General features: G+C 51.4%; 45 protein-coding genes. 21 read left to right on the top strand and 24 right to left on the bottom strand.

The annotated features are described in order from the left end of the window. The first annotated feature begins 350 nt into the window (after positions 1–350). A complete protein-coding gene (locus tag PsWM33_RS21945; RefSeq protein ID WP_063301627.1) occupies positions 351–2309 on the top strand; it encodes a M23 family metallopeptidase in 1959 nt (652 codons plus the stop codon). A gap of 27 nt (positions 2310–2336) precedes the next feature. Here PsWM33_RS21945 and PsWM33_RS21940 read toward each other — a convergent pair whose 3' ends face one another. Both PsWM33_RS21940 and clpB read right to left on the bottom strand, forming a co-directional pair. Then, entirely contained in the window at positions 2337–2954 is a 618-nt protein-coding gene (locus tag PsWM33_RS21940) for a DUF998 domain-containing protein (RefSeq protein ID WP_063294414.1), read from the bottom strand. A gap of 161 nt (positions 2955–3115) precedes the next feature. Beyond that, a complete protein-coding gene (gene clpB, locus PsWM33_RS21935) occupies positions 3116–5695 on the bottom strand; it encodes an ATP-dependent chaperone ClpB (RefSeq protein ID WP_063301626.1) in 2580 nt (859 codons plus the stop codon). Between the two features lie 207 nt (positions 5696–5902). On the opposite strand from clpB, the gene PsWM33_RS21930 reads away from it, so the two are divergent. Further along, positions 5903–6673 carry an MOSC domain-containing protein gene (locus tag PsWM33_RS21930; protein ID WP_063301625.1) on the top strand — a complete coding sequence of 257 codons (771 nt, stop codon included), beginning with the start codon at positions 5903–5905 and terminating at the stop codon, positions 6671–6673. Between the two features lie 121 nt (positions 6674–6794). Here the strand turns inward: PsWM33_RS21930 and PsWM33_RS21925 are convergent, their stop codons facing one another. The 5 genes from PsWM33_RS21925 to PsWM33_RS21905 form a co-directional block, all read right to left on the bottom strand. After that, positions 6795–7496 (bottom strand): DUF4167 domain-containing protein, encoded by a 702-nt coding sequence (locus tag PsWM33_RS21925; protein ID WP_206599023.1) that lies wholly within the window; start codon positions 7494–7496, stop codon positions 6795–6797. Positions 7497–7957: 461 nt separating this feature from the next. Then, positions 7958–8842, bottom strand: coding sequence for a peptide chain release factor N(5)-glutamine methyltransferase (gene prmC, locus PsWM33_RS21920; protein WP_063301624.1), 885 nt, complete (start codon positions 8840–8842; stop codon positions 7958–7960). Beyond that, positions 8842–9915 carry a peptide chain release factor 1 gene (gene prfA, locus PsWM33_RS21915; RefSeq protein WP_063301623.1) on the bottom strand — a complete coding sequence of 358 codons (1074 nt, stop codon included), beginning with the start codon at positions 9913–9915 and terminating at the stop codon, positions 8842–8844. The genes prmC and prfA overlap by 1 nt, the downstream gene beginning before the upstream one ends. An 84-nt stretch (positions 9916–9999) precedes the next feature. Next, the gene (ptsP, locus tag PsWM33_RS21910; protein ID WP_063286038.1) at positions 10000–12264 is read right to left on the bottom strand and encodes a phosphoenolpyruvate--protein phosphotransferase; all 2265 of its coding nucleotides are present in this window, start codon (positions 12262–12264) and stop codon (positions 10000–10002) included. Between the two features lie 96 nt (positions 12265–12360). Continuing rightward, on the bottom strand, positions 12361–13611 hold the full coding sequence (locus PsWM33_RS21905; RefSeq protein WP_057463461.1) for an aspartate kinase: 1251 nt from the start codon (positions 13609–13611) through the stop codon (positions 12361–12363). A 156-nt stretch (positions 13612–13767) separates the two neighbouring features. Here PsWM33_RS21905 and ubiG point away from each other — a divergent pair, with 156 nt between their 5' ends. The 3 genes from ubiG to PsWM33_RS21885 all read left to right on the top strand — a co-directional run bounded on the left by ubiG (position 13768) and on the right by PsWM33_RS21885 (position 16075). Then, the gene (gene ubiG, locus PsWM33_RS21900; RefSeq protein WP_057463462.1) at positions 13768–14544 is read left to right on the top strand and encodes a bifunctional 2-polyprenyl-6-hydroxyphenol methylase/3-demethylubiquinol 3-O-methyltransferase UbiG; all 777 of its coding nucleotides are present in this window, start codon (positions 13768–13770) and stop codon (positions 14542–14544) included. 32 nt (positions 14545–14576) lie between these two features. Beyond that, positions 14577–15284: an alpha/beta fold hydrolase gene (locus PsWM33_RS21895; protein ID WP_208991590.1), complete on the top strand. Its 708-nt coding sequence runs from the start codon at positions 14577–14579 to the stop codon at positions 15282–15284. Positions 15285–15505: 221 nt separating this feature from the next. Then, the gene (locus tag PsWM33_RS21885) at positions 15506–16075 is read left to right on the top strand and encodes a phasin family protein (RefSeq protein WP_063294422.1); all 570 of its coding nucleotides are present in this window, start codon (positions 15506–15508) and stop codon (positions 16073–16075) included. Between the two features lie 74 nt (positions 16076–16149). Here the strand turns inward: PsWM33_RS21885 and PsWM33_RS21880 are convergent, their stop codons facing one another. The 4 genes from PsWM33_RS21880 to PsWM33_RS21865 form a co-directional block, all read right to left on the bottom strand. Continuing rightward, a complete protein-coding gene (locus PsWM33_RS21880; RefSeq protein WP_063294423.1) occupies positions 16150–16719 on the bottom strand; it encodes a DUF1178 family protein in 570 nt (189 codons plus the stop codon). Next, a complete protein-coding gene (locus PsWM33_RS21875; RefSeq protein ID WP_063301622.1) occupies positions 16716–17570 on the bottom strand; it encodes a carbon-nitrogen hydrolase family protein in 855 nt (284 codons plus the stop codon). The genes PsWM33_RS21880 and PsWM33_RS21875 overlap by 4 nt, the downstream gene beginning before the upstream one ends. A 48-nt stretch (positions 17571–17618) precedes the next feature. Further along, complete coding sequence (gene grxC / locus PsWM33_RS21870; protein ID WP_063294450.1) at positions 17619–17882, bottom strand: glutaredoxin 3; 264 nt, start codon at positions 17880–17882, stop codon at positions 17619–17621. A gap of 156 nt (positions 17883–18038) precedes the next feature. Continuing rightward, positions 18039–18884, bottom strand: coding sequence for a ComF family protein (locus PsWM33_RS21865; protein WP_063294425.1), 846 nt, complete (start codon positions 18882–18884; stop codon positions 18039–18041). 128 nt (positions 18885–19012) lie between these two features. On the opposite strand from PsWM33_RS21865, the gene PsWM33_RS21860 reads away from it, so the two are divergent. Further along, a complete protein-coding gene (locus PsWM33_RS21860) occupies positions 19013–19897 on the top strand; it encodes a methyltransferase domain-containing protein (protein WP_063301642.1) in 885 nt (294 codons plus the stop codon). On the opposite strand, the gene PsWM33_RS21855 is transcribed toward PsWM33_RS21860, so the two are convergent. From PsWM33_RS21855 to PsWM33_RS21835, 5 genes are all read right to left on the bottom strand, one after another. Beyond that, positions 19898–20113: a Flp family type IVb pilin gene (locus PsWM33_RS21855; protein WP_057463468.1), complete on the bottom strand. Its 216-nt coding sequence runs from the start codon at positions 20111–20113 to the stop codon at positions 19898–19900. Between the two features lie 29 nt (positions 20114–20142). Further along, on the bottom strand, positions 20143–20547 hold the full coding sequence (mutT, locus tag PsWM33_RS21850) for an 8-oxo-dGTP diphosphatase MutT (RefSeq protein WP_063286043.1): 405 nt from the start codon (positions 20545–20547) through the stop codon (positions 20143–20145). 84 nt (positions 20548–20631) lie between these two features. Beyond that, a complete protein-coding gene (locus PsWM33_RS21845) occupies positions 20632–21453 on the bottom strand; it encodes a GNAT family N-acetyltransferase (protein ID WP_063301621.1) in 822 nt (273 codons plus the stop codon). Continuing rightward, positions 21434–22666 carry a bifunctional glutamate N-acetyltransferase/amino-acid acetyltransferase ArgJ gene (argJ, locus tag PsWM33_RS21840; protein ID WP_063301620.1) on the bottom strand — a complete coding sequence of 411 codons (1233 nt, stop codon included), beginning with the start codon at positions 22664–22666 and terminating at the stop codon, positions 21434–21436. Before argJ ends, PsWM33_RS21845 begins: the two co-directional genes overlap by 20 nt. Positions 22667–22793: 127 nt before the next feature. Continuing rightward, positions 22794–23663 carry a peptidylprolyl isomerase gene (locus PsWM33_RS21835; protein WP_057463472.1) on the bottom strand — a complete coding sequence of 290 codons (870 nt, stop codon included), beginning with the start codon at positions 23661–23663 and terminating at the stop codon, positions 22794–22796. Positions 23664–23929: 266 nt separating this feature from the next. Here PsWM33_RS21835 and secA point away from each other — a divergent pair, with 266 nt between their 5' ends. From secA to PsWM33_RS21810, 5 genes are all read left to right on the top strand, one after another. Continuing rightward, on the top strand, positions 23930–26722 hold the full coding sequence (gene secA / locus PsWM33_RS21830) for a preprotein translocase subunit SecA (RefSeq protein WP_063301619.1): 2793 nt from the start codon (positions 23930–23932) through the stop codon (positions 26720–26722). A gap of 171 nt (positions 26723–26893) precedes the next feature. Next, complete coding sequence (locus PsWM33_RS21825) at positions 26894–27661, top strand: class I SAM-dependent methyltransferase (protein WP_208994696.1); 768 nt, start codon at positions 26894–26896, stop codon at positions 27659–27661. A 98-nt stretch (positions 27662–27759) separates the two neighbouring features. Next, complete coding sequence (locus PsWM33_RS21820) at positions 27760–28302, top strand: PadR family transcriptional regulator (protein WP_063301618.1); 543 nt, start codon at positions 27760–27762, stop codon at positions 28300–28302. 10 nt (positions 28303–28312) lie between these two features. After that, a complete protein-coding gene (locus PsWM33_RS21815; RefSeq protein ID WP_063301617.1) occupies positions 28313–28918 on the top strand; it encodes a GyrI-like domain-containing protein in 606 nt (201 codons plus the stop codon). Between the two features lie 248 nt (positions 28919–29166). Continuing rightward, complete coding sequence (locus PsWM33_RS21810) at positions 29167–29859, top strand: hypothetical protein (protein WP_208994695.1); 693 nt, start codon at positions 29167–29169, stop codon at positions 29857–29859. A gap of 73 nt (positions 29860–29932) precedes the next feature. Here PsWM33_RS21810 and PsWM33_RS21805 read toward each other — a convergent pair whose 3' ends face one another. After that, positions 29933–30544: a L,D-transpeptidase gene (locus PsWM33_RS21805; RefSeq protein WP_057463476.1), complete on the bottom strand. Its 612-nt coding sequence runs from the start codon at positions 30542–30544 to the stop codon at positions 29933–29935. A 348-nt stretch (positions 30545–30892) separates the two neighbouring features. Between PsWM33_RS21805 and PsWM33_RS21800 the strand changes: the two genes are divergently transcribed. Further along, entirely contained in the window at positions 30893–31675 is a 783-nt protein-coding gene (locus tag PsWM33_RS21800; protein ID WP_063301616.1) for an alpha/beta fold hydrolase, read from the top strand. 82 nt (positions 31676–31757) lie between these two features. Here the strand turns inward: PsWM33_RS21800 and PsWM33_RS21795 are convergent, their stop codons facing one another. After that, positions 31758–32957: an NAD(P)/FAD-dependent oxidoreductase gene (locus PsWM33_RS21795; protein ID WP_063301615.1), complete on the bottom strand. Its 1200-nt coding sequence runs from the start codon at positions 32955–32957 to the stop codon at positions 31758–31760. Positions 32958–33211: 254 nt separating this feature from the next. Beyond that, a complete protein-coding gene (locus tag PsWM33_RS21790; protein ID WP_063301614.1) occupies positions 33212–35242 on the bottom strand; it encodes a methyl-accepting chemotaxis protein in 2031 nt (676 codons plus the stop codon). 165 nt (positions 35243–35407) lie between these two features. Between PsWM33_RS21790 and PsWM33_RS21785 the strand changes: the two genes are divergently transcribed. After that, positions 35408–36280, top strand: coding sequence for a DMT family transporter (locus PsWM33_RS21785; protein ID WP_208988472.1), 873 nt, complete (start codon positions 35408–35410; stop codon positions 36278–36280). Between the two features lie 2 nt (positions 36281–36282). On the opposite strand, the gene PsWM33_RS21780 is transcribed toward PsWM33_RS21785, so the two are convergent. After that, on the bottom strand, positions 36283–37167 hold the full coding sequence (locus tag PsWM33_RS21780) for a YihY/virulence factor BrkB family protein (protein WP_057463480.1): 885 nt from the start codon (positions 37165–37167) through the stop codon (positions 36283–36285). 175 nt (positions 37168–37342) lie between these two features. Here PsWM33_RS21780 and PsWM33_RS21775 point away from each other — a divergent pair, with 175 nt between their 5' ends. Beyond that, the gene (locus tag PsWM33_RS21775; RefSeq protein WP_063301640.1) at positions 37343–39016 is read left to right on the top strand and encodes an acyl-CoA dehydrogenase family protein; all 1674 of its coding nucleotides are present in this window, start codon (positions 37343–37345) and stop codon (positions 39014–39016) included. A gap of 31 nt (positions 39017–39047) precedes the next feature. On the opposite strand, the gene PsWM33_RS26960 is transcribed toward PsWM33_RS21775, so the two are convergent. Next, entirely contained in the window at positions 39048–39353 is a 306-nt protein-coding gene (locus tag PsWM33_RS26960) for a DnaJ family domain-containing protein (protein WP_082596895.1), read from the bottom strand. A gap of 242 nt (positions 39354–39595) precedes the next feature. Between PsWM33_RS26960 and PsWM33_RS21765 the strand changes: the two genes are divergently transcribed. Next, on the top strand, positions 39596–40093 hold the full coding sequence (locus PsWM33_RS21765; RefSeq protein WP_063301613.1) for a hypothetical protein: 498 nt from the start codon (positions 39596–39598) through the stop codon (positions 40091–40093). Between the two features lie 61 nt (positions 40094–40154). Here the strand turns inward: PsWM33_RS21765 and thpR are convergent, their stop codons facing one another. The 3 genes from thpR to PsWM33_RS21750 all read right to left on the bottom strand — a co-directional run bounded on the left by thpR (position 40155) and on the right by PsWM33_RS21750 (position 42889). Next, entirely contained in the window at positions 40155–40691 is a 537-nt protein-coding gene (gene thpR / locus PsWM33_RS21760; RefSeq protein ID WP_057463483.1) for an RNA 2',3'-cyclic phosphodiesterase, read from the bottom strand. A gap of 186 nt (positions 40692–40877) precedes the next feature. Next, positions 40878–41930: an aldo/keto reductase gene (locus PsWM33_RS21755; RefSeq protein WP_063301612.1), complete on the bottom strand. Its 1053-nt coding sequence runs from the start codon at positions 41928–41930 to the stop codon at positions 40878–40880. A 278-nt stretch (positions 41931–42208) separates the two neighbouring features. After that, positions 42209–42889 carry an arylesterase gene (locus PsWM33_RS21750; RefSeq protein ID WP_063301611.1) on the bottom strand — a complete coding sequence of 227 codons (681 nt, stop codon included), beginning with the start codon at positions 42887–42889 and terminating at the stop codon, positions 42209–42211. Positions 42890–43040: 151 nt separating this feature from the next. Between PsWM33_RS21750 and PsWM33_RS21745 the strand changes: the two genes are divergently transcribed. The 6 genes from PsWM33_RS21745 (at position 43041) to PsWM33_RS21720 (ending at position 49026) form a co-directional block, all read left to right on the top strand. Continuing rightward, complete coding sequence (locus tag PsWM33_RS21745) at positions 43041–43748, top strand: ABC transporter ATP-binding protein (protein ID WP_063286055.1); 708 nt, start codon at positions 43041–43043, stop codon at positions 43746–43748. Further along, on the top strand, positions 43745–46318 hold the full coding sequence (locus PsWM33_RS21740) for an ABC transporter permease (protein WP_057463487.1): 2574 nt from the start codon (positions 43745–43747) through the stop codon (positions 46316–46318). Before PsWM33_RS21745 ends, PsWM33_RS21740 begins: the two co-directional genes overlap by 4 nt. Positions 46319–46653: 335 nt before the next feature. Beyond that, a complete protein-coding gene (locus PsWM33_RS21735; protein WP_063301610.1) occupies positions 46654–47403 on the top strand; it encodes a Bax inhibitor-1/YccA family protein in 750 nt (249 codons plus the stop codon). A gap of 134 nt (positions 47404–47537) precedes the next feature. Beyond that, positions 47538–47888, top strand: a complete 351-nt coding sequence (locus PsWM33_RS21730; RefSeq protein WP_063301609.1) for a hypothetical protein — start codon at positions 47538–47540, stop codon at positions 47886–47888. Positions 47889–48065: 177 nt separating this feature from the next. Further along, positions 48066–48593 carry a Panacea domain-containing protein gene (locus PsWM33_RS21725; protein ID WP_208980967.1) on the top strand — a complete coding sequence of 176 codons (528 nt, stop codon included), beginning with the start codon at positions 48066–48068 and terminating at the stop codon, positions 48591–48593. Next, entirely contained in the window at positions 48583–49026 is a 444-nt protein-coding gene (locus tag PsWM33_RS21720; RefSeq protein ID WP_057463491.1) for a hypothetical protein, read from the top strand. Before PsWM33_RS21725 ends, PsWM33_RS21720 begins: the two co-directional genes overlap by 11 nt. Positions 49027–49038: the final 12 nt, after the last annotated feature.

Genomic DNA, 49038 nt, shown 5'->3' with positions numbered 1-49038 from the left:
ACTGGCCCGCCCCGGTGGCGTGAAGCGGGTTATAGGGATATGAGCTGGCCCTGTCAACGAGCCTTGAGAGAAAACTTCAAAAATTTTCACAGGACTGGGGAAACTATTTCAATAATCACAAACCCTGTATTTATATGGTGCTTAAAATCGTGGTTTGCCAGCCAAATTCATAATTTTCTCGCCAAATCCATTTTTCTATAATTTTTCATAGTATCAGCGACAAATTCCAGCCGTATTTGTCTTTCATCAGTTGTTCCCATCTTCAGCATTGTCTATCAATCGTAAACACGTAATGCAGAACTCTGCTGCAGATGGCATCTCTGCCGATTTGGGGAAAGATAAGTAGCTCGATGAATTCTGGTAGGTTCCATACTAATGGAAGGCCTTCCGTCAATCTTGGCAATGAACCTGCTTTGATGGTGGACAGCCTTGCAAGTTCGTCTGACCAGCCTGCACGGCTTAATGGCCGTTGGTTGATCGGAACGATCCTGACCGGCATGACCTCCATCGTATTAATGGGTGGTGCGTTGATGGCTGCGCTTGATGGCCAGTACACCTATAAGACAGCGAAAGCCCCCGTGAGCAATTCAGCAGACCTGACACCACATCGTAATTCCAGCGGAAAAGGCGACCGCCTGAGCTCCGCAACTGATGGCTTCTCCAATAGGCAGATCATTGAAGTAAATACAGTGACCCGCAGCGATGGCCGTGACCACGTAAAAGCCAAACCATATGCGCTCGTCAGCGCAAGCCTTGAGAACATCAAGAAACAGGAAACAGCTGCAGACATTCCGCCATTCGACCCGATCACCATGTATCAGGGAGAACAAGTTGCTCCGTTACAGGTCGCCAGTGATGCGATCTACGGTGCCGACATCGAAGGCGAAGTCTCCATTTCTCAGCGCGACTTCCCACTGGAAGCTATGAGTATGGTCGCTCTTCCGAATCAAAAAGAAGAAGCCGTTCAGGAGCAGGTCAAAAAAGCAGCGATGTTCATGCTGGACAATTCCACCGACATTGCGGCCACCCCGAGCCTCGAAGACTTCAATGCAGGCTTTGCTCCACTTTCAGAACAGTCATTTGAAAACATCGAAGTCCGCATCACAGAAGAAAACGTTTCCTTCCAGCCCAAGTCCCGTAAAATCACCCAGGCCAATCAGATCGAAGAACGCATTGTTCCGATCCTGACCCAGACTGACTTTATTGACATTCTGCTGGATGGGGAGGCTTCTGAGAAAGAAGCGGAAGGCTACATCAAAGCATTTACCGAAAACTTTGGCATCGACAAAATCAAAGCTGGCCAGATCTTCCGCCTGTCCCTCAACACGGACCAGATTGAAGAAGATGACGGAATCCTTGTCCGCGTCAGCATCTATGAAGATCAGCGTCATGTGGGAACCATCGCTCCAAACGATGAAGGCGAATTTGTTGTAGCACCAGAGCCATCCACGCAGATGGCCGCAGATGCATTCACATCGCAGCAACAGAATTCCGTTGGCCCTCGTGCCACCTATTATGATTCGATCTACCAGACTGGTCTTGATAACGACGTCCCAACATCTCTCATAAAAGAACTCGTTCGCATCTATTCTTATAGCGTTGACTTCAATGCCTCCGTAAAAAGCGCTGATGAGATGAGCGTCTTCTATGGCCTTGATGCAGACCAGACCACTGGCGCTTCCGAAATTCTTTATACATCCATCACCGTGAATGGTCGCTCTCACCGTTTCTACCGTTTCCGCACACCAGACGATGGTGTCGTCGACTATTATGATGAGAACGGTCAGAGCGCAAAGCAGTTCTTGCTCCGTAAACCGATTGCAGCGGGCCGCTTTACTTCTGGCTTCGGCATGCGCCGCCATCCGGTTTTGAAAACCCGCCGTTTGCACACTGGCACGGATTGGGCCGCTCCTCGCGGCACCGCAATCTTTGCAGCTGGCGATGGTGTAATCCAAAAAGCAGCGTGGGCTGGCGGATACGGCAAACGCGTCGAAATCAAACACGCCAACGGCTATGTCACTACATATAACCACATGACCCGCTTTGGCTCTGGCATTCAAAAAGGCCAAAAAATCAGACAGGGCTCCGTTATTGGCTATGTGGGAACCACTGGTCTTTCAACGGGTAACCACCTCCATTACGAAGTGAAAGTGAATGGTCGCTTTGTGAACTCACTGAAGATCAAAGTACCGCAAGGACGCATCCTTGAAGCTAAGGTTCTTGAGAACTTCAAGCGCGAACGCGACCGAATAAATGCTCTAATGGAAACAGGCCGTCCAAGCCAACGCGTCGCTTCACTGCGGAACTGACCTCAGCTCCTCAAAAGGACCTCACAATCAAAGAGCAGGTAGCGTCAAACTACTTGCTTCTTTATGATGGCGCTTGCGCATCAGGATCACGAAAAACCAGAGATAGATACCAGTCTCCAACGCACGTTGCACGAGACCACTGAAAGCGGCTTCCATAGATAGACTGAAGAGCATCACCAGCAAGATTAGCCCAGGCACCACCCAATACGATCTTTCAGCTTTGGCATAAGACAACAAACACAATCCCACAACAGCGCAGAAATAGGCCAAAAAGCCAGCAGCCGTGTGTATGAGTTGGCTGCGTGTTGGATCATCCATGCTGCATTCAAAATCACACGGAAAGAACGCGGCAACAGCGATAAGCAGCGAGTAACCTGCAAAAACCATCAAGCCAACACGCTCTGCACGACTGCGCATCAGATAAGCAAAGCAGATCACGAGGCATGGCAGCAGCAGCAGCTCCACAACCGCAAAGCCCCAATAGCTCACGGCAGGCCCAAACGGGGCACCGGTCGCTCCAAGAGCGCTCATGAACTGTGAGATATGGTTGTAATCTGGATAAAACTGCCCGCCAATGACAACAGTTGCGGCAAGCCAGAGATAACTGACAACCACAAGGGATATTGCAATATCAACGTGTCTCATGCCCGATGCCCTGCCCCCTAACGAACACTCAAGTTTTAGTCTGCATGACTAGACACTAAAAGCACACCTTCGAACAGTCGCTTTATGTTTCAGGGAATGTCCACAAAGCACAAAAAGGGCCGGAAAATCCGGCCCTCTTCTTCAACTCATGATCCAACCTGTCAGATCGTTTCAAAAAGAAGTCTGTCCGTTCCAGCAGAGACTCGGATGGCCTGACCGTCAGAGATCGATCCAGCCAGCAACATTTCAGCGAGTGGATCCTGTACCTGTTTCTGAATAACGCGCTTCAACGGTCGTGCACCATAAGCCGGGTCATACCCTTTCTCGGCAAGCCACCCCATAGCACCATCATCCAGCTCAAGCTCCATCTTCCGGTCGTCCAGCAGCTTCTGCAAACGGGCCAGCTGAATTTCGACGATCCGTGACATCTGAGTCCGCTGCAAGCGATGGAACAGGATAATCTCATCCAGACGGTTCACGAACTCAGGACGGAAGTGCGCTTTCACCGCATCCATCACCGGCCCGCGAACAGCATCAGCATCTTCACCTTCGCCCTGGGAAGCTAAAAATTCTGAACCAAGGTTCGACGTCATGATGATCAGCGTATTGCGGAAGTCCACAGTCCGGCCCTGCCCGTCCGTCAGACGGCCATCGTCCAGCACCTGAAGCAGAACGTTGAACACATCGCCATGTGCTTTTTCAACTTCATCAAACAGCACCACCTGATAAGGCCGACGGCGCACTGCCTCTGTCAAAACGCCGCCTTCTTCATAACCAACATAACCTGGAGGCGCGCCAATCAGACGAGCAACACTGTGCTTTTCCATAAACTCAGACATGTCCACGCGCACCATGGCTGTCTCATCATCAAAGAGATAGCTGGCAAGCGCTTTGGTCAGCTCGGTTTTGCCAACACCAGTTGGTCCGAGGAACATGAAAGAGCCTATTGGCCTGTGCGGGTCCTGCAAACCGGCACGAGACCGGCGCACAGCAGTGGAAACTGCATGAACGGCCTCCTGCTGTCCAACAACACGTTTGGCCAGCTCATCTTCCATACGAAGCAGCTTCTCACGTTCGCCTTCCAACATCTTATCGACGGGAATCCCGGTCCAGCGAGACACGATCTGGGCAATGCTTTCACTGCTTACGGTCTCGTTGAGCATGGTGTTATCGACATCTTCAGCTGTCTGGGCATTCAAAAGCTTCTTTTCCAGATCAGGGATAACGCCATAAGCAAGCTCGCCCGCTTTAGCCAGATTGCCAACACGCTGCGCCTGCTCCAGCTCCGTGCGCGCTTCATCTAGCTGCTCTTTGATTTTCTGCTCGCCGCTCAGCTTATCTTTTTCAGACTGCCAGCGTTGCGTCAGTGCATTGGATTCCTCTTCCAGATCAACCAGCTCTTTTTCAAGGCGCTGAAGCCGATCCTTCGTGGCATTATCATCTTCTTTCTTGAGCGCTTCCCGCTCAATCTTCAACTGAATGATCCGGCGGTCCAACTCATCCAGCTCTTCTGGCTTGGAATCCACCTGCATGCGCAAGCGACTGGCAGCTTCGTCAACAAGGTCAATTGCCTTATCCGGCAGGAAGCGGTCCGTGATGTAACGGTTAGACAGCGTCGCCGCAGAAACAATCGCGCTATCTGAAATACGAACACCATGGTGAAGCTCATACTTCTCCTTGATGCCACGCAGAATAGAGATCGTATCTTCAACCGTTGGCTCACTTACAAACACAGGTTGGAAACGACGGGCCAGCGCTGCATCTTTCTCAACGTGCTTGCGGTATTCATCAAGCGTGGTCGCACCGACGCAGTGCAACTCACCGCGCGCAAGAGCAGGTTTGAGAAGATTGGAAGCGTCCATCGCTCCATCTGTCTTCCCCGCCCCAACCAGCGTGTGCATTTCATCAATAAAGAGGATCACGCCACCAGCAGCGGCTTGCACCTCATTCAAAACACCCTTCAGGCGTTCTTCAAATTCACCACGATATTTCGCGCCAGCGATCAGTGCGCCCATATCTAGCGCAAGCAGTTCCTTGTCTTTCAGGCTCTCCGGCACATCACCATTGACGATGCGCAGCGCAAGGCCCTCAGCAATTGCGGTTTTACCAACGCCTGGCTCACCAATCAGAACAGGGTTGTTCTTGGTACGGCGAGAGAGAACCTGAATGGCACGGCGAATTTCCTCATCACGACCAATCACAGGATCAAGCTTACCTTCACGGGCAGCTTCAGTCAGATCCTGAGCAAACTTCTTCAGAGCGTCATACTGGTTTTCAGCGGATGCGGAATCCGCAGTACGGCCCTTGCGCACTTCATTGATAGCTTCGTTCAGCGCATTTGGCGTAACACCACCCTGTGCAAGTGCCTTACCTGCCTTGCTGTCTTTATCCATAGCAAGCGCAAGCAGCAGCCGCTCAACAGTGACATAACTGTCGCCTGCTTTCTCTGCAATTTTCTGGGCTTGTTCAAAAAGGCGAGCGGTTTCAGGCGCTAGGTACAGCTGTCCGTTACCACCAGTCACTTTAGGAAGCGCGGCCAGATCGGTCTCAATCTGTAGACGGACATCCTGTACACGTCCTCCGGCCCGTTCAATAAGGCCAGCAGACATCCCCTCGCTGTCATCCAGCAAGACCTTTAAAATATGTGCGGGAGTAAACTGTTGATGCCCTTGTCCCAGAGCATATGTTTGCGCAGACTGAATGAACCCACGCGCACGGTCGGTGTATTTCTCAAAGTCCATATATAACTCCTATGTGCCGTGTCACCCGAAGCATGACGAAGCATTTTGGGAGGATCCGAGCCTCATCAAGAGCACCCGAAGCAGGAGACATCCCCCTGCACTCTTCATATAGTAGTTCAAACTGCCGACAAAAGAGGGTCTTCGCAAGATCTTGCCACAATCCTTTGTTCCTCATAGTTTCGAATAGCTTAAACAACGGAATTTAATATGACTTTTTCGCCTGCGCATATCACCGCACTCGCAACACATCCAGTTAAAGGCTTAACGGCTCATCCACTTCAGACCACCACAGTAGAAGCCGGGGCTGTCTTCCCGCTGGATCGTGCCTATGCGATTGAAAATGGTCCATGCGGTTTCGATCCAGCAGCTCCTCAGCACATCTCAAAAAGCAAATTTCTGGTACTGGTTCGTTACGAGGACGTGGCGCAGGTCAAATGCACATACGATCTGGAAAACAAAAGCATCACTCTGTCCAAGCCTGAAGCCGATGACGTCACGCTCTCGCTGGAAACAGCTGAAGGTCAAGAAGCACTCGCAGCCTATTTCACTACACACATGGGAGAAAAAGCCATCGGCCCCCTCAAGGTCCGCCACGCAGACGACCATGCCTTCACTGATACGGCAGAAAACTTCGTGCATGTCGTGAATCTGGCCAGCGTGAAAGCTTTCTCCGAGACGATGGGCGTCGAAATCGATCCAAAACGCTTCCGCGCAAACATCTATGTTGAAGGCCTGCCAGCCTACGAGGAGTTCAATTGGGCCGACAAAAAGATCCGCTCCAGCTCAGGCGTAGAATTCAAGTTCGCAAAACGTACCCGCCGCTGCGCTGCCGTGGATGTAAATCCAGTCACAGCCGAGCGTGACACCAACATCAACAAGGCACTTCATGGCTCGTTGGGGCATATGGATGTCGGCATCTATCTGGAAGTGCTCAACAACGGCGCGCTCTCTGTCGGTGACACGCTCATCGTCGAGTAAGCCAGCGCCCACAACGAGCTATTCGTCCGTCAACAAAAAAAAGAAAACCCCGCCTTTTGAGCGGGGTTTTTCATAGATCTCCGGCAAACCAGTGAACCAGCAAGCACATCGTCAAACGTGCTTAGCTTTCACCGTCTCCGGTTGTTTCCAAAGCCGCAGGTGCTGGTGCGTCCTCTGCAGGAACACGTGGTGCACGAGTACGCTGTGAACGAGCTGCACGAGGAGTGCGAGCACGAGGCGTACGGCGTGGCTTAGAAGCTGCTTCGTCATCGCCACCTTCTGTTGCCTCAGCAGGTGCTGGTGCACTTGCAGAGGATGAAGATGGTGTACGACGAACACCGCGACCACGAGTACCACGAACACGACGACGTGCTTTGCCATCGTCTTCGTCAGCTGGTGCAGATGCATCTCCCGAAGCTTCTGCATTCTCGTCAGCCGCTGGAGCTGTTTCGATAAACGGCTGAGGCGTATCAAGACCGATTACAGGCTGAGGGGCTGCAACTGCAACCTCTTGTTCTTCGGTCGCTGCCACAGCGGTTGGAGTTTCGACAACAGCAGGTGCAGCTTCATCTTCTGTACGCGCAGAAGGAGCAGCAGTCTGTGTGCTTTGGGGTTGAGCAGCAGCGACGATGCGCTGGTAGTGCTCTGCATGCTGATAGTAGTTCTCGGAGGTTACACGGTCCCCGGAGGCCTGAGCATCACGCGCAAGTTGCTGGTACTTTTCAGCAACATGCAATGCGGTACCTCGGATCTTAACGTCCGGTCCATTTGACTCAAAAGTACGTGTCAATGGATTTGGAGCCTTACGCCCCCGTCCACGCATGCGCTTGTTATTCTGATTTCCTGGTCTCATTCTGCCGTTAACTTTCCGGAATAGCAATCGAACCTAACTGTGAGGTTCATGGGAGTAAGATCTCCCGGATTCCAAATGCCGTTAATAAGCCTGCGTGTTGATGAGCACAAAGGCTATCAACATCGAAATGCAATCGCATTCGATCGTATAACTGCTTCAATGCGATATCCGACATCTGATCGCAGCAATACAAATGCATTGCTCTCTCAGTTCAACGATACGAGGGGTTGCTCAACTGTCTGCTTTGAAACTATCAACCGACGTCTCTGCCAGGCTCGTCTCACGGTCAGTGAGTGCCCATCCCCATCGTTTTCAGCTTTTAGCTTTTAGCTTTTAGCTTTTAGCTGGTATCGCTTGTCGGCGAGATGAAACTATCTCGTTCCGACGTATTTTCCAAGGGCTTTTTTCCAGATAATTGAATTCTTCGCCAATCATGGAAAAACTACAACAATCACCCTTGGTTGACCGGCCAGATCATGTTCACAACAAACCTCGAGTCCAGCGAGTTCCCTAGCAAGAGTTGAAAGTTCATCGGCTTGATCAAACCCGATCTCCATAAGGAGTCCACTATTTCTCTTAAGAACTCGTTTAGCGTTGCCTATCAATTCTTTATAGGCAGTAAGACCATCCACTCCACCATCAAGCGCCAACATAGGGTCATGCTGCTTAACTTCATGGCTCAGTCCTTCAATAACAGAGCTGCGAATGTACGGCGGGTTACTCACAACAAAATCAAAAGATCCGTTCAACGCATCCAGATATGAACCGCGAACAGGGATAAAGCGGTCCAGAACCTTGTTGTTTGCTGCGTTTTGTCGCGCAGTCGCCAAAGCCTCTTCACTAATATCAACAGCAAGACAGATTGCATTCGGCAGCTCAGTCAGGAGTGCAATCGCAACCGCTCCTGTCCCAGTTCCGATATCTGCAAAAATCCACTCTTCTTCCAGACCACCATGCGCCTGACAAAACGCAATCGTAGCTTCAACCAGCGTTTCTGTGTCTGGCCGTGGCTCCAATGTTGCCGGAGACAATGAAAACTCCAGTCCCCAAAACTCCCGCTTCCCCAGAACGCGCCCTACAGGCTTTCCGGCAAGGCGTTCTTCCACATATCGGGAAACAACCACCAGTGTCTCGGGCTTGGTCACCTGATCGTACTCAAGGATCAGGTTTCTCGGCTCAATTTCAAGGGCTTCTGCAACAAGGACGCGTGCATCCAGATCAGCTTCAACCAAACCTGCATCACGAAACAGGCTCCGCACCGCTAGGTACAAAGCCTGCACATTTCTGAGGTCGAAGTTATCGAAGAGGCCGGACATTAAAGTCCTTCATCGGCGAGCAAGTTCGCTTGGTGGTCCATGATCAGAGCATCAATCACTTCACCCGTAGCTTCACCTGCCATCATCTGATCAAGCTTATACAGCGTCAAACCAATACGATGATCGGTCACACGACCCTGAGGGAAGTTGTAGGTACGGATACGCTCAGAACGATCACCGGAACCAACCTGAACACGGCGGGCCTCGGTCCGTTCACTCGCAGCACGCTCACGCTCCACATCGTAGATCTTAGCCCGCAGCAACTTCATTGCGCGGTCTTTGTTCTTATGCTGAGAGCGCTCATCCTGCACAGCAACCACAATCCCGGTTGGATTGTGCACAATACGAACAGCGGAGTCAGTCGTGTTAACGTGCTGACCACCAGCTCCTGATGCACGGTATGTATCGATGCGCAAATCAGCAGGGTTGATCTCAACGTCCACTTCTTCAGCTTGCGGAAGAACAGCAACGGTCGCCGCGGACGTGTGAATACGGCCACCAGACTCAGTCTCAGGCACACGCTGCACACGGTGAACACCGGACTCAAACTTCAGCTTACCAAACACTTCCTGACCAGTCACAGCAGCAACGATTTCTTTGAAACCGCCCATGTCCCCCTCAGAAGAGGACATCACTTCAACTTTCCAGCCATTATTGTCTGCAAAGCGCTGATACATACGGAAAAGATCACCAGCAAACAGCGCAGCTTCGTCACCACCAGTACCGGCACGCACTTCAAGAATAACATCGTGAGAGTCAGCTTTATCTTTTGGCAAAAGCCCAATGCGCACTTGCTGGGTCAGCTCTTCAACAACACCAGTCAGCTCATCACGCTCAAGCTGTGCAAGCTCTTTCATCTCCGTATCGCTTTCAGGGTCTGCCAGCAATGCTTCCGCACCTTCCAGATCACCCTCGGCTTTGCGAAGTTCACGAATGGATTTCACAATTGGATCGAGTTCCGCATAATCCCTTGAAAGCTTGATATATACATCCGGCGCAGGACCAGATGCCATCTCGGCCTCAATACCTTCAAAGCGTGCTAGCAGTGTGTCTAGTTTTTCTGGTGCCAGCATTTCGCGGCAACTCCTCAAGCGTTAGGCAGCTAATTTAAAAGCGCGACAGCCTCTCGGGTCTGCGGCAATCGAAATCTACGCTGCTTATACCGGAATATTATTTTCGGATGCAAAGTTCGCCAGGAACTCGCGAATGTCGTCCGTCCCTTTACCCGCTTCCAATTGTTTCAGCAACTCTTCTGAAAGTGCTGATAGATCCAAAGAGCGTAACATCGCCTTAACAGGACCAATAGAAGCCGGAGACATAGAGAGATTTCTATATCCGATCGCCAACAAGGCCATTGCAGCAAGGGGTTGGCCGCCAAGCTCACCGCAAAGGGTGACGGGCGTATCCATCTTATCGCCAATAACAACGATCTTACGCAATGCGCGTAGGAAACTAGGAGACAGAGCTTCAAATCGCTCCGCAACCAGCGTGTTGCCTCGATCAACTGCATAGAAGAACTGGAACAGATCGTTGGAGCCAACAGAGACGAAATCCACTTCCTTGTAGATCTCTTCAAGCTGGTAAAGCAGCGCCGGGACTTCCAGCATGACACCAAGTTTCAGCTCTTTAGGCGTATCGTGACCGTGCTGGCGCAGATGCTTTAGTTCGCGCTCAACATAATCCTTCGCCTGCTGAAATTCAGAAACGTCTGCCACCATCGGGAACATGATGCGCAAGGAGCGCCCTGCCCCTGCATGCAACATTGCTCTGATCTGAGTACGCAGCAGACCCGGACGATCCAGCCCAAAGCGGATCGCACGCCAGCCCATGGCCGGGTTCTCTTCCTGTGCCAAACGCAAGTAAGGCAGAACTTTATCACCGCCAATATCCAGAGAGCGGAAAGTAACCGGCTTGTCGCCAGCGGCATCCAGCACCTTGGAATACAGTGTGTGCTGTTCCTGCATTCTTGGGAAAGCAGAGGCCACCATAAACTGCAGTTCAGTACGGAAAAGCCCAACACCATCAGCGCCAGCATCTTCCATACTTGGTAAATCAACCAGCAGACCAGCATTCAGCTGAAGCTTAACATCCACACCGTCTTTGGTAACGGTCGGCTCATCACGAAGTTGGCGATAAATTTCCTGACGCTTGGAACGTAGACGAACCTTGTCTGCAAAAGCTTGTTCAACATCATTCGCTGGACGAAGGAAGATCTGACCGATCTCACCATCCACAATGATGGCATCAGTCGCTTCCACCAAGGAAACAATGTCTTCAACCTGCCCGACTGTCGGAATACCAAGCGCACGTGCAACAATGGTCACGTGGCTTGTCGGGCCACTTTCTTCCAGCACGAGGCCGCGAATACGGTCCCGGTCATAGTCGAGCAGCTCAGCAGCACCCATGTTACGCGCAATAATGATGGCATCTTTCGGCAGATCATCTTCACCGCTGTGGTTCTTGCCCATCAGCTCACGAATGAGACGGTGCGCTAGATCATCAAGATCGTGCAGGCGCTCACGCAAATACGGATCTGTCTGCCGGAGCATCTGAGCGCGCGTATCACTCTGAACTTTCTCAACAGCAGCTTCAGCCGTCAAACCATTGCGGATCGCCTCATCAATCTTCCGGATCCAGCCACGGTCATAGGCAAACATCCGGTAAGCTTCCAGAACTTCACGGTGCTCACCGTGCTGAGAAAACTCACCACTTGCCAGCATATGATCAAGCGACTGACGTAAGCGCGTAACAGATTCTTCGAGACGTTTCTTTTCAGTGTCCGCATCCTCGGCAATCAGATTGGTGATAACCACACGCGGTTCATGCAGAACCACATGTCCAAGGCCAATGCCATCAGCAAGGGCGACACCCTTCAGATGCATCGGACGGATCACATCAATCGTTGTGCCTTGCTGCGCAATCGCTTCCAGCTCACCCGCCGCGACCATTTCTGCGATTACCATCGCAGTTGTCTGCAGTGCTTCTACTTCGTCTTCAAAGTAGGTCCGGTGGTCTTTGTTCTGAACAACAAGCACGCCGAGCGTACGTCCTGCACGCAGGATCGGCACACCAAGGAAGGAGTTATAATTCTCTTCGCCCGTTTCCGGACGATAGGCAAACGCCGGGTGCGCCTGCGCATTTGGTAGGTTCAGCGGTCTGGCATCAGAGGAAATCAAGCCAACAAGACCCTCACCAACCTTCAGAGAAGTATGGTGAACCGCATCCTTATTGAGGCCCTCTGTCGCATACAGCTCAAGAACCCCATCCGCGCGCAAAATGTACACGGAACACACTTCCGCAACCACGTTTGCCGCGATCAGACGTACAATCTTGTCAAGCCGTTCCTGCGCATTAATCGGCTCCGCCATCACTTCACGAAGCTTACGGAGGAGTACGCGCGGTCCGGCCAAGCTGCTGCGCATGCTCCGCCCTACCTATAATTCTGCTGGCCTTTTAACAGGCCACGTTGTGCCTTGGAAGTTGTCCAAGACACAACAATATTCTCGACAGTAGGATACCTAGCCGTCAAGTCCGTATAGCGAATGGAGAGTACGAACCGCAAGTTCCGTATACGCGGAATCGATCAGAACAGAGATTTTAATCTCAGATGTCGTAATCGCGCGGATGTTAATCCCCTTCTCAGCCAGGCCTTCAAAACACTGGGCTGCAACACCGGCATGCGAACGCATACCCATGCCGATTACGGAAACTTTTACAACATCAGTAGCGCCTTCGATATTCTCGAAGCCAATTTCCTCGACGTTCTCCTCAATTACCTTGCGCGCACGCTCGTAATCGCTCTCTGGAACGGTAAAGGTGATATCGGTCGTCTTTCCATCTGGGGAGATGTTCTGGACGATCATGTCTACGTTGATGTTGCCTTCTGCCAACGGGCCAAACACTCTGGACGCAATGCCAGGTTTGTCTGCAACGTTGCGGATAGAAATCTGTGCTTCGTCTTTTGAGTAAGCGATGCCAGTGACGACTTGTTGTTCCAAAATCTCGTCCTCGTCGCAAATAAGTGTACCTACAGGTGTTCCGTCAGCGCTAATCTGCGGGGCATCCGGATCATCAAAGCTGGAACGTACAAACGTACGAACGCCGTGAACCATCGCCATCTCAACAGAGCGGACCTGCAAAACCTTTGCACCAAGAGAAGCCATTTCCAGCATCTCTTCAAACGCAACACGTTCCAAACGGGTTGCCTTGGCCACCACACGCGGGTCAGTGGTATAAACACCGTCCACATCCGTGTAGATATCACAGCGATCTGCCTGAATTGCAGCTGCAATTGCCACTGCACTCGTATCAGATCCACCACGTCCAAGCGTCGCAAGCCTGTTGTCCGGGGCAACGCCCTGAAAACCTGCACACACAGCAACCTGTCCACGCTCCAGGCGTTCAATGAGAGTTTGACCTTCAATACTCTCAATACGCGCTGCGCCATGGGCTTCATTTGTACGGATAGGAATCTGCCATCCTTGCCAGGACCGCGCTTCCACACCCATATCTTGCAGCACAATCGCCAACAAACCAGAAGTTACCTGCTCACCAGAGGCAACAACCGCATCATATTCACGCGCATCATGCAGCGCTGCAGCATCTCTTGTATAACCGACCAAGGTATTCGTCACGCCAGCCATAGCGGACACGACAACAGCAACCTGGTTGCCTGCTTCCACTTCACGCTTTACATGCCGAGCAACATTTCTAATACGCTCTAGGTCGGCAACGGAGGTGCCGCCAAACTTCATAACCAAACGGGCCATCGCTTCCCAAATTCCTCCGAGGGCCTTTGTGATGAACCGATCATCACTACAAACGGCGCTAATCCATACAACTAGCGCCCTTCTATCGCAACCAGCGGCTTGACAAAAACCGCGATTAGACCCACCAGTACCGGGATGAAAGTGGAGAGTTGAGCTATGAGCACCGCGCAAAAACCAAGCAACGCCGCCAAAAACCCGGCACAAACCACAATCGACCCGGCGGAAGTTGCGCATTTCTCATCAATTGCATCGGAATGGTGGGATCCCACTGGAAAGTTTCGCCCTCTCCACAAATTCAGCCCAGTTCGCATCTCCTATATCAAAGAGTACGCCTGTGACCACTTTGGTCGAGACGAAACATCCCCTAAGGCACTAGAAGGACTACGGATTTTGGACATCGGCTGCGGCGGTGGCCTACTCGCTGAGCCCATGGCTCGCATGGGTGCAACCGTTGTCGGAGCAGATGCATCTGAAACCAACATCAAAGTCGCCACACTTCATGCACAGCAATCTGGCCTCAACATCGACTATCGCGCACAAACCGCTGAATCTCTAGTTGAGGCAGGCGAACAATTCGACATCGTGCTCAACATGGAAGTCGTGGAGCATGTTGCAGACGTTCCACTGTTCATGAACTCCTGTGCAGATCTTGTGCGTCCCGGTGGAATGATGTTCGTTGCAACTATCAACAGAACTCTGAAAGCCTATGCCCTCGCGATTGTCGCGGCTGAACGCGTTCTCCGCTGGTTGCCAAAAGGCACCCACCAATATGAGAAGCTGGTTCGCCCGGAAGAGCTGGAAGCACCCCTCAATGAATCCGGCATGAACATTTACGAGCGCTGCGGAGTGAGCTTCAATCCGCTGACAGACAGCTGGTCCAGAACAACCGATCTGGATGTAAACTACATGGTAATAGCTCGGAAGCCAGAGTAACAGCTGGCATCCAATGACTAAGGAGAATGAAAATGCCAGAAACAGCACCTGCAGAAACTGTCGTTTTCATTCCCGGCCTTACCAGCACCGGCACTTTGTTCGGCCCTCAGATCAACTCTCTGAAAGAGCGCCCAATCATCATTGCCGAAACCTGCGCCATGGACTCCATAGGGGCCATGGCACAAAGGCTGCTGGATCACGCCCCAGAAAAATTCGCTCTCCTCGGCATGTCCATGGGTGGTTACGTCGCTCTGGAGGTGATTCGACTGGCGCCTGAACGTATCAGCCGTCTTGCGCTCATAAACACCAACGCCAGAGGCGACACCCCCGCCCAGACGCAACTTCGCCATACACAGATCGAGATTGCGAGGAAGGGAGGCTTCCACAAAATCGCCTCCATGCAATACCCTCAACTTGTCCACCCTGCCCGCCACGACGACACAGCGCTTCGGCAAGTGGTTTTCGATATGGCTGCTGATATTGGCGCTGATAACTTCCTGAAGCAGCAAAACGCAATCATCAACCGCCGAGACCAAAGACCGGACCTTCCGGCAATCCAGTGCCCGGCGATTATCGTTGCAGGCGAAGAAGACAGTTTGCTTCCGCTGGATAGATGCCGCGAAATGCATGACGCAATACCAAACAGCAAGCTACACATCATCCCGGATTGCGGTCATCTGTCTACACTGGAACACCCAGTCCATACCAGCGAACTCATTCAAGACTGGTTGGATGCGTAGCTACGCCTGCAAATTTAACTAGTTCTTCAGAAAAAAGCCGCTGAAATCCCTTAGAATCCAGAATATCATTTTGCCAATATTAGCGCCTATAAACAGGAGGGTGTACGCGGCGTAAGTTACCGGCAAACGAGCTTCTTCCAACTTCCCTGATCGCTCGAAAGATATTGTCTCAAGACCTAGATCGCCGCCCGAGAACTTGATCAAAGTCCGGAGGAGACACGATGTTAAACATCGACAAAGAAATGAAGGAAGCAATGGAGCGCTGGACCGTTGCGACAGATGGACTGCCTTGGCAAGGCTGGTTCTGGGCGCAGGGTGGAGACCAACTTTCCAACACAGCGTTGGAGCACGCAATTTCCAACAACAAGTCCATGCTTGAGAACTATCAGGCAATCATGCATGCAAACATGTCTTTCTTTAACAAGCGCATGAAAGCCAACACAGATTTCGTTCAGGAAATCTGGGATTGCCCAACTGGCATTGAGTTCTCAAAACTTGCCAGCGACTTCATGCAGGAAGCTTTTGAAGATTGTCGGCAGGAAGGTGCCCGCCAGATGAACCAGATGTCCTCCACAATGAAGGGCACGGTTTCCAAAACGCAGAAGGCAACATCAGAAGCTTTGACAAGCATTGATGATCTGAAAGCAATGGCACAGGCCGCTCCAACAAAAGTACCGGCTAAACCTCGCCGCAGAGTGCCTCGCAAATCAACAAGCACACGCAGCCGGACAAAGAGCGCGGATAAACCGTCCTCCCCCCGAGCCCCGGGTAGAAAAGACGTGTCAGCCTGATTGAGTGACAGAACAAAAAAGGCGCCCTGCTAAACGAGGCGCCTTTCGTTTTACCATCATAACAACATAAGAAATCAGTTGCGGTCTTCTGGCAGCACTGGCAGCGGCATCAGTTCAATACCCTCTTCCAAAAGCTCCTGAGCATCATCGGGAGTAGTTTCTCCATAGATACCGCGCTCTTCGGTTTCGCCGTAGTGGATCTTGCGTGCTTCCTCGGCAAACTTATCGCCAACATATTCTGAGTTGGTCACAACCTGCTTGCGAAACTCTCGCAGTGCCTCCACCAGTTCCTTGGCTTTCTCAGGAACTTTTTGCAGATCAACAGCTGGGGTTGCCGTAGCAATAGGCTGCTCAGAACTCGCTGGGACAGTTCCACCACCTACCTTCTGTTCACTCGCAGCCTTTTCTGTAGCTTTAGCCTGCGCGGCAGCAACGGCTTTTGAAACCTGATGTTCGACCTGCGCCTTCTTCCGACTTCTCGAAGTAGAAACATTCGGCGCCATCAAGCGTTTATGGATCGATGCACTATCACAAAACGGGCACGTGACCAGCCCCAATTCTTTTTGCTTATCGTAGTCGCCAGAATTCCGGAACCATCCGTCAAATTCATGCCCGTCGTCGCAGGCAAGTGAGTAGTTAATCAACTAACCATCTCCCCATTGAGGGAAACAGTCACAACGGAAAACTCACGTGCATTTTCGATGGCAGGAATACGTCGACGTGCTTCATCCACTTTTGCCATTTCAAGTTCACCCAGCAAAACGCCCGGTTCATCATGATCAAGCTCTGCAATCACTTTGCCCCAAGGGTCAACCATCAAGCTATGACCATAGGTCTGGCGATCATCTTCATGTGTTCCACCTTGTGCAGCTGTCACAACAAAGGCACCGTTTTCAATCGCCCGCGCGCGTTGCAATACATGCCAATGCGCTTCACCAGTTTGCTTGGTGAAAGCAGCCGGACCAGTCAAAACCTGCGCGCCAGCCTTGGATTGCTCGCGGAACAGCGCTGGCTGACGGATATCGTAGCAAATCGCCATGCCAAGCTTGGCCACACCAAGATCAATAACAGGAGACACATTGCCTGCGCTGTAGCTTTCAGACTCGCGCCAGCTTTCTCCGTTTGGCAGATCCACATCGAACATATGGATTTTGTCATAACGAGCGGAGATCTCCCCTTGAGGAGAAATCATAAAACCGCGGTTGGCCAGCTTGTCATCTTCAAGCCGGATTGCCAGAGATCCGATATGGACCCAGATATTCAACTCACCAGCAAGCAAACCCAGTTGCTTCAAAAATGGATCATCACTTTCAAAACTGGAGGCAGCAAGTTGCGCTTTGCGGCTACGTTCCAGCACATTAGTCATCTCAGGCGTTTGCACATAAACCGCGCCTTCAGCAGCAGCTTCTCTTATCAACGCCTCACAGACATCAAGATTTTCGAGCGGGTTTCGTCCCGTTCTCATCTGGACACATGCAGCCACAAAACTTGTCATCAATTCTCACTTTCAAAGCGTAGTTCGCAATACGCTTCCTAAGCTTCTTTAAAGACCAACGCTCAGCAGACCATCGAGGTGCCCGCGGCGCTCCAATGCAAACAGGTCATCACAACCACCAATATGCTCAGTTCCGATAAAGATCTGCGGGAATGTGTTTGCACCATTTGCTTTGGCAATCATTTCCTTACGGATCGTTGGATCTTCGCTGTAGTTAAATTCTTTATAATCAACACCCTTCTCATCAAGAAGTCTTTTTGCGCGAGCACAGAAACCGCACATATCACGGGTGTAGATAGTAACTTGAGCCATATTCTTGTCCTTTGGATACACAGCGAAGGCCAATAGAAATTCAGCCATCAAAACTGAAGTCTATATGGCTCACGACCAAGTAAACCGCAAGACCACCTCAACTCAAGTTGATCACTTCGTTATATCGCATAGGCTGAAACAGCCTTTCAACAACACTCAATCACTATCATCAGACATATTTTCAGGATCGACCAGAGCAAAAACAAGTACATCAACCTGTTGCGCACCTGCAGCTTTCAAAACCCGAGCACATTCTTCAACGGTTGCCCCAGTCGTCAATACATCATCAACCAGCACCACATGAGCACCAGATACCTTTGGCAGAAAATGATCGGCAATTGCAAAGGCACCTTTTACATTGGCTGTCCTTGCCCCTCGTTTGAGCCCAACTTGCTGGTTGGTGCGCCGTGTTCGAACTAAACCGTCAAGAAGCACCTGTCCCGACAAATGACGACCAACGTCCTTCACCAGCAAGGCGGATTGATTATAGGTACGCTCTCGCAATCGCGAACTATGGAGGGGAACCGGAACAAGAAAGCTCTCAGCTTCGACAAGTTCTGCTGCTACATTGAGCATGCATCTGGCAAGAAACTTCGATAACCGTATCTCTCCATAAAATTTGAACTGCTTCACCAATTCTCGTGCAGGCCCATTGTAAAGGGCTGCTGCCCGGGCTCGATCATAATCAGGCGGATTAACAAGAGCAGTGGCACTCCAGGCGTTCGGTCCCAACTCATAATGCAACGGAACACCAAGCCGCTCACAATAAGGAGCCGAAATCAATTCCAGTGTCTGCCAACAAGACAGACACAAACCACCTTCACCCTGAACCAAATCGATACAAATCGGGCAGCTATGAGGAAACAGAGCATCCAGAACAAAGTTTAACCCCCGCCGTAAGTGAGAGGCCACCTTTATATTGCTTAAGCTGGGTTTGAGAGGTTGCTCAGCTCTATCCACTGCATCAGGCAACCACTCCAGAGAAGAAAACTTGTCGCTCATCTGTGCTCACCGTATATATCTGCAGCAGAAGTAAGCTAACAAAGCCTCCGTCGAACATCACTCCATGTTCAATGGGGTTATAATTTCCAATAGTGCACACGCAGCACAGTCTGGCCAAAGGCGCCCTCATGAGCGAACACACTCTCTTTGATCGTAAACTCATCGCACAACGTCGCATGACAGCATTGAAGAGAGCGCAAGAAGGCGCTGATTTCTTGATGAAGGCAGCTGCCGCAGATTTGCAAGATCGTCTGGAATTCATCAGCAGAGAGTTTGACTGCGGAGTAGATCTCGGCGGTCACACCGGCCACATCTTTGAAGCACTAAAGGCGTCAGGAAAAGTCAAACACCTGCTGCGAGCCGATCTGTTCAGTGCAGACCCAAACCTGTCTGATCCTGATTTGATTGTAGATGACGCCGTCCTGCCTTTCGCGCCGGAAAGTCTGGACCTGATTGTCTCTTCACTTAACTTACAGATGCTCGACGATCTTCCGGGAACACTCATCCAGATCAAACGTGCCTTGAAACCAGATGGCCTTTTCCTCGGCCTCTTATTGGGAACTGACACCCTTGCGGAGTTAAGAGACTGTCTGATGCGCGCCGAGATGGAAGTTAGTGAAGGCGTATCACCACGCGTTATCCCATTTGCAGATACCAGAGATCTTGGCGGCCTTCTCCAACGCGCAGGTTTCGCACTCCCAGTAACCGACATAGATCGGTTAACCGTTAGATACGACACCATGTTTGACTTGATCAGAGATCTGCGCGCAATGGGCGCAACGAACCCTTTGAAAGATCGCTTGAAGTCACCGACAAGCAAGAAGGTCTTCATGAAAGCGGCAGAGATCTATGCACAGGATTACTCAGATGCAGATGGACGCATCCGTGCAACCTTCACTTTCGCATCTCTGTCCGGCTGGGCACCACATGAATCGCAGCAAAAACCTCTAAAGCCCGGCTCTGCAAAGCACAGCCTGGCCGAAGCTCTTGGAACAAAAGAAATAAAGTCCTGATTAGCCAGAAATCGCGGCAAGCAAAGTATCTGAGATGAACTGGAAGTTGTCCGAAATCGTGCTGCTAATTGCAGTCAGGCTGGCGGCAATGGCAAGAACAATCAAAGCGGCAAGAATGGCGTATTCAACTGCAGCGGCTCCGCGCTCGTCTTCGGTCATATGAGCAATCGTAAATCCACATTTCTGATTGTGATACGCTTTCTCATTCAACGCCATTACTGCCTCTTGTTCTCCGTGATCTCCCGCTAATAAGACACAAGGTCAATTAGATGCGGGATCAGCGGCTCATCTGCTGGTGGCATTTCATAATCACGTAAACGCACTGCCCGTACCCATTTCAGGTTTTGCCCCTCTGCCCCGTGAGGTGTGCCCGACCAGCGCCTACAAACGTAAAGTGGCATCAGCAGATGAAAATCTTCGTAAGTGTGGCTCGCGAAACTTAGGGGAGCAAGGCACTCTTTTTTAACTGTAATTCCCAGTTCCTCAGATAATTCACGGATCAAACAGTCCTCTGGTGTCTCACCAGCTTCGATCTTCCCACCCGGAAACTCCCAGAAACCTGCCATTGATTTGCCCTCAGGACGTTGAGCAAGCAGAATGCGGTTATCAGCATCAATCAAGGCACACGCCGCAACCATCACAATTTTCATTTATTTTCCCGTTTCACAAAGGACCACTCTGAAAACCTTTTGGAAACCATACCAAAGGTCCCGAGTGAAATTTTACTGATTTTCTTAAGGCTGAGCATCTTTGCAATAGTGATAAGCATAGGCTTCTCGATACCCGAGGGAATCGTAAAGCTCTACAGCAGCAGCATTATCTGCCACCACTTGCAGCCAAGCAGTTTCCGCACCGCGCTTAGCCCCTAGACTCTGCACTTCGCACATCAAAGCGTAAGCCAGCCCCTGACGACGAAACGCTTCAGCCGTCTTCACACTAAAGATGCCGAGTAAATCGCCATCCACCACACCAAGCAGAACAGCTGCTGGGACACCATCTTCAGTTTCAAGCACCAGCGCAATCAGTTCGACAGTCACTCTTGAAAGCACATCATGAAGTGCCTGCTCTGTTTCACTCGGAGGCTCCCCACGCTTTGCACCGTCAACCTGCGCGTAACTAGAAATCCATTCATTCAGTGAGACTTCGGAGAGCTTGTACTCTTTAGGCACATCAGTATCGCCAAGCCCCCAGATAGATCGTGACAGCACCAGCGTCTCATCAACACGAGCATACTTCTGAGAGGTCAGCACCTGATCCACATCTGTGGGAACCAAAGGTGTCCAGCGAACATGGAACGTCGTCTCAAGCCGTTTGAAGCGTGCTCGTGCAGAATCCAATCGGCTCTCGGCTTCATCACCGTCTTGGGCATCATAAAAATTCAGAGAGTTATTACGGCGCGCACTGCCCCCCGGTGAGAGACGGGAAATCCAGCTCCCGTCATGATGCGCCATGAGGCTGGGAAAGCAATTTAGATTTGCCTGCTCCAGCTTCAACACCGTTTCCAGATCGCAATTCGGTTGGCGAGGTTGAACTCGCTTAGCTTCTGTAGTCACCATTGATTGCCACATATTCCTTGGTGAGATCACAAGTCCAGACAGTCGCGTCGCCGCTTCCAATACCAAGATCAACCTTCAGGATGATCTCGTCTTCCTTCATGACAGCAGACGCTTCTTCCTCGCTGTAATCTGGATCACGCTCTCCCTCAACTGCAACACGGATGTCGCCAAACCAGATCGCAAGCTTATCACGGTCAGCAGGCTCACCCGCCTTGCCAACAGCCATCACGACACGGCCCCAGTTCGCATCTTCGCCAGCAAATGCAGTTTTCATCAATGGAGAGTTTGCAATCGCCATAGCAATCCGCTTTGCAGAAGCATCGCTCTCAGCACCTTCCACCCGCACTTCAACAAACTTGGTCGCACCTTCCCCATCACGAACGATCATCTGAGCCAGCTCAAGCATCATACTGGAGAGAGCCTCACGGAACTCCGCGAGACGCGGATCCGCAGCACTTTCAATCCAGTCGCCCCCAGCAGACCCAGTAGCTGCCAACAGCACAGTGTCTGAGGTGGAGGTATCACTATCAACCGTGATGGAATTAAAAGAGCCGCCCACACACTCAGAAAGCAAGCTCTGCAAAGCAGGCGCTTTAATTGGAGCGTCAGTGAACAGAAAGCCAAGCATGGTCGCCATGTCCGGCGCAATCATACCTGCACCTTTTGCAATACCGTTCAACGTAACCGTCGCATCACCCAACTTCACACGACGTGTGCTCATCTTAGGATAGGTATCCGTGGTCATGATCGCTTTGGCTGCATCCATCCATTTGTCAGCAACAGCATCGGCCACCAGGCCATCAGCCACACCAGCAAATTTCTCAGCTGGCAACGGCTCGCCAATCACACCGGTAGACGCCAGATATAGCTCATCCGCAGCAAACCCAGTTGCCTTTGAAAGGATGTCCGCTGAGAGTTCAACAGATGCGAGCCCCTTCTTGCCCGTAAACGCATTCGCATTCCCGGAGTTGACCATAATTGCACGCGCAACACCCTTGGAAAGGTTCTGCTTACACCAGTCAACCGGAGCACTCGTGCATTTAGATGTCGTGAACACACCAGCAATCTGAGCAGGCTCATCAAACACAGCCAGGAGAACGTCAGTACGTCCTTCATACTTCAGACCAGCTGCAGCAGTTGCCATTCGAACGCCCTTAACTTCCGGAAGTTCTGGATAGGACTTGGGTGCGAGTGGAGAAATGGTCGCGGACATGAAAACCTCCCGAAGAAAACTGTGTCTATGCAGCAAAAAAGTAGCCCCGGAAGGCCTAAGCCATCCGGGGCTACAAAAACAAGATGTTTTATTTCAATAATCAGCAAAGCTAATAAGCACTAGCCTATTATTTGCTTTCTTCAGCTTTCGCTTCATCAGCATCGGCACCGATGATTTCCACAGTGTTCTTGGCTTTCAGCTCTTCAAGCACCTCACGGAATTTCGTCAGAACTAGCTCCTGACGGATCTGACCTTCAGCCGTTTCAAAGGCTGGAGCGGACTGTGTGCGTGCTTCCTTGTTCAGGATTACGTGATAACCGAACTGTGTTTGCACAGGCTCTTTTGTAAACTCACCCGGTTTCAGAGCAAAAGCAGCTGTTTCAAACTCGGGAACCATCTGGCCTTTTCCGAAGAAACCAAGATCACCACCGTTAGGGCCGGAAGGACCAGTGGACTTTTCCTTTGCAAGCTCAGCAAAGTCCGCACCACCTTCCAGCTGCTTGATAATGTCCTTCGCCTCATCTTCCTTTTCTACAAGGATGTGCGCTGCGTTGATCTCTGGAGCACCCTGATAGTTGGCATACTCAGCCTCGTAAGCAGCCTTAACTTCGTCTTCGGTGATAGCGCTCTGAATGTACTTCTGGAAATACGCATTGCGAAGTGCACGCGTGCGCTCAAATGCCATTAAGCGTTTAAAATCATCAGTTTCTGCAAGTTTTTCTTCTGCGCCGGCTTCTGCAAGCAGGTTCATCTCAACCAGCACATCGGTCAAAACCTTGCGCCATTCGGTTGGTGGAACACGCTGCAGCTGCTGCGCGTAATCTTGAGCTGCATAAGCAAGATCAGCTTCGGTAATAACGCTCTGGCCAACCTTCGCAACTGGCTTGTCCAGATCTGGAGCCGCATCAGCATCCTGTGCCTGGGCTGCACTCAGCCCAATAACCAGAGCAGCAACAGCAACTGAACTACCTAGGATCCCTGTAAATTTACGAAGCATAAGATCACTTTCTTTCCTGTTTATGGAGAGTTTAAAAAGAGTTGCAAAACAACAAAGCACTATATTGCGACGGCAACTGCCGTTGACAACCTTTCGGCCCACTCTTATCTCTCTGTCGCCTGCTTTTTTACTCGCAGGTGTTTAATATGCTGTGACCCAGATCAGACTCACAGAGTTTTGACTGGTTAGATCACGAATGTGAAGATTTTTAGGGCCCGACCGCGACGTGAAAAAACCGGCGCGCCCAAAGTAGGAAGGACCGCCACATGGTGGGGCTCGGCGCACTCGCTCGTAAGATATTTGGTTCAGCAAATGACCGTCGGATTAAGACACTCAAGCCCACAGTAGACGCTATTTCTGCTTTGGAGCCGGAAATGGAAGCTCTGACAGATGAACAGCTGAGAGCCAAAACTGACGAGTTCCGCGAGCAACTGGCAAACGGCGCTAAGCTGGACGACCTCTTGGTCCCGGCATTTGCAGTCGTGCGGGAAGCTTCCCGCCGCGTCCTTGGTCTTCGTCACTACGACGTGCAGCTCATCGGTGGTATGGTTCTCCATGCTGGAGAAATCACCGAAATGCGCACCGGTGAAGGTAAGACCCTTGTTGCAACGGCTCCAGTATACCTTAACGCATTGACAAGTAAGGGCGTTCACGTTGTGACTGTGAACGATTACCTGGCAACGCGTGATATCGAATGGATGGGTCAGGTTTACCGGTTCCTCGGTCTGACAACTGGTTTGATCGTCCACGGCATCTCTGATGAAGAGCGCAAAGCCGCTTATGCAGCGGACGTCACATACGGCACCAACAACGAATTCGGCTTCGATTATCTTCGTGACAACATGAAGTATGATCGCGAGTCCATGTGCCAGCGCCCGCATCATTATGCAATCGTGGATGAAGTCGACTCCATTCTCGTGGATGAAGCTCGTACCCCTCTGATTATTTCCGGCCCGCTGGAAGATCGCACAGACTTCTACAATCTCATCGATACATTTATTCCTCAGTTGACTGAAGAGGACTTTGAACTCGACGAGAAAGCTCGCTCCGCAACCTTCACCGAAGCAGGCAACGAGAAGCTTGAGCAACTCTTGACAGAAGCAGATCTTCTAAAGGGCGAATCGCTTTATGACGTGGAGAACGTGACAGCTGTTCACCATCTTCAGCAGGGTCTGAAAGCGCATAAGCTTTTCCAACGCGATAAAGATTACATCGTCCGCAACGACGAAGTCGTTATTATTGACGAGTTCACTGGCCGTATGATGCCGGGCCGTCGTTTCTCTGAGGGCCTCCACCAGGCTTTGGAAGCAAAAGAAAAAGCTGCTATCCAGCCAGAGAACCAAACACTCGCATCCATCACATTCCAGAACTACTTCCGCATGTACGACAAGCTGGCTGGTATGACCGGTACAGCAATGACGGAAGCTGAAGAGTTCATGGACATCTACAGCCTAGACGTGGTGGATATTCCAACCAACGTTGCTGTTCAGCGTGTCGATGACGACGATGAAGTGTACCGCACAGTTGCCGAAAAGTACGACGCCATTCAGGTGCTCGTAGATGACTGCCATGAACGCGGTCAGCCTGTTCTGGTAGGTACAACATCCATTGAAAAGTCCGAGATGCTCGCAGAGCTGCTCGTCAAGAACGGCTACACTCAGATCGATGTGTCAGACCCGCTCGGCTTTGCAAGCATGTACACCGGCAAGGATGCAGGTAAAAAGAAGGTCTTTGCAGTTCTGAACGCACGTTACCATGAGCAGGAAGCAAGCATCATCGCGCAGGCAGGTGTGCCTGGTGCTGTGACCATTGCAACCAACATGGCTGGCCGTGGTACAGATATCCAGCTCGGTGGTAACGTTGAAATGCGTATCGCAAACGAACTGGGCGACATGCCTGAGGGCGCTGAGCGTACTGCAAAAGAAGACGCCATCAAAAAAGAAGTTGAAGCGCTTAAGCAGAAAGCTCTTCAGGCTGGCGGCCTCTACGTTGTCGCAACCGAGCGCCACGAAAGCCGCCGCATTGATAACCAGCTGCGCGGTCGTTCTGGCCGTCAGGGTGACCCTGGTCACTCCAAGTTCTTCCTGTCTCTTCAGGATGATCTGATGCGCATATTCGGTTCTGAGCGCATGGACTCCATGCTTCAGAAGCTTGGTCTGCAGGACGGTGAAGCAATCGTTCACCCTTGGATCAACAAGGCACTGGAAAAAGCTCAGCAGAAAGTGGAAGCTCGCAACTTCGACATTCGTAAGAACCTGCTGAAGTTCGATGACGTGATGAACGACCAACGTAAAGTGGTCTTCGATCAGCGCCTCGAAATGATGGATCCTGAAGTCACTCAGGAAGCTGTTGTGGAAATGCGCGAAGAGTTCGTCGAAGATCTCGTCGCAGCACACATTCCAGAACGCGCTTACCCTGAACAGTGGGACACAGAAGGCCTTCAGGAAGAAGCACGCACAAAGCTGAACCTCGACCTGCCAATCATTGAATGGGCAAACGAGGAAGGCATTGCAGACGAAGAAGTCACCGCGCGCCTGAAGAAGGAAGCCAACCAGGTTATGGCGAGTAAGGCTGCAAACTACGGTCCAGACGTTATGCGTCAGATCGAGCGTGCAGTTCTTCTGCAAACCATCGACAACTTGTGGCGTGAGCATCTGGCGAACCTTGATCACCTGCGTTCTGCAGTTGGTCTGCGTGGCTACGCACAGCGTGATCCACTTCAAGAATACAAAACAGAGTCCTTCACTCTCTTTGAAAACATGCTGAGCACCCTACGCCAGACCACTACATCACAGTTGATGATGGTTGAGTTGGTTCAGCAGCAGGCTCCAGAAACACCGCAGATGCCTTCCCACATGGAAGCACATCACACCAATCCTATGACTGGTGAAGACGAGATGATGGAAGCGGACCGCCAACTGGCTGAAGCACGTGCAGCATCTGCACCAGACGGTCGTGAGTCAGATGATCCTGAAACTTGGGGTCGTGTAGGTCGTAATGAGCCTTGTCCATGTGGATCTGGCAAAAAGTACAAGCATTGCCACGGTGCACTTGTCTGATCCGACATTAATCAAGTTCAAGAAAGGGCTGCTTCAGCAGCCCTTTTTTATTACAGACGACCTCCCGCTTCACACCAAGGAAATCTGCACCAGAAAGGCGGGAGTATTCCCAGAACCTGAGAATGTTAATCTACGCTTCTTTCAGCTCTAATTTGTAAGAAGCGGCAAAACATGAACACTTCAAGCACGCTCGATTTTAACAAGGTCCTCCGACAGCTCACCCCAAAAACTAAACTGGAAAGAACACGAGCATCCGTTGAAGTGCATCTCGGACAGCGTATTGAAGCATTCTACGCACCTGCAAAAAACAGCTATCTGGCTCAACTCTGCGATGTGTACGGCAGCGACAAAGGCACCAACTGCCCGGAAACCACCCAGTTCAACTGGGAGCCTCACACTTACACCGATTTCTACAGCATGATTTTCGATCATTGCCGCGACAAGATCGCAAACGTGCTCGAATGCGGCATCGGTACGAATGACACCAGCTGCCTTTCAAACATGGGCAAAGAAGGCAAACCCGGCGCTTCCCTTCGCGTCTGGAGGGACTATTTCCCAAATGCTGAGATAACCGGCCTCGACATCGACGAAAAGTGCTTATTCTCCGATACTCGCATTCAGACCTATCAGGTGGATCAGACCAGCCCGGAAAGCATCTCAGGCTTCAAAACCACCGCAAAGCCAGAGCCCTATGACCTGGTCATCGATGATGGCCTCCACCATTATGAGGCGGGGATTGTCTTCTTCGAGAACATTGTAGACCTGCTGGCAAGCAATGGCGTCTACATGATCGAGGATGTGAATCGGCACGACATTCATCGCTATGCCGAGTATTTCCAAAAGCGGGAAAGCGAGTTCAGCTGCCGCTGCCTCCTGCTCTATCGCCAGCATGTCAGCCTGCGTGACAACATGCTCGTCATGATCACCCGCAAGCAATAGCCTTCCCCACACATCACCCTCTGAAAACCCAGACGTTGACGACTCAACATTGCCCATTCTAGTACTAGAATATAATTTTATTCTAAGGCTAGGATAGTATGTCTGAAAGCCTCACTGACAGCGAACTGCTCGTCCTCGGCCTTGTCTCCGAGATGCCCCGCCATGGCTATGAGCTGGAGCAGGTCATAGAGCAGCGAGGCATGCGCGAGTGGACGCAAATCGGGTTCTCTTCCATCTACTTCGTGCTAGGCAAGCTGGAGAAGAAAGGCCTCGTCACAGCAGAAAAGCCCACTGGTGTTAAAACAAAGAAGAGCTTCCTCATGACAGAGGCAGGCCACCAAGCTCTCATTGCACAAACCCTCTCAGCTATCACAACAGTTCGTCCAACATACTCATCCCTCCTCTTGGGCATGATCCATTGGCCGACGCTGCAACGAGACCAAGCCCTTAACGCCTTAAGCGAGCGTGGCGAAGTAATACAAAAAGAAATCTCCCGAATTGAAAACATCCAATTAGACCAACAACCTTTGCCTGATCACGTCGAAGCCCTCTTTGACTACTCCATCGCTCAGCTCAAATCAGAGGCCGACTGGCTTCAGAAAACTCTGGACTACATGACTTGCAAACCATGGAACACATGAGGACATAGCTATGACAACAACCGATTTCAGAGACAGACTCTATGAGTTATATCGACCACCAAGCGACCGTTTTACATTTGTCGATGTTCCCGACATGCAATTCGCTATGATTGATGGACATGGCAATCCTGAAGGAGAAGCATTCGCCCAGGCGATCAAATGGCTTTTCACCGTGATCTACCCCATCAAGCTCGACACAAAGAAACGACTTGGCAAGCGCTTTGTGGAACCACCTTTGGAGTGTCTGTGGTGGGCCGACGATGTGACCGATCTCATCACCGGCAACAAAGACAAGTTGAAGTGGCGTTTGATGATTGTCCTGCCTCACTGGACCGATGACACCCTCTTCGCTCAAGGCGTGGAAACTGCAATAGAGCGTCTCGGAGAAAAACCAGCATCATTGCAAAGAGGTATTCTGACAGAAGGCCGTTCTGTCCAAATCCTTCACAAGGGTCCTTATGAGGATCTTCGCAATGTTTGCGCAAAACTTCATCAGGAGTTTCTCCCGGAACACTCTCTGAAACCTAACGGACATCATCACGAAATCTACCTTAATGACCCAACCCGAACAGCACCGGAAAAGAGAAAAACGGTCATCAGGCAACCTGTGATCTAGGTGCTGTTTCAAACTTCCATCTCGGGCTCGACAAAGAATTGCAAGCATCATCAAACCAAAAGACGAGAAACAACAGCACCTTACAACTTAAGAATTCCTAGGCGATACTCCGCTACTATCCTGAGAAAACAAAACGAGTGGTAGCGGAGATGTTAGCATCCGCGTCTCAGGAGCAAAAGATGACCTCAGATTTGTCTGGGAATGCACTTCATCAGTTTCTAACATTGATGTTAGTGAGCAGCATTTCAATGGGAATGCTAACACGGCTAGCCACGGCACAATCAGAAACCCCACCTTCTTCGCTAAAGGATAAGGCACCTGTCTCAGGCACGGCCTCTGAGCAACCAGCCACTCCCCAGGCACTTAAAGTGCCCCCCGGCTATTACAGTCAGGTAGACCAAAGCCTCGGCGTCCTACTCTCCATCTACGATGCACCATCAGACGATGCTGCTGTTATTGTTCAACTGCCCGGAGATACAATCCTCAACTCCGACGGTGAACAAAAGCAGGTTGACGATCTGCGCTGGCAACATGTCAGCCTCGGAGAGATAGAAGGTTGGGTTGAAGCCCAAAAGCTGAAAGCCGCTATACCCGTCCCATTCGCCGGTACAGATCTGCCAGTTCTGGGCGTCTGCGGAGGAACTGAGCCGTCTTGGAGCATTGAATGGAACTCCAGCGTCGTAACTTACTCGAACACCACCGGACTACTCCATCGTGTCCCGTTTCAGTCAGTAAAAGCAGAAACAGGCAAGAACGCTACATTACTTCAGGCGGGCGATGAAAGCATCGATCTACAAATGACCATCTCCGAGAAGCAATGCACCTTCACCCCATTGGACTCTTTCGTTTGGGGAGAGGCTGTCGCCACCATCACACAGCCTGGACAAAAACCAGTGACACTCAAAGGGTGCTGTAGACCAGTTTCAGATGGCTACCGTTAAACCACATCCAGCTGCCCAATAAAAAAAACCCGGGTCACCCCGGGTTTAATGCTCTTAGCCTGTCATTCGTGACTTAGTTCACGACAACCTTGGCACCGATATCGACATGGTCATAAAGATAGGAAACATCTTCGTTGAACATGCGGATACATCCGGATGAAACAGCACGACCGATGCTCCAGTCCTCAGTGGTACCGTGGATACGGTAGATGGTAGCACCCAGATACAGCGCACGCGCACCCAATGGGTTATCTGGACCACCCTTCATGTAACGAGGAAGAGTACGGCCTTTTTTCGCTTCACGACGGCGCATTTCTTCCGGCGGTGTCCAACCCGGCCATTTTGCTTTGCGAGTGATACGCTCGGTACCATTCCACTCAAAACCTTCACGACCAACACCGATGCCATAACGCATCGCCTTACCGCTTTCTTGCACGTGGTAGAGATAGCGCTCTTCGGTATCAATGATGATGGTACCTGGCTTCTCATTAGTGCGGTACGTGATCAGCTTACGCTTGAACTTACGGCGAGCTGAGTTGGATGCCATAGCAGGAGAATCTGGGAAGATGTCCCATTGGCGTGTGTCTGGATTCCACAGCTTGCCCGCGCTTGCCGGTGCTACAAACACAAAGCTAACCAACGTACAAATGACAGCAAATATTCCCTTGCGAAGATGTCCTCGCATCGTCACCCCCTGAAATTGGCGATAGCCCCTGACCCTGCGGGACCTGTCGAATTTTAAAAATAAATCAGCGCCGAGAAAAAACAAACTCTACCAAAAAAATTCTCGGGCCTCTGAGTTTCCATATGTTTCAAATTGAGACTGATTATCAACATCTGATAATCGATATCCAAGCAAAACCTCACTTCCGCGGGTCATTTGTTTCACTTTTTTCAATTTTCCTCATGCCAAGCAAAATTTTCGCTCAATTCTATCGGTTCGTCCGCTGATAAAAAAATCCTGCCTTAGCCTAAGTCACAGGTAAACCTCTGAATGAAAGGGGCATATAATACGGCCAATGGGAGGCCTTATATGAATATCGATAGTATCCAAGATGTAACCTGCCTGCCTTTCACCGCCTTTGGCCCTGAAAGCGCAGAACCAATTATTTTCATCCATGGCTTTGGCGGCGACGCCAGCACATGGCGCAATATTCAAGTCCAGTTAGAAAACAAACGTCGCACAATAGCGTTTGACCTTCCTGCTCACGGACGTGCACTGGCCGATTTTGAGCCATGCAACGCTGTGGGCTCAGCAAAAGCCGTCGTGAAGTCTCTCGATGCGCTGAAGCTCGATCACGTCCACCTAGTCGGTCACAGCATGGGCGGTGCAATTGCAACACTGATCGCCATGCGCAGCCCAAAACGTATCGCAAGCCTCACTTTGCTTGCTCCGGGCGGATTCGGTCCAGAGATCAATGCAAAGCTTCTGCGCCGTTACGCAGTTGGCCAAACCGAAGCAGAACAACAGGTCCTGTTGGAACAGTTTGTTGGTCTCGAATTCGAACTTCCAAGAAAACTGGCAGAGTATGTTGCCACACAGCGTTCCACTCCGGGCGCTGCTGAAGCACTCAAAGCTGTATCAGGACTTATTCTGGAAGGCGAAAGTCAGGGCGTGCTGCCAACTAGTAAACTCGGCGAGCTGCCAATGCCAATCAAGGTGGTCTGGGGCACACAGGACAAGATCCTGCCAACCCGTCAATGCCATAAACTGCCAGGACCAATCGCCTGCCACGTTTTCGATCGTGTCGGCCACATGGTTCACATGGAGATCCCGCAGGAAGTGATCCGACTTATTCTGGAAAACACCCGCTAAAGCCAACATCCAACCTTTGTGCTGAGGTTTGACTAAAAAAGCGTGCCGGAGTTCTCTCTGGCACGCCTCTAAAATCGTCAACTTAAGCTGGTGGAAGCAGACCGTCTTTCCATTCCTGCCCAATCACCCGGCGCGCCATCATGTGCGAGCGCGGATGATTGATGCTATCAACCGCAATCAGCTTGCCTTTTTCCAGATACGCCACATAGAAGCTGTCGGAACTTGTATCCCCAACAAGCACAGCCTCATCGTATCCATTAGACAATCCGGCAATCTGCAGCTTGATATGATGTTGGTCAGACCAGAACCACGGCAGAGGATCATAGTCGTGACTGTGGTCATGGTCGGGATCAGTCAACGCAACAGCAACTGCCTTGGCCTGATCAATCGCATTTTGAACGCTCTCCAGACGAATGCTACGTCCATAGCGCTCTGAGAAGAAGCGAACACAATCACCGCAAGCATAAACATCCTCGTGAGAGGTCTGCCCTGCTCCATCAACCAGAATGCCATCATCCGCGTCCAGACCAGCGGCCTCTGCAAGCTCCGCATTCGGCACAGCACCAACCGCAGAAAGTACCAGATCACACGGAATTTCACTGCCATCAGCAAGTTTCACAGAAGAAACTTTGCCATCAGTCCCTTCAATGCTGGTCACACCGGCTCCGCAAAAGAGTTCCGCTCCATTGCCGGAATGCAAACCATGGAAGAACGATGAGATATCGGGCGAAACCACACGCTTCAGCAGACGCTCCTGCGCTTCCAGCACAACAACATCCAGCCCCATGCTCTTTGCAACAGCCGTCACTTCCAGACCGATATAACCGCCACCGATAACAACAAGTTTCTTGCCAGGCACAAAGAGTTGCTTGATGAGCTCAACATCACCAATGGAGCGAAGCGTCACAACGCCTTCCAGCTCCGCACCCGGCAATGGCAAATCGCGAGCGCGAGTTCCGGTTGCAAGCAGCAACTTGTCCCAACTCACCTCTTCACCGCTTGCCAGCCTGACACTCTTCTTCTCCAGATCAATGCTATCAACATGCGCATTGACCTTCAGATCGATATTGTTGGTTTCATAAAACGCTTCTGGACGAATAAACAGCGCATCCGGCTCCACATCTCCACTCAGAAACTTCTTGGAGAGCGGCGGGCGTTGATAAGGCGGCTGAGGCTCGTTTCCAAGCATCACAAGCTCGCCTTCATATCCCTTTTGTCGAAGAGTTTGCGCGGCCTGCACACCTGCTTGTCCAGCACCCACCACAACAATCTTATTAATCATTCTCAAAACCCGTATTAGTCGCAGTCAAACAACACAGCAGATCCGTGTTGTCTGCTTTGCTCAACAAACCCGTACCGCAAAAGCAATGTGACGCTTAGCCCTGGCAAAAACCAGAGCAAGCGCCACATTTAAAATGAAAATTTGTGAAGATCTTAAGGTCGTATCTCTGAAAAGTGCCTTGCGGTTTTCAGAAAAAGATACGCCGAGCAAGTCCCTAAAGCAGTTTGAAGTCGTCGAAACGAAAGCAAACTGCTTTAGGCTGCACGTACTTTTTCAAGGAATGCACCAACAGTATTGTTGATGTGATCTGCCTGACGAGAAAGCGCGTCGGCAAGATCAGACACTGTACCGCCAGTGCTACGTGCATTGCTGGATGCATTTTCAACCATCTGCATTGCACTCGCCCCTTCCTGAGAGCTCTGCGTCGCATTCGCCACATTCTCAGTAATGGACTGAATAGCTGCGTTCTGTTGCTCAACAGATGCTGCAACAGCCGCCGCAATCTGGCTCATTTCGTGAATAACATCACTCACATCGCCAATAGCGCCAACCGCTTCTGCTGAGGCTTCCTGAATGGAACCAACCTGCTGTGCAATTTCCTCAGTTGCCTGAGAAGTCTGATTTGCCAGCATCTTCACTTCTGACGCCACCACAGCAAAGCCTTTACCGTGCTCACCTGCACGGGCTGCTTCAATGGTTGCGTTCAGTGCAAGCAGGTTCGTCTGGTTCGCAATATCACGAATGAGTCCAACAGCCTCACCAATACGATTTGCTGCATCACTCAACAGATTCATGGTCTCTGCAGTCGCTTTTGAACCTTCAACCGCACGGTCTGCAACGCTCGTTGATTGCTCAGCCTGTCCGGCGATCTCGTTGATAGACATGGCCAGTTCTTCCGTCGCAGCAGATGCGCTGGAAACATTCTCAGCGGCACTCTCAACCGCGCGTCCTGCAGACACAGCTTCTTTCGACACGTTGTCTGCAGCAGACCCCACATCATTAGAGGCTTCCCCAAGCCCATCTGCAGCGCTGTGCAGACTATTCAAAGCCTCAGCAACGGTTTGCTCAAAACCAACAATGAGATTGTCGACTTGCTCGGCACGGGCTTGTTTCTCAGCGTTTTCATGATCTTGCTGATCCTGCAGCATCCGGCGCTCCTCAATATTGTCGCGGAACACCTGAAGTGTCTGCGCCATCGCGGAAATCTCTTTACCGCCTTTATTGAGAGGGATCACAGCTGACAAATCATTCTTCGCCAGCAATGCCATAGCATTACGCAACGCATTCAGATTACGCAAAATACCGAAGATCAAGAGAGAGCCAAGAATGAACAGCGTTAGCGCGATACCACCAACTGCAATGCCCAGATAAAGGTTTGTCTGCTGTGTGGTCTCTGTCAGACGCGCCTGCGCATCATTCGCACCCTGCACCGCAGAGTTTTTCAACTCATCAAGCCGTGGCGGAAGAAGGTCAAACAGATTCGCCAGCAGCTCAGAACTCGTCGCCCGCTTATCAAAGGCCTTAGAGTAAGCCTCAAACGCCTTCTTGTAGGCCAGCATATTGGTTTTGACCTTCTCAGCAACAGCCGGGTCAATTTGTGCTCGCGGCACGGTGCGCTCATAACGGGAGAATGCAACTTCAAACGCACCCAGAGAATTTTGGCTACCCGTAAGCGCATAGTCCAGTTGCGCACGCGCCAGATCACTAAACGTATGCATCAGCTTCAGCGTATTGGGGTCTTTGCTGCGTCTGTGCTTTTGTTTAACAGCGGATTCTGCCTGAGAAAGCGCGGCGGACAGCTCTTTCTGCAAGCCACGGTCCGCATCATATCCAAGCGTGGACTGGTAGCCATGCAACATCTCAAAGGCACCACTGATTGCATCAATCGTGTCTCGTGCATCAGAGATCTCAAGAAAATAATCCATGGCAACTGGAAGCGCATTTAACTCCTGCAATTCAGTCTGCGCTTCACCAACCAACGTGTCGAATCGACTTTTCAGACTGTCACTCGGCACATTTTCATAATCTTTCTGAGTCGATTGCAGCACACCTGCGGTAATTGCAATTGTCTGGCTCAGCTCAGCAAGTTCGGTGTATTCTTTCGACTGCAGAAAGGCAGCCTCCGTTTGCTGTTGGCTCCAAAGATAAGCAAAGCCAACACCACCAAATCCGATAAGTGTCAGAATACCAAGAGCAATTGCCCGAAACCGAATACTTACATTTCGAGTTAACGAGAAAACTTTATTCCCCGTAGAAGAAATAGCCTGCTTCCAATTTACTCGCATCGGAGACCCCTAGACCGATAAAATTACTAATAGTATTTTTAATTATTCCTCACAGGTATAGGTTCAAATCGTTTAAAGATTACAAATAATGCATCGCACAAATGATTTTGTTGCTCACCCCACCCAGCGTCATGTGCTAAGGACGCATAAAAATAAGACACACCATTGCTCTCGCTTACCAAATTAGTTCCCATTATCTTCGTTTTGCTCTGGTCCACCGGTTTCATCGGTGCACGCCTTGGAGCGCCCTACTCAGAGCCTTTTGCGTTCTTGAGTCTCCGCTTTCTGCTCGTCCTGCCGTTGATGGGCATCATTATCTGGCTATCTGGCAGAAGCTTTGCCTTAACGCGCCAGCAGGTCCTCCATGCGGTCATTACCGGTATGCTGGTCCATGGCATCTATCTCTCGGGGGTCTTCTGGGCCATCGACAACGGGATGCCAGCAGGCGTAACCGCTCTCATCACTGGTCTGCAGCCTTTCATCACCGGCACACTCGCGTATTTCCTGCTGAAAGAAGATGTGACGCCGCGCCAATGGATCGGCCTGGCCGCCGGGTTTGTTGGTATCGTGCTGGTGATCCTGCCTAAGATGGGAAGCGGCGTTGCGCAGATCCCTCTTTGGACTGTAGCAGCCGCCTTTGTGGCAACCCTTGGCATCGCCTTCGGCACCACATGGCAAAAGCGTCAGCCATTGAATACTGATCTGGTCACAGGCATCTTCTACCAGTATTTCGGCGCCTTGCTCATAACGCTGCCGCTGTCCATGACGGAAAGCTGGGTCATCACCTGGTCAGGAGATCTGATCTTCGCGCTGGCATGGCTGGTCATTGTGTTGTCTGTGGGGGCAGTCCTGCTGCTCATGTACCTGCTCCAGCACGGAGCCGCGTCAACCACAGCAACGCTGTTCTACCTGACACCCGTCGCAGCGGCCATCGAAAGCTACTTCCTTTTCGGAGAGACACTCAACCTCATTCAGTTGATTGGCATGGCAATCGTTGTGGTAGCAATCGCAGTATGCCGCCCAAAGCAGAAAGCTTAAGCTCAGCCTTCAGCATCAGAACAAGGACCTGCCTCAACACGCTGGTTCACACGGCGAACACGCATAAGCGCCGCATTAAACTCGCCGCCCAGAATAAAGATGACGGCTGTCAGATACATAAAGATGATGGCCGTCATGATACCAGCTAGACCAGCATACAAAGACACATAGTTCGCCCACCGCGCCAAATAAGCACCAAAGGCTGTACCAGCGATAATCCAGAGGATCATTGTCAGAATAATACCGGGCAACACTTCAAAGAAGCTACGACGGCCAGCCGGCAGATACATATGAGCTGCCAGCAGAGCAAACATCAGCAACAAAGATGTGATGCCATAACGGACAATATTCGCCTTGTAGCTAAATTGCTCCATAACCGGTGCCAGATGAACAGCCCATTCCCAAGCCAGCGGACCAAACACGATCAGGAACGTTGAAACCATCAAAACAGCTGTTCCAATCAGAACCGCCAAAATGGATTGCGTCCGGCAGAAGAACCAACTGCGATTATCTCGAACACGATAAGCACGGTTCAACCCGACTCGCATGGCCTCAACGCCATTGGACGAGAACCACAGCGTGACGACCACACCAAAGGTCAGCAAATCACCACGCGGCTGAGTGAGAACGGCTTTGATTTCACCGGAAACAGGGCCAGCCACACGTTCGGGCCAGACATCAAAGATCAACTCCGTCGCACTTTGTGCAACCGAGTTCAGACCAAGAAAACCAGAGAACGCCGCCACAAATATCAAAAATGGAAACAGAGCCATCAACGATGACAAAGCCACATGGCTCGCCACAGCATAGCCATCATCAGAGTTAAAATGCCCGAGAGCATCTGCAAGCACCTGATACAATTTTCCCCAAAGGCCACGTTTCTTCATAAAACTGATCTGGTCTGTCTCTCTGTAAGTTTCAAGTTAGATAATAGACGGGACTTCAAGAAATATTCATGAAGAAAGCTCCCACCTTTAGGGCATTGCACAAATACATACCCCGTTTAAGTTTGCAGTGCACAATGACCGAGTGGATTGAGGGAGGCAAGCCGTGTCGGAAACGGTGAATACAATAGAACAAGCAGTCGCACCATCGAAAGAAACACGTGCTCAGGCGCTAAAATCTCTTGAAGCTCTGCTTGGCATCGCGCGCAAAAACGTAAAACTGCGCGTATTGAAAGATGGCCGCATCGCCTCCGCTCTCATGGAGCAGGAACAGCGTGCCACCCACGGTCTTGCCTGGCTTGCAACTTATGTGGAAGCCCTCAAGCAGCTGAACGCATACGGCGAACGGCTGGAAGCCGAAGGCACCTTCGGCGAAGTGGAAAGCCTGATCCTGCGCATTGGTCTTGCAGAATACACCGCACAAGTCTTTGGCGGGCTGCCAATGAGTCAGGGCGAAATCCTTCGCCTCTCTGACCTGGGCATCAGCCGCAGTGAAGCCAACAGTCATCACACAGAAGCTGTTGAAGCAGTCATCGCAGACGGCACCCAACCAGCTCTGCGCACGCGTCTTGCAGAACTCATGCAGCACGCAGAAGGTCAATCCACCATTGGCGCAACTGGACTGGACGAGACCTACGAGCAAATTCGCGAAGAGATGCGAAAGTTTGCCGAAGCAAAGGTCACTCCGTTTGCTCACGAATGGCACCTGAAAAACGAATACATCCCTCTTGAGATCATCAATGAGATGGCAGAGATGGGCGTATTCGGCCTGACGATTCCTGAAGAGTTCGGCGGCATGGGTCTTGGCAAAGAATCCATGTGCGTGGTCTCAGAGGAACTCTCCCGCGCCTATATCGGTGTTGGCTCCCTTGGCACCCGCTCCGAAATTGCAGCAGAACTCATTCTCGGCGGCGGTACGGAAGAACAGAAAGCCAAGTGGCTTCCACGCATCGCCTCTGGTGAAACTCTGCCAACCGCAGTCTTCACCGAACCAAACACCGGTTCCGACCTCGCATCACTAAAAACACGCGCAGTTAAAGACGGCGACACATGGAAGGTCTCCGGCAACAAAACCTGGATCACCCACCCGGTCCGTGCCGACATCATGACCCTGCTCACCCGCACCAAGCCGGAAGAACCTGGTTACAAAGGCCTGTCCATGTTCATCGCGGAAAAGCCTCGCGGAACAGATGTCGAGCCATTCCCGGCTGAAGGCATGTCAGGTGGTGAGATTGAAGTTCTCGGCTACCGCGGCATGAAGGAATACGAGATTGCGTTTGACGGTTTTGAAGTCAAAGACGAAAACCTGCTGGGTCAGGTGGAAGGTCAGGGCTTCAAACAACTCATGCAGACATTCGAGTCCGCCCGCATTCAAACCGCCGCCCGTGCAATCGGCGTCGCTCAATGCGCTCTGGACCTTGGCCTGCGTTATGCGCAAGAGCGTGTCCAGTTTGGCAAGTCACTCATCAACTTCCCGCGTGTATCCGACAAGCTCGCCATTATCGCCTACGAAACCATGATCGCCCGCCAGCTCACCTACTTCTCTGCTTGGGAGAAAGACAGTGGCCGACGTTGTGATCTGGAAGCAGGCATGGCGAAACTACTGGGCGCACGCGTGGCCTGGGCTGCAGCAGACAACGCACTGCAGATCCATGGCGGCAACGGCTTTGCACAGGAATACCCGATCTCTCGCGTACTCTGCGATGCACGTATTCTCTCAATCTTTGAGGGCGCAGCAGAAATTCAGGCGCAGGTAATCGCACGCCGTTTGCTGGATGAAACCGAGCTGTAAAGCGTATTCCCGAAAAGAACAGGAAGCGCGACTATTTCCGTCGCGCTTCTTCATAAACTGAGAGTTCAAGGCGCTTATCCATAAGCGTCTTTCTTATTTCAAATCGCTCGTCAGTCTTGGTCGCAGCTTTAAGCTGATCTTCCAATGTGGAGATCTCGCGGCGCAGAGTCAGCTCTCCCTGAATGCTACCACCAGCTCCATTCACCACACTCATTTGTGCGCTCTGAGCGAAATTTGTCCCGGACCTTCTGGGGATAGGTTTTCCCGCACCTTCAAGGTGATCCATAGAACCATTCATCTGTGATCGGCGAATTTGTTGCTCGATTAGTCGATCCATTCCCATAAACAGACCTCTATCCTTTGTTTTTCTTAGATCAATTTCTCTGATGACTGTGGCTACAACATGTTCATATGCAATTTTTCTAAATTTTTTTGCTGAATACAATTAACTTACAACCGGACCAAATTATCGATTTTAACTTTACGCTAATAAATACACCATCTCCGGTTGCATTATGCAATTTGCACGGTACATTTTAGTTAAATTTTTATTTAATTTATACCGAACTGGAGAGCGCAATGTTGCGGCCTCTTATTTTTGCAAGTCTTATCGTGGGCTCAGCACTGGCATTAGCTGGTAGCACCTGGGCACTAACCCAGACCCGCGCCGTTGGCCCGGGCCTTACTCAAATCAGTGCCCCCTCTAAAAATGCATTGAAACCAATTTCCACCGACAGCAAACTCATACGCTATCCAGCAAAGTCCTCTCTGAAACCGCTCAAAGCAAAATCAAAGCTTGTACGGCTTGAGCCCAAATCAAAGCTGATCCGATATCGAGTGAAAACAGCGACTAACACTATTCCAGCTAAACCAGCCTCATTGACTTACGCACATGTAACCGGCGTCCTCAGCTATGTCCCTCGTCAGGAACTGGACGATTTGCTCTCCTTCCTAAACAAGGACATCTATCAACTGACAGGGACCCACTCAGCAGCAGGTTTGGTGCACCAAACCTCATGGCGACTGGAGCAACAGAGCAGTCAGATGGTGGAGAACGTATCCTCCTACCTGCCCTGAGCGAAGCTATTTATAGAGACGCGTACCAACAGTACACCTCTCCCATCATCAATCCATCACGTCAGGCAGCCAGCGGATAGCTTTCTTCCACCAGATACGGTCCGCCACCCACTGCCGCTTTTGCTGAGAAGAGCACAAACCGCCCGGCGGTGAATGCAGGCGCTGAGAACTCACCACGTATCTCAAGCCAATGCGCCAACTCTGCAGGTGATGTCCCCCTCAACCGAGCCAATGTCACATGCGGCGTATATTTGCGCCGAGCGGCTTGCAGGCCGAGCCGCTGCAAGATGCGCTCTTGCTCAGCTTGAAGCTCCGCCAACTCCTGAGTGGGTTCAACGCGTGCCCAAAGCGCATGTGGTTTGGCTCCCCCAAACGATCCCAGCCCGGTCAGCTTGATCGTCAACGGAGCACGATTCACCCGTGCCAGCTCATAGGCAACTTCGTCAGCAATGCGATCATCAATATCGCCTATAAACCGTAATGTGATGTGGTAGTTTTCTGGGTCGATCCATCGAGCCCCGCGCAGCCCTCCGCGCATAAGGCTCAACATCATCCCGGTGCCCGAAGGCAGCTCTAGGCCAGTGAAAAGGCGAGGCATATCAGGACCCTCCACTAATGCAGATGATAAATTAGCTCACGTTTAACGCCAGAGTACAAGTAGAAAATCACAGCTCTACGAACATCTGGGGATTTTCTTTCCATCCCTTAAAACAAAAAATGCCGAAGCCCACACAAGGCTCCGGCACAATTCTGTCTCTGCAGACAAAAGCAAATTATCTGCCAATCACGGACATGGATTGGAGTACTGCAGATGGATATCGTTAATCCGTGCCACAACCTCGTCAGTCATCTCAAAGTCTGTTGCACGAATATCTGTCGCCAGCTGCTCCATGTTCGTCGCACCAATGATCACAGAGGTCACAAATGAACGGGAATGAGCAAACGAAAGCGCCATAACTGCTGGATCAACCCCCAGCTCTTCTGCCAGGTCGCAATACGCATCAATAGCTTTCTGACCAAACGGGTTCTCATAACGGCCAAGGCGCTTGAACAGTGTTTTACGCGCACCAGATGGCAACGCACCATTCCGGTACTTACCAGTCAGATACCCCTGTGCCAGAGAAGAGTACGCCAGCAGACCAACATTCTCTCGCTGTGCAATCTCGGCACCGCCCACTTCAAACAAGCGGTTCACCAGAGAGTATGCATTCTGGATAGACTGAACCCGTGGCAGCCCACGCGCTTCAGATTCCTGCACAAACTTCATGGTGCCCCAAGGGCTTTCGTTGGAAAGACCGAAATGACGGATTTTGCCTGCTTTCACGAGCTCCTGCATAACTTCAAGAGTCTCATGGATCGCATTTTCGTCTTCTGCCAGGTCCGCATCCTGCCAAATGGTGCTGACAGAACCAAAGCCGGACACATTACGATCTGGCCAATGCAGCTGGTAAAGGTCGATGTAGTCTGTCTGCAAACGCTTCAGGCTGGCATCCACTGCTTCCATGATCTGCGCACGGGAGAGCTGGCTTGTGGAACCATCTTCACGATGCCAGTCCTGAGCAGAACGGCCAACAACCTTGGTTGCCAGAACAACTTTGTCGCGGTTACCGGATTTCTTGAACCATGTTCCAATAATTTCTTCAGTACGGCCTTTGGTCTCTGGCTTCGGCGGCACAGCATAAAGCTCTGCAGTATCGAAGAAATTGATGCCCTGCTCTAAGGAATAATCCATTTGAGCATGGCCTTCAGCCTCGGTGTTTTGTTCACCCCATGTCATCGTGCCAAGGCAGATGCTGGAAACGTTGAGGTCTGTACGCCCCAATTTACGAAATTCCATGTATTCCCCATTTGCAGCCCCAAGCTGCTTTTCATTCTCACGCCCTTATTGGACATAAAGGACAAAGATCCAGCCTCGTCCAAAGACAATGGATCATGCCCCGAATTCTGTTTTGCTAAATCTGCCTCATGGATGGAGGTCGGCAGAGGAAGTGGCCTGGTAAGCATACCAAGCACATCTTCGAAAAGTAGGATGTGTTTTTCCGACAGGAAGGCGCAGTAAGTCAATACTTTAAAGCAGACTCTGCGTTCCAGCCTGAAAAGGAAGAGTATCAGCTCTTATGATTTAGCCTGTTCGATGAGCAGTTCAACGGAAGGCAGAATTTTTTCGACAATGATCGAAACACCTTTACCCGTTGGATGCATGCCATCACCAAGGTTTAGCTCAGGTTCCGCTGCCACACCGTCCAGAAAAAACGGGTAAAGCAACGCATCATGCTTCTGCGCAAGCTCACCATAGATGGAGTTGAACTCCTGACCATACTGATCACCCAGATTAGGCGGCGCCATCATACCAGCCAACAGCACCGGAATGTCGCGAGATCTCAACCGCTCCAGCATTGCATCCAGGTTTTTGCGCGTTATTGACGGATCTAGCCCGCGCAACGCATCGTTTGCACCCAGTTCAAGGATCACTCCGTCTACGTCATCGCCCACAGACCAGTCGAGCCGTGAAAGGCCACCTGAGCTGGTATCACCAGATACGCCAGCATTGACCACGGTGATGTTATAGCCCCGCTCTTGCAAAGCCTTCTCCAGCTTTACAGGAAAGGCATCTTCAGGCGGCAATTGATAACCAGCCGTCAGGCTATCGCCAAAGGCAACCAACTTCACCGGCTCGGCTCCATCCTGCGCCATTCCGGTTGAAGCACCTGCAAACACAAGGCCCAGCGCAACGACAGCACCACTGAAAAAACGCAGCACACCAGATTTAGCTTCAACTTTTCGTGATCCAGACATTCAAATACCTTAGATTTTTTCAAACCGAGCTGGACGATGCAATCCACCCTACCCATATGCTTCCCAAGTGCGGCTGCGACAAGAGCCGCCAACAAATTTATTATAAGATGTAATTCAGAGATTTGCATCGCCTGCACATCAAGGTAGAAGAATGACAGGTAATCCCGCATTAGACTTAAACGGCGTTCACCTCAGCCTGGGCCATGGCGCAGGCCGCACCCATATTCTCAAAGGTATTGATCTTTCTATCAGCACCGGCGAAAGCGTAGGCCTCGTTGGACCATCCGGCTCAGGCAAATCTACTTTGCTTATGGTAATGGCAGGTCTGGAACGCGCAGACAAAGGCACCGTCAAAGCCGCAGGGCAGGAACTCGGCGCAATGAGCGAGGATCAACTCGCCCGTTTCCGTGGTCAGAACGTCGGCATCATCTTCCAATCCTTCCACCTGGTCCCAAACATGACCGCTCTGGAAAATGTCGCTGTACCTCTTGAGCTTTCTGGTGACCTCAAAGCATTTGATCGTGCGAAGGAAGAGCTGGAAGCCGTCGGCCTTGGCCACCGCCTCAATCACTACCCAACCCAGCTTTCTGGTGGTGAACAGCAACGCGTTGCCGTCGCCCGCGCCCTCGTCACCAACCCTGAAATTCTGATCGCAGATGAACCAACAGGCAATCTGGACGAAACCACGGGTGAGCAAATCATTGAGCTGATGTTCAATGCGCAAGAACGCAAGAACACCACACTCGTTCTCGTCACCCACGATCCGTCTCTGGCAGACCGTTGTCAACGCAAGATCCGGGTGCATTCCGGCACCGTTGAGGAAGAAACACCCGCTGTGCGTGAGGTACGCGCCCAATGAGCCAAAGCAACTCAAACGGTTTCCAGCCCGGCTTTGGCCTTGCAGCTCGCTTTGCCCTGCGCGAAATGCGGGGCGGCCTCAAAGGGTTTTACGTTTTCATCGCTTGTATCGCACTGGGCGTGGCCGCCATTGCTGGCGTTGCCTCCTTTTCCCGTGCGCTGACAGAAGGCATTTCAGCAGAAGGTCAGGCCATCCTTGGCGGCGACCTCGCATTCTCTCTCATTCACCGAGAAGCAACACCAGATCAGCTCGCCCACCTGCAAAGTATGGGCGACATCTCCAGAATCTCCAGCCTGCGCGCGATGGCCCGTACCGACACCGCAGGTAACCAAACACTGGTTGAGCTAAAGGCAGTTGATAATCCCTACCCGTTGATTGGTGAGTTCGACCTCTCCTCTGGCAAGGACCTGCAAGCGACCATCAACGGCAGAACAGAAGGCCTGCGCAATGCTGTGGCTGAAGTTGCCCTGCTGGCACGCCTTGGTCTGGAAGTTGGTGACCAGATTGCAGTCGGTAAAACCGAGTTCCGCATCGCCGATACAATTGAACTGGAACCGGACAAACTCTCGTCAGGCATGACAGTCGGCCCTCGCCTCCTCATCTCTCAGGAAGCATTGCAAGACACTGGCCTGATCCGCCCTGGCTCATTGGTAAACTACACGTACCGCGTCCGCATGGGTGACAACGTGCCGGAAGATCAGCTCCAGCAAGCTATTGATCGGACAAACAGTCAGTTCCCTGATGCTGGTTGGCGTATCCGCTCCAAGTTGGAAGCAGCCCCAAGCCTGCAACGGAACATCCAGCGCTTCGCCCAGTTCCTCACGCTCATCGGCATCACGTCCCTCGTGGTGGGCGGTGTTGGCGTGGCAAACGCTGTGCGCAGTTACATGGATACCCGTCGGGAAGTCATTGCCAGCTTCAAATGCCTCGGCGCATCAGGTGGCTTTGTCTTCAAAGTCTACCTTATTCAGATGATGGTGCTCGCCACTATCGGCATTATCATAGGCATGGCATTGGGCGCCTTGATCCCGCTTGTCGCCATGGCAGCCTTGCAATCCATTCTGCCAATCAACGCAGTACAGGCAGTCTACCCGCTTCAGCTGCTGCTTGGCATGGCGTACGGCTATCTCACCGCCCTCGCCTTTGCCCTGTGGCCACTCGGCAGAGCACACGACATCGCACCAACCGTCCTGTTCCGTGATGAAGTCAGCACCCGCAGCCGCTATCCAAAGCCGCTGTATATCGCAGGTGCTGCGGTAACACTGGTTCTGCTGGCTGGCCTTGCCCTTGTCATGGCCTACGACAAAACCATCGCCATCATCTTCATCGGCGCATGTACAGGCACATACTTGCTATTGCTCGTCGTAGCGCGCCTCATCATGGCCGCAGCGCGGAAGGTACCAACGGTCCGCTCTACAGAGCTGCGTCTGGCGATCACCAACATCTACCGCCCCGGCGCCCTGACACCATCCGTCGTGCTCTCACTCGGCCTCGGCTTATCACTACTGGTCGCTTTGGCTCTGATTGATGGCAATCTACGCCGTGAACTCAATCAAGCCGCTCAGGAACAGGCTCCAAGCTTCTTCTTCGTCGATATTCAAAACCACGAAAAAGACGCCTTCGAAGCTCTCGTCACTGAAAAAGCAGCAGGCACAGAGTTCAACGCAGTTCCAATGCTGCGCGGAAACATCGTCGCGCTGAAAGACATCCCTGCCTCAGACTATCCCGCTCCACCAGAAGCGGAGTGGATCCTGCGCGGTGACCGCGGCATCACATATTCTGAAACCCTGCCTGAAAACTCCGTTGTCACAGCAGGCGAATGGTGGCCGAAGGATTACACCGGTGAACCGCTTGTCTCCTTCTCTGACGACAACGCCCGCGAGCTGGGCCTGAGTGTAGGCGACAAGATCACAGTCAACGTGCTTGGGCGTCAGATCTCTGCGAAAATTGCGAACTTCCGCACGGTGGACTGGGAAAGCATGTCCATCAATTTCGTGATGATCTTCTCACCAAACACTTTCGCAGGCGCACCGCACACCCATCTGGCAACCGTTGGATGGCCAGGCGAAGCCACCTTGCAACAAGAGCTTGACCTACTGAAGGAAGTCACACAGGCCTTCCCGACGATCACCTCAATCAGAGTGAAAGATGCCATCGCACAGGTAAATGACCTTGTCGGTCAGCTGGCATGGGCCATCCGTGGCGCCTCCTCCATCACACTCCTCGCAAGTGTGCTGGTTCTGGCAGGTGCATTGGCAGCAGGCCATCAAAGCCGCATCTATGATGCCGTTATCCTGAAAACACTGGGCGCCACACGCGGCCGTCTCATCAAGGCATACATTCTGGAATACCTGATCCTTGGTGGTACCACCGCAATCTTCGCCCTGTTTACAGGCTCACTGGCGGCTTACTTCATCATCACAGGTGTGATGGAAGGCAGCTTCACCCTTCTGCCCGTAACGGCCATCACCGCCATTATCGGCGCTCTCATTTTCACAGTAGGCTTCGGATTACTGGGCACTTGGAGAGTGTTGGGAGAAAAACCTGCACCCGTTTTACGAAATCTGTAAAACTCCGTGGACTGCATCAAGTAAAAAAGCGTTGATCAACGCAGATGCAGTCCACATCTCTCAGAATTATGAGTTAACAGACCAACTCTTCTATTTTCCGGCTAAGGTCTTGCACCGCCAGCAACATTACAACTGGTTAATAATAGGGTCCGGTTTTACCAAGTTTATACCAAAAGACCTTGCTTTAAGGGGCGATTTTACAAAAATCGGCAGGGTGCACTCTTGTCTTACGCCCTTTTTCCCACCATATTTGCTGATATGTAACTCGGGTCAGTCACCCGTGCTGTTTGGTATGACCAACAGCAAACACGTGTTTAACAAGAGAGAGGATCCACATGGCGACCTTCGACCGCAATAATTCTACGCGGTATGGAATGGCTGGCTCTCATGCCAATGCAGCCGCATTTGACGCTGGTCTGCGCGCCTACATGCTTCGCGTTTACAACTACATGGCAGTCGGTGTTGCAATCACCGGTGTGCTCGCATACTTAACCGCACAAATGGCTGTGTCTGATGGACAATTAACAGCACTAGGCGTAGCATTATACACTAGCCCTCTGAAGTGGGTTGTTATGCTTGCTCCTCTTGGTTTTGTGTTCTTCTTAAGCGCACGGATCAATAAGATGAGCGCATCGGCTGCACAAATGACCTTCTGGGCATTTGCAGCATTGATGGGTGTTTCTCTCTCTTCAATCTTTCTTGTATACACCGGCAACTCCATTGCTCGCGTATTCTTCATCTCTGCAGCTTCCTTTGGCGCGCTGAGCCTTTTCGGCTACACCACCAAGAAAGACCTCTCCGCTTGGGGTTCCTTCTTGTTCATGGGCCTGATCGGCATCATCATCGCGTCTGTGGTCAACCTCTTCCTTGGGTCATCTGCTCTGCAGTTCGCAATCTCCGTGGTTGGCGTTCTGGTATTCGCAGGCCTCACCGCCTACGACACCCAGCAGATCAAGGAAATGTATGCAGCTGTTGATGACAGCGAAGTAGCAGGCAAGAAAGCCATTATGGGCGCGCTGCGTCTGTACCTGGACTTCATCAACCTATTCATCATGCTTCTGTCCCTGTTCGGCAACCGCGAGTAATCGCAGCAGCCATCAGGCGTACAAATCAGAAAAAGCCCGAGGCACCCGCCCCGGGCTTTTTTCTTGGCCAAGTGACACTGCAGATATTGGCTTCAAGCTGGCATCAGAAACATAGTCACACTGCAGGACACCAAATGTACGGACCGCTCTCACTGTTCCATTGGTATGAACGCAAGGTTTTCCAGTTCAGGGACTTTCACAAAGCCCACCCAACCATGGCCGAGCGCTACCATATGAGCGCAAGCATTGTGGCTGTCATCGCCACCATCGCTGCCGCCATCTACCTGCCAGTTTTACTGATACCTGCAGGAATTGCCTATGTTTTGCAGTCCCCACTTAGCTACATAATCAATCGGGCCAAAGAGAAACGAAACGACGTTTACAACTCCGCATTCCCGAGTAAGCGATGGTACGCCGACTCAAACCGCTGGAAACATCACCAGCTACAATCCGCAGTCGTAAAAGCTGTATTCCCTGATTTATAGCCAGTTAAATGCATCCAACACGCACAGATAACCACAACGTAACCGCTTAGTTTTCAGGGGTACAACCAAATTTCACTAGCCAAGATCAATAAGAGGTTTTATTTTCTTAACGTAGCGTACCATATGTTTTTCTAAGCAATTTTCTGCTTGTTCCAACAGCATTTGTAGGGGCAAAAAATGCCAAGACACTCGCCTTGTGCCATCGCCAATGAATTTCTGAGACGCCGAGGCAGCTCTGAATACCCATCTCAGATGTACATTCAAAAACTCGTTGCCATCGCCAACGGCTGGAACCTCGCGATCAACGGCGAGCCATTGGTGAACTCAGCTCCCCAAGCTTGGAAAAATGGCCCAGTATTTCGGCAGATATGGGATTTCATAAAGGAAGGCGGGCACAAAGGCCCCAATTGTGAAATTGCAGATCCCGTCACCGGCCAGATCGTCACTGGCCGCATCAACGGTAGTGAGCAAGACATCATTGATCACGTCTGGAAGAAGTACCGTAACTATACGCCACAGCAACTGTCAGATCTCACCCATCAAGCGAATTCTCCATGGGCCCATGCCTACTTCGAAAAGGGGAGAAACGCAGAAATCGATACAGAACGCACCCGACAATATTACATCAAACTCGCCTTAGCGGGCCGCTCTCACGCAGAAGAAGAGCAGTCCATACAAACAGCGGGTCGGATCAATGCCGCCTAACGATACATTCGAGGACACACTCGAAAAGCCACTCACTGTGGATGACATTGACGCAGCCGTCTCCAAGCTCCCTATTGAGGTGGACCCACCCGCCAAGATCGGGTTCGAGCAGCTGCTGAAAGACCGTCAGGCCCTGTCTGATGACAACACCCTGCTTCAGAACGAGCTGATGGAGCTTAAGTCACGGCTTGCGACCAAGCAGGAGCTGGACGCCCTCATCAAACCCTACGCAGGCAAAGCCTACTGGTTCATGTGCGTATATTGCGGCACAGTTGCCCTCATCCTCGTGCTGGCAGGCTTCAAGAACGTCTATGGCAACTCGTTCAATCTGGCCGACAGCGTACTGGAGTTCCTCGTAGGCAGCACCGCAACCACCGTCATCGGCCTGGTCGGCATGGTGCTCACCGGCATCTTTGTGGGCGCTCGAAAATAGCGCCCCACACGC

Source organism: Pseudovibrio sp. WM33 (genome assembly GCF_001623165.1).
Lineage (GTDB): Bacteria > Pseudomonadota > Alphaproteobacteria > Rhizobiales > Stappiaceae > Pseudovibrio.
This window is presented reverse-complemented; position numbering and strand designations above follow the sequence as displayed.

What these genes read in the sequence shown, in the direction of transcription:
- argJ (WP_063301620.1), bottom strand. Translation starts at nt 22,666, where the DNA reads ATGTCCGCGACCATTTCTCCACTCGCACCCAAGTCCTATCCAGAACTT.
- PsWM33_RS21810 (WP_208994695.1), top strand. Translation starts at nt 29,167, where the DNA reads ATGGGAATGCTAACACGGCTAGCCACGGCACAATCAGAAACCCCACCT.
- PsWM33_RS21735 (WP_063301610.1), top strand. Translation starts at nt 46,654, where the DNA reads ATGGCGACCTTCGACCGCAATAATTCTACGCGGTATGGAATGGCTGGC.
- PsWM33_RS21825 (WP_208994696.1), top strand. Translation starts at nt 26,894, where the DNA reads ATGAACACTTCAAGCACGCTCGATTTTAACAAGGTCCTCCGACAGCTC.
- clpB (WP_063301626.1), bottom strand. Translation starts at nt 5,695, where the DNA reads ATGGACTTTGAGAAATACACCGACCGTGCGCGTGGGTTCATTCAGTCT.
- PsWM33_RS21855 (WP_057463468.1), bottom strand. Translation starts at nt 20,113, where the DNA reads ATGGCGTTGAATGAGAAAGCGTATCACAATCAGAAATGTGGATTTACG.
- PsWM33_RS21860 (WP_063301642.1), top strand. Translation starts at nt 19,013, where the DNA reads ATGAGCGAACACACTCTCTTTGATCGTAAACTCATCGCACAACGTCGC.
- PsWM33_RS21765 (WP_063301613.1), top strand. Translation starts at nt 39,596, where the DNA reads ATGTTGCGGCCTCTTATTTTTGCAAGTCTTATCGTGGGCTCAGCACTG.
- mutT (WP_063286043.1), bottom strand. Translation starts at nt 20,547, where the DNA reads ATGAAAATTGTGATGGTTGCGGCGTGTGCCTTGATTGATGCTGATAAC.
- PsWM33_RS21730 (WP_063301609.1), top strand. Translation starts at nt 47,538, where the DNA reads ATGTACGGACCGCTCTCACTGTTCCATTGGTATGAACGCAAGGTTTTC.
- thpR (WP_057463483.1), bottom strand. Translation starts at nt 40,691, where the DNA reads ATGCCTCGCCTTTTCACTGGCCTAGAGCTGCCTTCGGGCACCGGGATG.
- PsWM33_RS21945 (WP_063301627.1), top strand. Translation starts at nt 351, where the DNA reads ATGAATTCTGGTAGGTTCCATACTAATGGAAGGCCTTCCGTCAATCTT.
- PsWM33_RS21885 (WP_063294422.1), top strand. Translation starts at nt 15,506, where the DNA reads ATGTTAAACATCGACAAAGAAATGAAGGAAGCAATGGAGCGCTGGACC.
- ptsP (WP_063286038.1), bottom strand. Translation starts at nt 12,264, where the DNA reads ATGCGCAGCAGCTTGGCCGGACCGCGCGTACTCCTCCGTAAGCTTCGT.
- PsWM33_RS21845 (WP_063301621.1), bottom strand. Translation starts at nt 21,453, where the DNA reads ATGGTGACTACAGAAGCTAAGCGAGTTCAACCTCGCCAACCGAATTGC.
- PsWM33_RS21745 (WP_063286055.1), top strand. Translation starts at nt 43,041, where the DNA reads ATGACAGGTAATCCCGCATTAGACTTAAACGGCGTTCACCTCAGCCTG.
- PsWM33_RS21865 (WP_063294425.1), bottom strand. Translation starts at nt 18,884, where the DNA reads ATGAGCGACAAGTTTTCTTCTCTGGAGTGGTTGCCTGATGCAGTGGAT.
- PsWM33_RS21805 (WP_057463476.1), bottom strand. Translation starts at nt 30,544, where the DNA reads ATGCGAGGACATCTTCGCAAGGGAATATTTGCTGTCATTTGTACGTTG.
- PsWM33_RS21740 (WP_057463487.1), top strand. Translation starts at nt 43,745, where the DNA reads ATGAGCCAAAGCAACTCAAACGGTTTCCAGCCCGGCTTTGGCCTTGCA.
- PsWM33_RS21780 (WP_057463480.1), bottom strand. Translation starts at nt 37,167, where the DNA reads ATGAAGAAACGTGGCCTTTGGGGAAAATTGTATCAGGTGCTTGCAGAT.
- PsWM33_RS21725 (WP_208980967.1), top strand. Translation starts at nt 48,066, where the DNA reads ATGCCAAGACACTCGCCTTGTGCCATCGCCAATGAATTTCTGAGACGC.
- prfA (WP_063301623.1), bottom strand. Translation starts at nt 9,915, where the DNA reads ATGCTGGCACCAGAAAAACTAGACACACTGCTAGCACGCTTTGAAGGT.
- PsWM33_RS21875 (WP_063301622.1), bottom strand. Translation starts at nt 17,570, where the DNA reads ATGACAAGTTTTGTGGCTGCATGTGTCCAGATGAGAACGGGACGAAAC.
- PsWM33_RS21815 (WP_063301617.1), top strand. Translation starts at nt 28,313, where the DNA reads ATGACAACAACCGATTTCAGAGACAGACTCTATGAGTTATATCGACCA.
- PsWM33_RS21940 (WP_063294414.1), bottom strand. Translation starts at nt 2,954, where the DNA reads ATGAGACACGTTGATATTGCAATATCCCTTGTGGTTGTCAGTTATCTC.
- PsWM33_RS21820 (WP_063301618.1), top strand. Translation starts at nt 27,760, where the DNA reads ATGTCTGAAAGCCTCACTGACAGCGAACTGCTCGTCCTCGGCCTTGTC.
- PsWM33_RS21895 (WP_208991590.1), top strand. Translation starts at nt 14,577, where the DNA reads ATGCCAGAAACAGCACCTGCAGAAACTGTCGTTTTCATTCCCGGCCTT.
- PsWM33_RS21755 (WP_063301612.1), bottom strand. Translation starts at nt 41,930, where the DNA reads ATGGAATTTCGTAAATTGGGGCGTACAGACCTCAACGTTTCCAGCATC.
- PsWM33_RS21800 (WP_063301616.1), top strand. Translation starts at nt 30,893, where the DNA reads ATGAATATCGATAGTATCCAAGATGTAACCTGCCTGCCTTTCACCGCC.
- PsWM33_RS21795 (WP_063301615.1), bottom strand. Translation starts at nt 32,957, where the DNA reads ATGATTAATAAGATTGTTGTGGTGGGTGCTGGACAAGCAGGTGTGCAG.
- PsWM33_RS21905 (WP_057463461.1), bottom strand. Translation starts at nt 13,611, where the DNA reads ATGGCCCGTTTGGTTATGAAGTTTGGCGGCACCTCCGTTGCCGACCTA.
- secA (WP_063301619.1), top strand. Translation starts at nt 23,930, where the DNA reads ATGGTGGGGCTCGGCGCACTCGCTCGTAAGATATTTGGTTCAGCAAAT.
- PsWM33_RS21925 (WP_206599023.1), bottom strand. Translation starts at nt 7,496, where the DNA reads ATGCGTGGACGGGGGCGTAAGGCTCCAAATCCATTGACACGTACTTTT.
- PsWM33_RS21790 (WP_063301614.1), bottom strand. Translation starts at nt 35,242, where the DNA reads ATGCGAGTAAATTGGAAGCAGGCTATTTCTTCTACGGGGAATAAAGTT.
- PsWM33_RS21930 (WP_063301625.1), top strand. Translation starts at nt 5,903, where the DNA reads ATGACTTTTTCGCCTGCGCATATCACCGCACTCGCAACACATCCAGTT.
- PsWM33_RS21750 (WP_063301611.1), bottom strand. Translation starts at nt 42,889, where the DNA reads ATGTCTGGATCACGAAAAGTTGAAGCTAAATCTGGTGTGCTGCGTTTT.
- PsWM33_RS21720 (WP_057463491.1), top strand. Translation starts at nt 48,583, where the DNA reads ATGCCGCCTAACGATACATTCGAGGACACACTCGAAAAGCCACTCACT.
- grxC (WP_063294450.1), bottom strand. Translation starts at nt 17,882, where the DNA reads ATGGCTCAAGTTACTATCTACACCCGTGATATGTGCGGTTTCTGTGCT.
- ubiG (WP_057463462.1), top strand. Translation starts at nt 13,768, where the DNA reads ATGAGCACCGCGCAAAAACCAAGCAACGCCGCCAAAAACCCGGCACAA.
- prmC (WP_063301624.1), bottom strand. Translation starts at nt 8,842, where the DNA reads ATGTCCGGCCTCTTCGATAACTTCGACCTCAGAAATGTGCAGGCTTTG.
- PsWM33_RS21835 (WP_057463472.1), bottom strand. Translation starts at nt 23,663, where the DNA reads ATGCTTCGTAAATTTACAGGGATCCTAGGTAGTTCAGTTGCTGTTGCT.
- PsWM33_RS26960 (WP_082596895.1), bottom strand. Translation starts at nt 39,353, where the DNA reads ATGGATCGACTAATCGAGCAACAAATTCGCCGATCACAGATGAATGGT.